Raw genomic sequence first — 57,671 nt, 5'->3', positions numbered from 1 at the left:
TCCTGGACGTGTCCGACGGCCAATCCCGCCCCACTAAGAGTGTCATAAGGATCGGGGTCGTTTTTCGCGTTCAAATGGTTACTGGCGAGTTCTACGCCCGGGTAACCAGATGTTGGGTAACGACGGTCACAAGCGCGTGCAAACGCCTCCGGGACAAACGTCCTGCATGCGGGTGGTTACGGTCGAGTAGCTATAACTTCCCAGATCAGCGCTATGCCGTTATCAAATCGTTATCTAAGAATTCCGCGGTCTCCGCCGCCGCTCGGCGCGGTGGCGACCGCCGCCGAGAAATGACACTCGGACCCAAAGTGTCCGGTGTCGCAATCTGGGTAGTTTGCGGAGTTTGCTGGAAATTATTACTGATCGGTAAGTTTTGGCCCGCGTCCCGATGCGACCGGCGCCGCTTCGGATACCAGGCCACACATCACCCGCTCCACCCGTCCGGCCACCAAACCGACCAGATCCTCGGGACCGACGACGCCAGGGGCGGCCGCCCGCCACGCCGCGACCGCCTCGGCGGCAAGCGAATCCACACCGTCGCGGATGGCTTCGGAGATCGCAGAGGCCCCCTCTGCGTACTCCCGCGGATCGCGGTGCGCACCGCCCATAGGTTGCCGAGGCCCCAGGATTGCCGCGTCCAGCCCCAGTACGTCGCCCACATCGCCGCCGGCGCGGACGGTCTCGAAGAATTCGGCGATGTGCGCCGAGGTGAACCCGCGCGCGAGCAACCGATCGATGGTCTGCAATTGCCCCAGATGCGCGGCATCGTAGAAAGCCGCACGCCCCACCCGGCGCGGTGGATCCAGCAACCCGCGCTCGCGGTAGGCGCGAATATTGCGCGCACTGACCCCGGATGCACGAGCGAGGTCGTGCAGGCGATATTCGGTCGAAGTCACGCGGCCACCGCCGCACGCTGGCCGCCGACATGCACGGTCATGATCACACTGTAGCGCGCGGTGGTGCTCTTCGAGCAAACTGATAGAACGCTTAGAAACAGCACCGATGCGCGACATGGCAACCCGGTGAGAGATGTCACCGGAAAATGATTCGCAATTCGTCCCATCAATTTGGGACCATTCTTGCCAACCGATACGACCACCCGAGACGACGGAAGGGGCCGGTGCCGTGCGTCCCTGGATCGTCTGGGCCACCGGATTGCTGGCCTATATCGTGGCCGTGCTCAACCGCACCACCCTCGGCGTCTCCGGTCTCGAGGCGGGCGAACGCTTCCACGCCGGGCCGAGCGTGTTGTCCACCTTCGTGGTGCTGCAGATCATCGTCTACGCCGCGGCGCAGGTTCCTGCGGGAGTGTTGCTGGACCGGCACGGGTCCAAGGTGTTGATCATCTCCGGCGCAGCCCTCATGGCGGGCGGACAGCTCGCGATCGCGCTGACCCAATCCCTGCCGATGGCGCTGACCGCCCGCGCCATCGTCGGACTCGGGGATGCCATCACCTTCATCTCGGTGCTGCGCTTGGTGCCGCACTGGTTCCCCGCCCGGCGGGTCCCGCTGTTGACCCAGCTCACCGGCATCAGCGGCCAGTTCGGCCAGGTGCTCTCGGCCGTGCCGTTCCTGACATTGCTGGGTGTCGCCGGGTGGACCCCGGCGTACCTGTCGGTCGCTGCCTTCGCCGTGCTCGCCATGGTGCTGGCAGCGGCGTTGATCCGCAACACCCCCGACGGCAGGCCGGCCACCACGTCCGCGCTGAGTGTGCGGGCGACCCTGGCCAACGTCCGTACCGTCTGGCTGCGTCCGGGTACCCGACTCGGGTTCTTCACCCATATGGGCACCCAGTTCTCGGTGACCGCTTTCGCGTTGATGTGGGGCGTCCCCTACGTGACCACCGCGCAGGGTCAGACCCGCGGTGTCGCCGGGATGCTGTTGACCATCTCGGTCCTGACGGCGGTCGCCGCCGGGGTGGTGCTCGGCATCCTGTGTGGCCGATTCCCGCATCGCCGGTCCCGCTTCGTCCTGGCGATCATCGGCAGCAACGCCGCCATCTGGACGGTCGTGCTGGCCATGCCCGGCCAGGCACCGTTGTGGCTGTTGGTCGTGCTGGTGGTGATCATCTCCGTCGGCGGCCCGGGTTCGATGGTCGGTTTCGACTTTGCCCGGACCTTCAATCCCAGCGCGACGCTGGGCACGGCACAGGGCATGGTCAACATGGGGGGATTTCTGGCCTCACTGATGCTGATGCAGGCAATGGGCTGGATCCTGGACGTCGCGGGCGGATACTCCCCCGAGTCGTTCCGGCTCGCCTGGACGGTTCAGTACGTGGTGTGGGCCGTCGCCGTGATCGGCATCCTGGTGACCCGGCGTAAGACCCGGCGGCAGTTGGGACTGCAGGGCGACGCCTCCGACCGGTGGTTGCTGGAAACCTTCGATCCGGAGCCGACCGACCTCAGGCGCTGATACGCGCCGCCACCGCCGCCGCTGTGTGCCGGTGCCCGACCGTTTCGTGGCCGATGACCACCACCACCGGCGCCAGCGTGGTCACCAGCAGGCACACCGCGATGGGCACCCCGGAGGCCGCGAGCAGCACCGAACCGGCCAGCACTGCGCTGGCCAGCAGACTGAGCACCAGATGAACCCGGCTGGTGGTCCGCAGCATCAGGGCGTGCAACAGGTAGATCAGCCAGATGTAGACCGCCACCGGCACCGCCACGGTCGCCACGCAGGCCGCCGACCCGAGCTCGGAGTGCTCCTCCAGGTAGTAGGCCGCCAGGTGCAGACCCGCGCCGGTGCCGACGATCGCTCCATACAACACGATGGGCAGGTAACCGAACCAGAACGAGGTCTCGCGGTGGACGTGCAACAACTCCCCCGCGGGCACCATGAAGTACATCCACCACATGCCGAAGGTCAGGCCGATACCGGCGACCGCGACCAGGATCGCCTCGGTACTCCAGCCGTGGTCCGACACCACCGCTGTCAACGTCGCCACCGTGCCCACGACCCCCTCACCGAGGGCGATGATGGCCATCAACCCGTACCGCTCGGCGATGTGGTGGGCATGCCACGGTGTGCCGCCCGCGCGGCGTTCGGCCACCACCGGACCTGCCATCTCGAACAGGGTCAGCGCGATCACCAGCAGGCCCGTCACGAGCAGCCCGGTGTGCAGCAGAATCACTGCGATCCAACCGATCTGGGCTACCGAGATGATCGTGGCGTAGGTCAGGCAGGCCCGCCGCCGCGGCGGATCCTGACGCGCGGCCCGCAGCCATTGCGCCACCATCGCGACGCGCATGACCACATAACCGGCCACCATCACCACGTTGTCGACGTGCCCGCCGTGCTCCAACGAGGCAAACATGGCGGGTAGCCCGAGCGCCAGGATCAACACGCCCACCATCTGCAGCATGGTCGTCAGCCGGTACACCCAGTCATCGGTGTCGTATGCCGACGCGAACCAGGTGAAGTTGATCCACGCCCAGCACACGGCGAAGATCGCGAAGGCGAATCCGGCCAGACCCGCGCCGATGTGCCCGGCGGCGAAGGCGTGGGCGAACTGCGACGCCGCGACTCCGAAGGCGATGACGAATGTCAGGTCGAACAGCAGCTCCAGCGGGGAGGCCACCCGGTGCGACTCGTGCGGATCGCGCCCGGACATGACCGATATGCCGCGCGGCCGCCTGTCGACAGTGCTCACCGCAGATTCCCCCTCCCACCGGCGCGCGCCGGTCACCGACAAGATTCAACACGCTAGCGTGGGCGCGTGCCCCCGACCGGTGACCCTGCCACTGCCGTTGGCGTCGTGCTCGCCGCAGGCATCGGTTCACGTGTCGGAGCCGACGGAAACAAGGCCTACCTGGCGCTGGCCGGCAGGCCGATGCTGGCCTGGTCGCTGCGCGCGGTGGCCGACACACCGGAGATCGGTCGGGTGATCCTGGTCTACCGGCGCGGTGAGTTCGATATCGCCGAAGCGATGGTGCGCGCCGAGCTCCCGGACCGCACCATCGAACTCGTCGAGGGCGGCGACACCCGGCACGAATCCGAGTTCAACATGCTCTGCCACATCGCTGCCGATATCGAATCCGGGGCCGTGGACGTCGTTCTCATCCATGACGCCGCCCGCCCGCTGGCCGGGCCGGAGATGATGCGCGCGGCCCTGGACACCGCACGGCGCTTCGGCGGCGCGGTCCCGGGAATCGACGCGGTCGGATTGGCCAGGGCCGGGCAGGACGGTCTGCATCCGCTCACCGAATCAATGGTGCGGGTGCAGACGCCGCAGGCTTTCCGCGCCGAGCCCCTGCTGGCGGCCTACCGCCGCGCCGACGCCGAGGCCTTCGACGGCACCGACACCTCGGCCTGCGTACAACACTTCACCGATGCCGATGTGCGTGTATTCCCCGGTGCGGCAAGCAATCTCAAGGTCACCTACCCGCCGGACATCCGGCTGGCAGAGCACCTGCTCACCGGCAGGCGATGACGGCCTCCAGCAGCGCCGCATCCGCGGGTAGCTCCACCGACACCGCATCGGCATCACCGTCCACGGTGACCGCGCCGGCCAGGCTTTCAACGGGTAGGCGGTCTGCACGCATTCCCCGCGGATACTGCAGCAGCCGCAAGGTGGAGCGGGCCACCGTCGCGGTGATGGTGCCCCCGGCATCGACGGTCTTCACCGTGTCGGTGACCGGCAGCACCGGCACCACCAGCTCGGCGCCGTCGGCCAGGGCACTGACGACCCTGTCGATCATGTCCGGCGCCATGAGCGGGTGACGGTGATCGGCCAGCAGCACGTGGGTGGCGCCGCGGCGACCGGCGCGCACCCCGGCCAGCGCGAGGCAGTCCGCTCGGGTCGCGGAAGCGTCGACGGGCAGGATCTCGGTGGGCAGGCCGGCCAGTGCCGCATCGAATCGGTCCGCGAAGGCCTCGTCGACGACCACCAACACATGGCGGGCCACCCGGGACAGCGATCGCACCATTCGACGCACGGCAGGGTCACCGCACAGCGGCGTGAGCGCGCCGCCCGGGTTCTCCTGGGGCGCGAACACGATGACAGCGGTGAGTTCCACGGCGGTCAGGGTAGCCCGTTTGCCCAGCGTGATGGCCGGGTAAAGAGCTTGCACGGATCAATGGCGATCCTGTTAGCCTTTTGATCACAAAGGTGTGTAACAAATCAGCCATCCCGCACGACAGAGGGATGTCGCCCGAATCAGTCGGGTGGGGAAAGGTATAAACCACATGCTCAAGGTGTCGCGCACGAAGCTTGCCGTCGTGATCGGCGGGATCGCAGTAGCACTGCCGATGTCGGCCGGGATCGCCTCTGCCCAGCCCGACCTCAGCAGTGTCGTCAACACGACCTGCACATACGACCAGGTGATGGCCGCGATGAATGCCCAGCAGCCCGATCTGGCCGCGCAGTTCAACGCTCAGCCGATGGCCCTGGGCATGCTGCGGTCCTTCCTGTCCTCGGGACCGGTGGAGCGTCAGAACACGGTCAACCAGATCGCTGCCTACCCGGGTGCCGCCAGCTACCTGGGCGCGGTGCAGAACCTCGCGGGTACCTGCAACAACTACTGATCACCGCGGTACCGATCACGCTTGTCGAATGTCCCGTCCTCCGGTTCGGAGGGCGGGACATTTCGCTTTCGCGAGGACGCCGCGAGCACGCTCACTCCCACCGCACAGGCGAACACCCCGAGGATCAGGTGCCGTGGCCAGTCGGACTCGGCATAGGCCCACAGCTGCAAGCCGCCGGCCACCAGGGCCATCAGACTGAATGTGAATCCGGCGATGCGCAGCGCCATGGGACGAGTGTGCCAGGGCACGCAGCGGACACCGCCTACAGACCGAGCGATTTCGCGATGATCACCTTCATGACCTCGCTGGTTCCGGCATAGATCCGCGCCACCCGGGCATCGGTGTACAACCGGGCGATCGGATACTCCATCATGTAGCCGTAGCCACCGAACAACTGCAGGCAGCGATCGACCACCCTGGCCTGCATCTCGGTGCAGAATAATTTGACCCGGGCCGCGTCGGCGCCCGACAGCTCACCGGCGACCAGCAGGGCCACGGCACGGTCGAGCATCGCCTGGCCCGCCTCGACCTCCGCAGAGCAGGCAGCCAGCTCGAACTTGGTGTTCTGGAATGACGAGACCGACGCCCCGAAGATCGTCCGGTCCCTGGTGTAGCGGATGGCCTCGGCTATCGCCGAGCGTGCCTGGGCCACCGACCCCACCGCGATGGTGAGCCGCTCCTGGGGCAGGTTCTGCCCCAGGTATCCGAATGCCTCACCTTCCTGCCCGAGCACATTGGCGGCGGGCACCCGCACATCGACGAACGACAGCTCCGCGGTGTCCTGGACCTTGCAGCCCATCTTCTCCAACTCACGGCCCCTGGTGAATCCGGGCATCCCGTCCTCCACGACGAAAAGCGTCAGACCCTTGCGCCGGTTGTCCGGGTCGGTGGCGGTGCGCGCAACGACGATCACCAGGTCGGCTTGCATACCGCCGGTGATGAAAGTCTTGGCGCCGTTGAGGATCCAGTCCTCACCATCACGGACCGCCGAGGTCCGCATACCGGCCAGATCCGATCCGGTGCCGGGTTCGGTCATCGCGACCGCGGTCAGCAGCGTGCCGTCGGCCAGCCCGGGGAACCAGCGGCTGCGCTGTTGCTCGTCGGCGTAGTGCAGGAAGTACGGCAGGATCACCTCGAGCTGGGTGCGCACCGTGGACAACGTCACCAGCGCGCGGGCCGCCTCTTCCTGCAGCACCACGTTGTAGCGGTAGTCCGGTTCGCCCCCTCCCCCGTACTCCTCGGGAATGGCCATGCCCAACATGCCCAGCGCACCCATCTTCTCGAACACCGCGCGCGGCATGCGGCCGGCCTTTTCCCAGTCGGGATATGCGGGCACGACCTCCTTCTCGACGAAGTCGCGGGCGAGCTCACGGAACGCCTCGTGGTCCTCGGTGAACAGATCTCGTTGCACTGCAGGCTCCCTTCGCTCAGGCCACGAGCTCGACGAGGGTGGCGTTGGCGGTCCCACCGCCCTCACACATGGTCTGCAATCCGTACCGAATACCGTTGTCGCGCATATGGTGGATCATCCGGGTCATCAGCACCGCACCCGATGCGCCGAGCGGGTGGCCCAACGAGATGGCGCCGCCGAGCGGATTGAGCCTGGCCTCGTCCACCCCGGTCTCGGCCAGCCAGGCCAGCGGAACCGGCGCAAACGCCTCGTTGACCTCGAACACACCCACCTCGTCGATCGCGACGCCGGCCTTGCGCAACACCTTCTCGGTCGCCGGAATGGGAGCGGTCAACATCAGCACCGGGTCTGCTCCGGTGACCGCCCCCGCCCGATAGCGGACCAGCGGCGTCAGACCAAGGTTCAGCGCCTGGTCGGAGCTCATGACCAGCAGCGCTGCCGCCCCGTCGGAGATCTGTGAGGAGTTCCCGGCGTGGATGATGCCGTCCTCGGTGAAAGCCGGTTTGAGACCGGCGAGGGTATCGACCGTGGTGCCCCGTCGGACACCCTCGTCGAGGGTGATCACGTCGGTTTCGGTGAACACCGGCATGATCTGATCGATGAAGGCACCGGAATCCTGCGCCGCAGCGGCACGTTCGTGCGACCGCGCGGAATACTCGTCACAGCGCCCCCGAGAGAGCTCCCACTTCTGGCAGATCATTTCGGCGGAGAGACCCTGATTGAAGGTGAAATCGTCATATCGGGCAAGCACTTTCGGTCCGTATGGCTGTCCTGTGGCGCGCGCAGCCCCCAGCGGGACGCGGCTCATCACCTCGACTCCACCGGCGACCACCACATCTTGCTGACCCGACATGACGGCCTGCACAGCGAAGTCCAGCGCCTGTTGGCTCGATCCGCACGCCCGGTTCACCGTGGTACCCGGGATCGATTCCGGCCAGCCGGCCGCCAACACCGCGTAGCGACCGATGTTGCTCGATTGATCACCCACCTGCGATACGCAGCCCCAGACCACATCGTCGACGAGTGTCGGGTCCACGCCGGTGCGTTCGGACAGTTCGTTGAGCACCATGGCGGACAGGTCCGCGGCGTGCTGCTCGGACAGACCGCCGTTGCGCTTTCCGACCGGGGTGCGCACGGCTCCTACGATGACGGTCTCGCGCATCACGCCTGCTCCTTCGTCGTGGGCGGGTGCGCCCTGGTGTCGATGAATTCCGGCCCAATTGCACCCGCATCGCGCAAGGCGGCCACTTCTGTTTCGCTGTAACCGATTTCGGCCAGCACGGTATCGGTGTGCTCACCGAGTCCCGGAACCGCTCCCATGCCCAGCTCGAAGCCGGTGATGATGGGAGGCGGAAGCAACGCGGTGATCTCACCGTGCGGCGTATCGACCGCCCGCCACCGGTCGCGGGCCGTCAGATGCCGGTGATTGACGACCTCGCTGGGGGTGTTGAAGCGTGAGTTCCCTATCCCGGCGGCATCGGCGGTTCGCTGGATGTCCTCGAGATCGTGCCGAGCGCACCATGATTCGATCGCAGCGTTGAGTTCGTCGCGGTGCGCGCACCGCTGGACGTTGGTCGCCAGGCGCGGGTCGTCGGCCAGGTCGGGACGATCGATGATCTCCCGGGCGAGTCGCTGCCACTCTCGATCGTTGGTTGTTCCGAGTACCACCGTCTGTCCGTCGCGGGTTCCGAACGCTCCGTACGGCGCGACGGCCGGTGAACCCATTCCCAAGGGCTGCTGGTCCATTCCGGAATGCTGGGCGTAGGTCAGCGGATATCCCATGATGTCGGTCATGGTGTCGAACAAGCTCACCGAGACCGCCGGCGCAGTATCGCCACCGCCTCCGGCCCGGCCCACCAGGAGCGCAAGAATCGACAGGGCCGAATAGAGGCCGGTGGTGATATCGGCGACCGGCGGGCCCGGTTTGGCGGGCATGCCCGGATGGCCGGTGGTCGCACATGCTCCGGATTCGGCCTGCACCAGCAGGTCGTAGGCGCGCCTACCCGAGAGCGGGCCCCCGGTGCCGTACCCGTCGATCTGGACGGGGATCACGTGCGGATGTCGCCGCTGCAGATCCTGCGGACCCACCCCCAGCCGGTCCGTGGCGCCGGGTGCGAGGTTGGAGACGAACGCATCGGCGCCGGCCAGCAGGCGGTGCAGGACGTCCAGGCCTGCGGGTGACTTGAGGTTCAGCGTCACCGAATGCTTGCCCCGGTTCGCCCAGACGAAATGCGCGGCCATGCCGTTGACGACATCGTCGTAGGACCTGGCGAAATCGCCGCCGTCAGGATTCTCGATCTTGATGATCCGGGCCCCGAAGTCGGCGAGCACCCTGGTACACATCGGCGCTGATATCGCCTGCTCCATGGCAACGATCGTGATGCCGGCAAGTGGACCTGTCACACAAATCACATAACCATGCCGAGGCCGACCGGCAGGACACGACCCGTGGCAACGCGGATGCAGAATGCGATTCTCACAAAACGAGATCGGAAGTATCCTGGCCCGGTGACCGACAGCGACACCGAACCCGCCTGGAAGCAACGCGCCCTGGAGCGCTCGCTTCGGCCGGCCAAGCTGCGTGCCGCGCAGCGAGTCGAGCGCTTTCTGCAAGCCGCTCAGTCGATCATGGCCGAGAAGGGCAGCACCGACTTCACCGTCCAGGAGGTGGTCGACCGGTCTCGGCAGTCGCTGCGCAGCTTTTACCTGCAGTTCGACGGCAAGCACGAACTGTTGCTCGCACTGTTCGAGGATGCGCTGGGCCAACTGGCCGATCAGATTCGTATTGCCATCGCCGGGCACACCGACCCGGTCCAGCGACTGCGGATGGCCGTCGGATTACTGTTCACGTCCGCACGTTCCGAGACGGCCGGGCAGCGACCGCTGTTCAGCGATGTCGCACCCCGGCTGTCGGTCTCCCATCCCGCCGAGGTCATGGTGGCCCAGGCGCCCGTGCTGAACCTGCTGTCGGACTTGATGGCCGATGCGACAGCGGCCGACAGGCTGCGGCCCTTCGTCGACCCTCGCCGGATCGCCCGGATCACGATGCAGACCGTCATGACCTTCGCGCAGTCCGGTGACGGTGACACCGCCGACGATTCGATCAGCGCGGACGAGATGTGGGATTTCATCGCGCACGGGATCACCAACGGCGGCTGACGGTTCGCGCGCCGTCGTAGGCTCCGACGATGACGACGATCGGCAAAGCGCGCTCACTCGGGCTGGTCACCGGCGCCTATCTCGTGGCGGTGGCGATGGCCGCAGCGTGGCTGTGGTGGGGTCCGTCCACGGCCATCCTGTGGCTGGACACCCTGATCGCCGATGTTCTCGCGACCCTGGTGATCTTCGTGTTCAGCAGGATCTATCGCAATTCGAGCTTCTATGACGCCTACTGGAGCGTCATCCCGCCGTTGCTGCTGTTCTATTGGTGGTATCGGTCGGCCCCGGACGTCGATCCGTTGCGCGCGTGGCTGATCACCGTCGTCATCGTGCTGTGGGCCCTCCGGCTGACCGCGAACTGGGTCTACGCATTCCCCGGACTGCATCACGAGGACTGGCGTTACCCGATGTTCAAACAGCGGGCCGGACGATTCGAGTTCGTGGCTGACCTGGTCGCCATCCATCTCATCCCGACACTGCAGGTCTTCCTCGCGATGGTGCCGGTGTACATCGCCATCACCCGGCCGGGTTCCGGCCTGGCCTGGTTGACCTGGGTGGCGCTGGTCATCGGGGTCGGCGCGGTGGCGCTGGAACTCGTCGCCGACGTACAGATGCACAGGTTCGTCGCCGAACGCCGGGAGGGACAGGCGATGGACACGGGGTTGTGGAGTTGGTCGCGGCATCCCAACTATTTCGGCGAGTTCAGTTTCTGGGCGGCACTGGCGTTGTTCGGTATCGCGGCCGCACCCGAATATTGGTGGCTGTCGAGCCTTGGCGCGCTGGCCATCCTCGCCATGTTCCTCGGCGCCAGCATCCCGATGATGGAGGAACGCAGCCTGACCCGTCGTCCCGCCTACCAGGACGTCATCGACCGGGTGTCGCGCTTCGTCCCGCGGCCGCCGAAAAACTGACCGATACGCCGAACGGCTGCCCCTCTACAGGAGGCAGCCGTTCGACGTGCGGACCCGATCAGTAGGTCGGCACGAAGACGTTGTTGATCCACACGCCCCAGTGGTTCCATCCGCTGTCCCACACCTGAGGCTGGCCCTGCGCCCACGCCGGGTCCACGGGCTTGGGCGGAGCCCAGGCCGGCGCGGTACCGACGGACGGTCCGGCGGGCGGGGCCGGAGGCATCGGGTGAGGCTCGGCGGCAGCGACACCGGCGACCGCGAGCGGTCCGGCAACCAGGCCACCGGCAACGGCTGCGCCCGCGATCAGCTTCTTCACATTCACATTCATCAGATCTCATCCTGTTCTGTGAGAACACCTACCTGAACGGCTGGATGGGTACCGCCGGCTTCCGAGGCGTAAACATCGTCGCCGCCATCTGTGACCGGGCTCTCTTGGACGGGTGGAGACTCGGCTCATCGGCGGCGCTGACAACGGTGCCACTAGCCGAGCGGCTACTCTGGACCGGTGAGCTCAACCGGCGGATCGCCATCGGGCAATTACAGCGTCGCCCAGCAACGCGTCATCGCAGCATCGCTGGAGCTGTTCGGGGCACATGGTGTCAGTGCCACCTCGCTACAGATGATCGCCGATGCCGTCGGGGTCACCAAAGCCGCTGTGTACCACCAGTTCAAGAGCAAGGACGAGGTGGTCATCGCCGTCATGGCGAGTGAGCTCGCCGCGCTGGCACCCGCAGTCGAAGCCGCCGAGGCCGAACCCGATCTGCAAGCGGCCCGGGATATCCTGCTGGCCCACGTCGTCGACCGAATGGTCACCCGACGCAGGCTGACTCGTGTGCTGCAGTACGACCCGGTCGTGGTGCGCCTGCTCGATGAACACCCGCCGTTCGCGCAATTCATGGGCCGGTTGCACAGGGTGTTGCTGGGCGCAGGAACCGATCCCGCGGCACGGGTGAATGCTGCGGTCATGTCCGCAGCGCTGAGCGCGGCCCTGATCCATCCACTGGTCACCGACGTCGACGACGCCACTTTGAGCCGGCACATCCTGACAGTGGCCAGGCGCATCCTGGTCCCCGCGCAGAGCTGACGGTCGGTCGGCCCCGTGGTCACCGGATCATCTCGGGCGGCGGTTGCGCACCTCGGCTTGTTAGCCTTCGACCATGGATCGACGGTTCGCAGGCCATAGCGCCTGGCTGGGCGGGGTGCTCGCCCTCGTTCTGATCCTGTCCGGCTGCGCCTCGACGGTGCTCGACGGCCGCCCGGTATCCATGCTCTACGACCCGCAGCGCGCCGGCGGACTGCCCGCCCGCGACGGTCCGAGCGGGCCACGCCCCGACGCTCCCCCGCCGGTGAGCGTCGCCGAGAACAGCGATGGCGGCCCGGTGGACCAGTTGGTGTTGCGGGCCGTCGACGACCTCGAGGACTTCTGGTCACAGAACTGGGAGGGTTCACTCACCGGCACCTATGGCCCGGTGTCGCGACTCGTGTCCTACGACGCATCCGATCCCGCGTCACCCACCGTCTGCGGCAACGATCTCTATGACCTGTCGAACGCCTTCTACTGCTTCGGCGACGATGTGATGGCCTGGGACAGAGGCCAGTTCATTCCCGGCGCAGCGCAGTACTTCGGCGATATGGGCGTGGTCGGGGTGATCGCCCATGAGTTCGGCCACGCCGTGCAGGCCAAGGCCCATCTGGTCGAGAAGGCGACGCCCGTGCTCGTCAAGGAGCAACAGGCCGATTGTTTCGCCGGCGTCTATCTGCACTGGGTGGCATCGGGCAAGTCACCGCGATTCGACCTGAGCACCGGCGACGGGCTCAATCACGTTCTGGCCGGTGCCATCTACATCCGAGACCCGCTGATGACCCAGGAAGAAGCCATCCTGACCGGCGATGCACACGGATCTGCCCTGGATCGGATCAGCGCCTTCCAGATCGGCTTCGCCGGTAACGCCGACCAATGCGCGGCCATCGACATGGCCGAGATAACGCAACGTCAAGGAGATCTCCCGAAGTTCCTGTCCTATGACTCCTACGGTGATCCGTCGGCCAGTGACAGCCCGATCGACGAACAACTGCTGACCAGCTTGATGGACACCCTGACCCAGATCTACCAGCCGGCCAGCCCGCCGTCACTGAACCTCGACATGGCGACCTGCCCTGACGCACAAACGGTTTCCCCGGCGTCCTACTGCCCATCGACCAACACCGTGAACGTCAACCTCCCCACCCTGCAGGCGTTGGGGACCCCGAAGGCCGAGGACCAGGGCGTGCTGCTGCAGGGTGACAACACCGCGCTGTCGATCGTGACATCCCGATACGCCCTTGCTCTGCAGAAGGAACGGGGTGACCCGCTGGATACGGCCGTAACGGCGCTGCGCACCGCGTGCCTGACCGGCGTCGCGCAGGGCCGGATGGCCGAACCCGGCGGCACACTGACACTGTCGGCCGGTGACACCGACGAGGCGATCTCCGGGCTGCTGACCAACGGGCTGGCGGCCAGCGATGTCAACGGCGTGACCGCGCCGGCCGGTTTCACCAGAATCCTGGCGTATCGGTCCGGCCTGGGCGGCAATGCCGAGACGTGCTATCAGCGGTTCGGTGCCACATGACGCGGCCACCGAACCCGAATCAGCCACCGGGACAGGCCCAGCCGTGGTGGGCGCGGCCCGGTGGGGCGGCACCGCCGGGGCCCCCTCCGCAGGCACCCCCGCGGATGCCATACCCGCCCAACCAGGGGCCGCCGGCGCAGCGACCTCAGCCCGGGTATCGTATGCCCCCCGCACCCCCTCGACAGCCATCGCGGCCGAGTCAGCCACCGCAGACAGCACCGCCGCCGTCACGACAGCCGACACCGTCACCGGCACAGCGCCCGCCGGTCGACCCGAATCGCTACCTGCTCCGGCCGGACCAGCAGGCCGGTGGACGCCGACGGCAACAGCGGACACCGGACCACCGGCGCACGGTCATCATCGCCGGACTGACGGTCGTCGCCGTCGTCGGCGTGGGTATCGGTATCTGGCAGTTCGGATTCGACCGCGCTCCGGTGATCAAGGTCGAAACGGCCGAGGCGGGGGTACGCGCCATCCTGTCGGACCCGATCAACGGATACGGCGCCAACTCCATCAGCGCACTGCGGTGCAACGGCGGCAAGAATCCGTCGGCCGCCAAGGGCGACAGCTTCACCTGTGACGTCGAGATCGACGGGGCCATCCGGCAGGTGTATGCCGAGTTCACCGACGACCGCGGCACGTTCGCCGTGGACGGGCCGCGGTGATCAGGTACCGGGACGTTTGTGCTGCTGGCCGTGCACGCCTTCGGCATACGCCGTTTCGGCGTGCTGGGTGAAGTCGATGCCGGATAGCTCGTCCTCGCGCGTGACCCGGAACCCCATGGTCGCGTCGATCACCTTGCCCAGCAGGAACGACACCGTGAACGCGAACGCGGCGACCACGACGATGCCCAAGGTCTGCCTGCCCAGCTGAGTGATCCCGCCACCGTAGAAAAGGCCTTCGGGTCCGCCCGACACAACCTCGGCCGCCAGCAGACCGATCAGGAACGTACCGACCACCCCGCCGACGAAGTGCACTCCCACCACGTCGAGCGAATCGTCGTATCCGGCGGCGAATTTCCACCCGATCGCATACGAGCACACCACACCTGCCACCAGACCGACCAACACGGCGCCCAGCGGGGAGACGAACCCGCACGAGGGCGTGATGGCGACCAGGCCGGCAACGACGCCGGAAGCTGCGCCGAAGGTGGTCGGGTGTCCGTCGCGGAAACGCTCGACTGCGAGCCAGCCCAGCATGCCGAGGCACCCGGCGACAAGAGTGTTCAGGAAGATCACCGCGGCCTTGCCATCCACGGCGAAGGCGGAGCCCGCATTGAATCCGAACCAGCCGAACCACAACAGCCCGACGCCGAGCAGGACGAACGGAAGATTGTGCGGGCGCATGGCCTCGGATTTGAACCCGATGCGCGGGCCGAGCACCAGCGCGAGCGCCAAAGCCGATGCTCCCGAGACGATCTCGACAACCAGTCCACCCGCGAAGTCGAGCGCGCCGAAGACCGAAAGCCACCCGCCCGGTCCCCAGACCCAGTGGGCGACCGGCGAATACACCGCCAATGTCCACAGCGCGACGAACAGCGTCCACGCCGAGAATTTCGCCCGGTCGGCGATCGCACCGCTGACCAGAGCCGCGGTGAGAATGGCGAACGCCAACTGGAAGGTCACGAACAGCAACTCGGGCACATTGGAGCGCACCGCGGACACATCGATACCGGACAGCCCGAGGTGGCCGAGACCGCCGATGAGTCCACCGCCGGCGTCGGTGCCGAAGGCCAGACTGTAGCCGGCCACGATCCAGGTGACCGTCACAACCGGGATGGCGATGAAGCTCATCATGATCATGTTCAGCACGCCGGTGGAGCGGACCATACCGCCGTAGAAGATCGCCAGACCCGGGGTCATCAACAGCACCATCGCGGTGCTGACGAGCAACCAAGCGGTGGCGGCGGGGTCGATCTGCACGCGGGCTCCTTCGTCGGGGCAAAACGCCCGGACGACTATGACACAGCGTGCGCGCCTGCGATCTCCCGATCGGCCTATTTCAGCTACTTGACAGCGGCGACGGCAACCGAACGCTGCGGGGGATCCCCGGACACCGTCCCGGACAGCCGGAACACCCCCTCGCCTGAGCATGGGCTTAGCCAGCGATGCATCTTCGGGTGGCAAACCTAGGTCATTCGCCGACCGCATCACTTCGGAGAATTTGCCACAACTGCAACGAAGTGAAAAAACGCTGATTGACCAGCGGATTTGGCCCAGCTTTGCGTATTCTTCGATTCGCTCAGCAATTTTTACGTGGTCGTCAACCAGGAGTGGGGAGCAATTGATGCCGGTGGATGGGACACGGGAAGCGCATCCGGACCGCGTAGGTGAACGCCGAGCCCAGCAAGCACGGCTGTGGCTCGGCGCGGGGGCGATGACCCTCGGCATGGGAGCCGCGATGCTCGGCGGCGCGGCCATCGCGGCCGCCGACTCGGATGCGCCCTCGGGTCCCACCCGCACCGGTTCGACCGACAGCTCGGATTCTTCGTCCTCCGACGCGGGATCGTCTTCCGCAGGACCGGTGAAAAGCAGCGGCGGATCGTCGCGCGAGACTGTCGGCTCCTCGTCGGGCGATTCCGCGGACAGCACCGGACCGCACGCCAACGACGACTCGGACGAAGCCGGCGACTCCGACGACAGCTGGGGCGCGGCGTCCCCCACGCGCGGCTCCGGTCTCGATGACGACGATGTGACCTCCGAAGAGACCACGGAGGCCATCGGTGGCGCCGAGGAGGCGGTCTCCGAAGAGGTCGTCGACGAGGACGGCCCGGTGGGGACCGGCGGCGCGCACGGGCCCACAAGCACTCCACAAGCACCCGCCACCAATTCCCCGGTGATCTCGGACAGTTCGTCGACCGCCACGTCACCCACACCTGACACCGACACCACTCCCCTTGCCACACCGGCGGTCACCGACAGCGGATTGAGCACCATCGCCGGATCCGCGGGCGCCAGTTTCTACACGCTGGCCTCCACCTCGAGCACGGTGGGTCGCGCGGCGGCGCTGTCTCCGGCCGCTGTGCCTGCCGCTGCGGTAGCGCAGGCGAGCAACCCGTTCGGCCTGCCCACTCCCGAAGAATTGCTGCGCGGGCTGCAGGAACTCGGCACCAACCTGTACTTCGCCGTGATGAACCAGCTTTACGGGTTCCAACGCAGCCTGACGGCATTGCGCGACGATGTGATCGGCATCCTCGGGTTCACCCAGGAGGTGATCACCCGGTCGCTGCCGTTCGGTAACCCGACAGGCAATGCGCAGTACTTCGTGCAATCCGGCGACTTCCTTTCAGCCGGGCTGGCGACCGTGGCCATGGCCTACGCGCAGTTAACCGGCAGCCCCGTGGATCTAGCCGGTTTCCTCGCCAAGGCAGCGAACACCCCGAGCCTCCGAGTGCCCGGCACGATGGTTTATCTCGGTCCCGGCGCGCGGCTCGTCTATTGGACGGATACCTATGAGGTGTTGCAGGACAAGGATGTTCGCATCATCATGCGCAGCTACGGCACCAACCAGGCGGACAAGGCGTACAACGACCTCACCAACGGCCTGACAGATCCAACCAAGGCCATGATCGTCCCGATCAACGGTCCGGTGTCGGACAGCAGTGACGTCAAGGAGAAGACCGTCGTCGTCATCGGCGTCGACAACGTCAACGGAACGGTCACCATCAACGATCCCACCCGCGCTGACGGGCAGGGTCTGGTCATGAGTTATGACGACTTCATGGATGCCTGGGGGTCGAAGAAGTACCAGTTGATCACCACCCAGCTCGCCAGCTCGCCGAACGTGGCACCGGACGCATCCGAGACCAGATGGGTCTGGTCCTTGCCCTCGATTCAGCAGATCGGCTCGCGGGTCGCCGCCGCGTTCGTGCACCAGGTCCAGGTTTTCCAGGAGAACATCACATATCTCACCGACGATCTGTCCCGCACGTTCGGTGTTTCCCAGCCGGAACCGATCGGCCCGCCATCGGCGGGCGATGTCGAGTACGGAAACTACCTTGCCAACTACCAATACTGGAGGTATCAGGGTCAAACCGGCACGTGCGCGCTGATGTCCACCGCGGCCGTCATTGCCCAGTTGACCGCAAACGGCATGCCCGTCGACATGGACGCGCTGGCCGCCGAGGTGCAGCAGTTGGCAGAGACGTTGCCCAGTGGAATCAAGGTAGGTGAGCCGATCTACACCGAGGGCAAGGGCGGGACGTTCTCCTCAGACGTCATCACCCTGCTCAACAGGTTCGGCATCAACGCCGACTACACCACGTATCTCAAGAACGAGGGATCGCTGGCACTGGACAATATGACCGCCGCACTCGAACAAGGCCAGTCGGTGATCGTCAGCGTCAACAACAAATTGATCTACGACGCGTGGAACACTCAGTACTTCGGTGCAGGCAGGGAGTGGTACCGCGGGACCACGGACCAGCCCAACCACGCCGTCACCGTGCTCAGCGTCAACATGACCAAGGGCGTTGTCTACATAAATGACAGCGCACCAAGACAGGGGCAAGGCCTGGCCGTGCCACTCGATCAGTTCATGAAGGCCTGGGAGACAGGAAACTTCTCGCTGACCACCGCCGAACGGGACAGCAGCGCCGCGGGCTGAGGTCGAGTATTTCGCAGGCGGGTGATGGGGCGGTTCACGCCGCATCACCCGCCTGATCTCGCAGCCACCCGCGCACTGCACCCCGGTCGCCCCCACTCCAGTCAAGGAACCTCATGTCTTCTCGCACAGTCCGGCTCACCGCAGCCGCCGCCATTACCGCAACCGCAACCCTTTTCGCCGTTCCGGCCGTCGCGGTGGCCGACCCGTACGACGATGACGACGGCACCGTGCAGGTCGACTCGCCGCCCGCGGAGGAGCCTGCGGAAGAACCACAGCCAGAGCCGGAACAGCAACCCGAGCCAGAGCCCGCTCCGGAACCGGAGCCACAACCCGCACCGGAGCCCGAACCCGAACCTGCGCTGGGCTCAGCGCCGGATAGCGAGCCAGACCAGGCCGGTGAGACAGGCGCCCAGCAGGACGATCCGGGCGCTCCCTCCTACTCCCCCGGCGCGGACCCCGACACCCAGCCAGGCGCCGATGATCCGGCGCCCTCCGAGCAGGCGCCCGACGCTGACACCAACCCCGATGACTCCAACCCCGATGACACCACCCCCGACATCGCCTCCCCCGATATCGCCGACATCGATGCCGGCGACCTGGAGACGGCAACACGTGCGGAGCCCGAATTCAGCGAGGCCACAGAAGCATCGGTGACGCAGATCGAGCAGCTGGAAAGCCTCGTCGAGTCGCAATACCTTTCGGAATCCAGTTCGGTCGTCACTCAATGGGACTCGTCCTGGGTTCAGTACACCCAGTGGTATCAGCCGATGCTGATCAGTCCGTATCGCACCCCGGTGACGATCGCCTACGTCGCGGACGGGCGACCGTACATCACCGAGCTCGCGCCGCTGCGGCCGACGGTTCTCACCGTGCCGCAGGCGGGCGTGCACAGCTTCACCGCGGTGGTCAACGATCCGGCCGGCCGGGTGACAAACGTGTCGGTGGGTAGCTTCTCCGGTGGCGGCTACGTGCCCGCGCCCGGCCAACCCCCTCCCCCCAAGCCCACGGTGCCGACAACGTATGAAAACGTGCTGGTGTCCTTCAAACTCGGCGACGCGTCATACAAGCCTGTGGTCGTCAAGAAGGTCGTCGACCTCGGTGACGATCCGGCTCGGTCACTGACCAAGGTGCTGCTCGACGAGGAGACACCGGCGTGGGGCACCTGGGGGCCCACCGACTCCGGGCGACGCAGCTTCACGGTGTCGCTGACCGATCGGCTTCCCGGACTGAGCACACCGGGAACCGACCTGCCGCCCGGCTACCGCCTGCAGGCCGAGGAGCGCAGCACCGCGGAGAAGGCCGACTCGTCGACGCCGGTGCTCGCCTGGGTCGCCGCCGGTCTCGGTGGCATCGCAGTGCTGGCCGTGATCGGCGCCGTGGTGAGCGCGCGGCGACGACGCCAGGGCTGATCGAGCTCGACAGGCAGGCCCCGCACTATTCGGGGAAGTCCGCGCTACGAGAGAGGGCCTCGTTAGCGCGGAGTTCGGCCAGGGTCTGCTCCAGCTCACCGATCACTGCGTCGTATCCACCGTTGCCCAGCACCAGACGGCGTGGCGGCGGGTCCTGGGCCATCGCAGCGATCACCGCGCGGGCACCGCGGTGCGGATCACCTGGCTGAACACCGTCCATCTCGACGAAGGTCGCACGAACCCGTTCAAGCATGTCGTGATACTCCGAAATCGGTTCGGCGACGGGCTCGTTGGCAAAACCGGCGTAGGCGTTCGTGCGAAAAGCGCCCGGTTCCGCGGCCAACACCGAGATGCCCTGCCCGGCGACCTCGACACGCAGTGCATCGGTGACGGCTTCGATGGCGAACTTCGTCGCGCTGTAGTAGCCGAAACCGGGTGCCGACACCAGCCCTGCCACCGAGGAGACATTGACGATCCAGCCGTTTCCGCGGGCACGCATCCCGGGCAACACCGCACGCGTCACGGACAGCACGGCGAAGAAGTTCAGTTCGAACATGGCCCGCAACGCCGAATCGTCCATGCCTTCGATCGATCCGTACCAGCCGCGGCCGGCATTGTTGACCAAGACGTCGATACCACCGAACCGCTCCTCGGCGGTCTGTACCGCGCGCCGCACCTGGGCGGCATCGGTGAGTTCCAGCGGCACCACGAGAACCCGATCGCCATACTGATCGGCCCAATCTGCCAGCTCTTGCGGGCGCCGGGAGGTGATCGTCACGCGGTCCCCCGCCTCCAGCGCCGCCTCGGCGAACGCCATCCCGAAATTGCCGGGCGTCCCGCCGGTGATGAACCATCGCCTGCTCACGCCTCGCACACCAATCGGCTGATCGACGCGCCGTCCAAGGTGAAGCGGTAGTGCAGGTCGACGACGCCGCCGGGGAAGTCGCCCTCCAGATGCTGAGTCACGTCAACGCCGTTGTCGGTCGTGGTCGCCCCGACGAACTCCGAGGTGTAGGTGAACTCGCCGGCCGACGCGGCCAGCCAGGCACCGATCGCGTCGCGGCCCGTGTGGTCGCGGCCCTCGTCGGTCACCACGGCGTCGGCGGTGAAGGTGGCGACTGCTCGGCCGTCCTCCGGACTGGCGTGTGTGGTCATGAATGTCTTTACGGGGTCTGGGAGTGCATCCCATTCGCTTGTGGTCATGGCACCACCGTCGGGCTTCCCCTTAGGGGAAAGTCAATACCCCTGGTCGATATCGCGCCGCGCTCTTGACCTTCCCCCAGGGGCAACCTTCAAGATGGCCTTGTCTGCCACGTGGACGGCCAACGATTGAGGAGGACACCGTGGGCGCACAGGTCTCGATCGGTGACTTCGCGGTGATGACCAGTCTGAGCAGAAAGGCGCTACGTCACTATCACGACATCGGCATCCTCGAACCGGCTCACATCGACCCTTACACCGGCTACCGCTTCTACGACACCAGCCAGGTCGATCACGCGCACATCATCCGCCGATTCCGTTCCCTGGGAATGTCCATTCCCGATATCAAGGCGCTGCTGAGCACCCAGGACGCCATCGCCCGCACCGAGATCATCACCACTCACCTCGAGCAGATGGAGGCGCAACTGCAGCAGACCCGGGACACCGTCGGCGCGCTGCGTGAGTTGCTCTCCCCTGTCAAGCCTCCGGCCGAGGTCGCTGTGCGCCAGGAGTCATCGCTCGCCGTATGGTCCGTCGGCGGCATCATCGATGTGTCCGATATCGACGATTGGTTCTCTACAACACTGCAGAAACTGAGAACCGCCGTCGCCGCTGCCGTGGGCGCACCGGTCGCGGTGACCCCGGGCGGGCTCTATGAACGCGGGTTGTTCCTCGAACAGCGTGGCAGCGCAACGATGTTCGTGCCCGCACCGCCATCGGCGGAACCTCCCGACGGAATCGATGCCACCACCCTGCCCAGGTCGGAGTTCGCGGTGCTCACCCATCCGGGCGGTCACGACGGAATCGACCGCAGTTACGCCGCGCTGGGAATCTATGTCAACGAGCACCTGATCAGCGGCCAGGGACCGATCCGCGAGCACTACATCGGCAGCACCCTGGCAGAACCGACAGCGTTCACGGCCACCGAGATATGTTGGCCGATCTTCAGCACCACTGCGGCGGTGGACTGACGGCAGTCATGACCACAGGCTTTGGTGATGGGGAGCCAGAACGTTTCAGCCAGATTCTGACCGATATAAACGCAGGCACGGCTCCACGTAATCGACACTGCGTCCAAGCGCGGCAAGTTCGGTACCGGTGCGCACCGCGGCCAGCTGGTCGAACTCGGGCTCGTCGCAGTTTCTGACGAAGTCGCGCACATCGTCCAGATCGCGAACGTCCATATCGGCGGCCCGGAAGCACACGCCCACATTGTGATGGTCGCCGCGGCACACGGCCCACAACTTCAGGGTTCGGGGCTCCCGCCACAACCCGGTTTCTTCTAGCAGTTCGCGCGAAGCCTCGGTCGCGAGATTGTCGATATCCAGTGGCGTGCCTGACGGCGGCGGTATCACAGAGCCTCCGGGAAACTGCCAGAGCCCCGCTTTCGCCGTGAGTGGACCGGCTCGCCCGACGAGCACCATTCGCCCTGGCGCGGGCACGAGGACGGTTACGAACAGTGTGGATATGCGATGCCCAAACCTTCTCAGCGCCAGCGATCGGTAGGTGCTGGGCGACCACCACACGACCATCCGACTCGATACGGCTTCGAACGAGCAGCGATCGACCAGCACCAGCGGACCGTCGAACAGTCCTGGATTCCGGCGCCTGGCCGCGTCGAACAATCGATCGGCTGCCTGCGCCTCCTCGTGCGCTACGCGTGGCCCGTCACGTCTTTCGAACTGCAGTTCAGAGGGCTGTCCGATCCAGACGCGATCATCGCCGATCAATAGAAGCTCCCACGCACCACCTACACGGCAATCTCGAATGTCCCCCGTCACCCACGGGCACGCCAGGAGAAGGGGTTCCACACCGCAGAAGCCTCACTCGCAAATACTGCACCAGGCCGGTCGAGCTCGCGATGTTTGCAGTAAACACTCTGTGGTGCGCGAGGGGGGACTCGAACCCCCACGTCCGAAGACAATGGCACCTAAAGCCATCACGTATGCCAATTTCGTCACTCGCGCTCTGCCGTTCAGACTACCGCCTCCCGTCCGAAGGATGTTGTCAGAGGTCTGCCCTAGCTTCCGTATCAACGAGGGGGTCTCGATGCACACGCAGGATGACTTCACACGAGTCAGACGGCTCATCGATGCGGGCTTGAACGACTGTGCGATCTCCAGACAAACGGGCATCCCCCGTCGCACCGTATGCGACTGGCGGCGCGGCAAGAGCGCGGTGATGCCGCGGTCGACGTGCCGCTACCACGACTACAGCGTGCTGCCGTCCGATGCGTACAGCTATCTGTTGGGGTTGTACCTGGGCGACGGCTACATCAACCGTTCCCGCTCCCTGTTCCGACTACGGGTGACCCTCGACAAAAAGTATCCGGGGATCATCGACGGTTGCCGCGACGCGATCGACAAGATCATGCTCGGCCAGCATGCGACAGTGTTTCCGCGGGTCACCGGCTGCGTCGACGTATCGCTGTACTCGAAACACTGGCCGTGCATCTTCCCGCAGCATGGACCCGGGCCGAAGCACCTTCGTCCGATCGTCCTGGAGCCGTGGCAGCAGGCCCATGTCGACGCCGCCACCGAGGAGTTCGTCCGTGGCCTCATCCACAGTGACGGGTGTCGGGTGGTCGCCAACGATCGCGGGGTCGCCAGCATCCGCTATCACTTCACCAACCACTCGACGGATATCCGCAATCTCTTCTGCGCGGCCCTCGATCGGCTCGGCATCCCGTGGACCCAGAACAGTCGCTACATGATCGCCGTCTATCGCAAGGCGGCGACGGCACGACTCGACCAGTTCATCGGGCCAAAGACCTGAAATCGACGGGCGGTAAAGTTGACCCATGTCCACTACACGACGTAGGAGACCGGCGCTCATCGCGCTGGCCACCGTCGGCGCCACCGGCTGCATGCTGCTGGCCTGGTGGCAGTGGACCCGCTACGAATCGAACTCGGGCACGTTCCTGAACCTGGGATACGCCCTGCAGTGGCCGATGTTCGCCGCGTTCTGCGTCTACGCCTACTACAAGTTCGTCAGGCTGGAGGACGCGCCACCGACCTACGAGGAGCCCGCGGACACCAACCGCGCCACCGAGCTCCCCGCCGGACTGCTCCCCGAGCGTCCGGCCGCCGCGTCGACCGTCGATGACGACCCCACCCTGCGCGAATACAACGCCTACCTGGCCGAGTTGGCCAAAGCGGACACCCCCGAGGACAGGAACACCAGATGAGTACCCCCGAAAGCCAGGAAACCCAGACCCCCGCCGTTCCGCTGCCCTCCATCCAGAAGGCGCTGGCGAGCTACCGGGTACTGGCGTGGACGACCGGCCTGTGGCTGATCGCGTTGTGCTACGAGATGGTCATGAAGTACGGCTTCAACGACGACTCGCTGAGCTGGATCGCGGTCGTGCACGGCTGGGTGTACTTCGCCTACCTGATCGCCACGGCGAACCTGGCCGTCAAGGTACGCTGGCCGTTGGGCCGCACGCTGGGCACCCTGATCTCCGGCACCGTGCCCGTGTTGGGCCTCATCGTCGAGCACTTCCAGACCCAAGACGTGAAGAAGCGGTTCGCTCTGTAGCCGCCGTCGGGCGCACCGCGGGTATCAGCAACGCGCCCACCGCCGACACGGCCGAGACCGCGGCGGCGACCGTCAGCGCAGCCCGGAAGCCGTCGAGGGTAGGCACCTCCTGACCGGCGGCCGTCATCGTCATCCCCGCCAGGATCGCCCCGATCACCGCGCTGGAGATCGAGGTACCCAACGACCGCGCCAGCGCGTTGAGACCGTTGGCTGCCGCGGTCTCCGAAAGCGGCACCGCGGCGTTGATCAACGCAGGCATCGACGCGTAGGCGAAGCCCACCCCGATGCTCACCAGGACGTTGAGCACCAGCACTTGCGGACCGCCGCCCAGTAGCCACAACCCGGCCAGATACGAACCGGCGATCACCACGCACCCGACGCACAGCGTGAACCTCGGCCCCCTGGCCCCGGCCACCCGCGCCGCGAACGGCGCCACGAGCATCATGGCGATTCCGCCCGGGGCCATCCACAGCCCGGCCTCGAGCATCGACATGCCCAGCCCGTAACCGGTCTCGGCGGGAAGTTCGAGCACCTGCGGTGCGATCAGTGAGAGCGCGAACATCGCGAAACCGACCCCCACCGAGGCGATATTGGTGATCAGCACCGGCGGGCGCACCGAGGTGCGCAGGTCCACGACCGGCGAATCGAACCGCAACTGCCAGGCGACGAAGATCGCGCAGACCACGAGCGAGGTGCCGAACATCCCGATCGTCAACCCGGACGTCCAGCCCCAGTCGCGCCCCTTGGTGATGCCCAGCAGCAGGGTCACCAGTGCCCCCGCAAGCAAAAGCGCGCCCAGCGGGTCGAGGCGGTCGGTCGAACTGGCAGGCACCGCAGGCACCAGCGTGGCGAAGAGCACCAGCAACACGACACCGATGCCCGCGGCGAACCAGAACAGCGCATGCCAGGAGAGGTGTTGGGCAACGGCCGCCGACAGTGGCAGCCCGAGTGCGCCGCCCACCCCGAGCGACGAACTCATCAGCCCCATGGCGCTGCCGACCCGCTCGGCGGGCACCGAGGCCCGCAGCACGCTGATGCCCAGCGGGATGATGGGGATACCCAGGCCCTGCATACCGCGACCGATCACGAACGGGATGAGGGTGCTACTCGACGCGGCGATCACCGAGCCCGCGATCAACACCATCGCGCAGGCGATCAGAATGCGTTTCGGACCGTACAGATCCCCGAGCCTGCCGAACACCGGGGTGGCCACCGCCGCGGTGAGCAGCGTCGACGTGATCGCCCATGACGCATCAGAAGCACTGGTGCCGAGCAGCTTTGGCAGTTCGGGTATCAACGGGATGAGCAGTGTCTGCATCAACGAGACGCTGATGCCGGCGGCACACAGCACCGCGATCAGCACACCGGGATGGGCCGCCGAGACTCTCCGGAAAGGCCGCGGCCGATCGACTGACACCACGCCCGGGAGCATTACACGTTAGCTGCGCTATACAAAATCCCGATGGTGGACCGGGTCGGAACCGCCGGTGCTCAGGCCAGCGCGCGCAATTGCGGGAGCAACAACGTCAGCGCCCGGCCACGATGTGAAGCGGCATCCTTCTCCGCAGCAGACAGCTGCGCCGCCGACCGCGAGGATTCTGCGGGTACGAAGATCGGGTCATATCCGAAGCCGCCGTCACCACGCGGCTCCCGGGCGATCGTGCCCACCCATTCACCGCGCACCACGGTCTCCCCTGCCGCGGACACGAGCGCGCACGCCGAGACGAAGGCGGCTCCGCGCCGGTCGTCGGGCACATCGCGCAGCTGTCCCAGCAGCAGCTCGAGGTTGGCGCGGTCGTCACCGTGTGCGCCGGACCACCGCGCCGACAACACCCCGGGCATACCGTTGAGTGCGTCGACGGCCAGCCCGGAATCGTCGGCGACCGAGGGCAACCCGGTCGCGGCAAACGCATCGCGGGCCTTGGCCAGCGCGTTCTCCTCGAAGGTGGCACCGGTCTCGGGTGCCTCATCGAACTCGGGGACCTCGGACAGCGACACCAACTCCACGCCGTTGATCCCGGCCGTGTCGAGGACCCGGCGCAGCTCGGCAAGTTTCTTGGCGTTGCGCGAGGCAACCAGTAACCGGATCAGCTTCCGAACACCTTCTTGGACGGACCGCTGGGCTCGGGCAGCACGCCGGGATAGGGCAGCTCCAGTGCCGCCCGCTGGATGGCGAACAGCTCCTCGCAACCGGCGAGCGCCACGTCCAGCATCTTGTCCAGCGTCGAGCGCGGGAAGGTGGCCCCCTCACCGGTGCCCTGGATCTCCACCAGGGTTCCGGTGTCGGTGGCGACGACGTTCATGTCGACCTCGGCGCGGGAATCCTCGGTGTAGGGCAGGTCCAACCGGACCCGGCCGTCGACCACACCGACCGACACCGCGGCGATGGCACAGGACAGTGGGCGCGGATCCGACAGCTTGTCGGCTGCGGCCAGGTAGGTCACGGCATCGGAGAGCGCGACATAGGCGCCGGTGATCGCGGCGGTGCGGGTACCACCGTCGGCCTGCAGCACATCGCAGTCGATGGCGATGGTGTTCTCACCGAGCGCGCCGAGGTCGATACACGCCCGCAGCGACCGGCCGACGAGCCTGCTGATCTCCTGGGTGCGACCGCCGACCTTGCCCTTGACCGACTCGCGGCCCGAGCGCTCATGGGTGGCCGCCGGCAGCATCGCGTACTCCGCGGTCAGCCAGCCCTGCCCGGAGCCCTTGCGCCAGCGCGGCACTCCCTCGGTCACCGAGGCCGTGCACATGACGCGGGTCTGGCCGAATTCGACCAATACCGAGCCCGCCGGATGGGAGGTGAAACCGCGGGTGATGACCACTGGCCTCAGCTCGTCGTCAAGCCGGCCGTCTTCTCGTCTGGACACCGTGCAACCCTAACGCGGCAGCCCGACGGGGAGCTCAGTGGCGGGTCACGTCGATGACTTCGCCGCACACCACCGCATGCACCGGGCCGTCGAACTCGGCCTTGGCCTCGCTGATGACATCCTCGCGCGACGTCCAGGGCGGGATGTGGGTCAGCAGCAATTTCCCGACGCCCGCACGCGCCGCGATCTGACCGGCCTCGGTGCCCGACAGGTGCAGATTGGGCGGCCGCTCGGGGGAATGGGTCCAGGAAGCCTCGCACAGGAACACGTCGACACCGCGCGCCAGCTCGACCACCGCATCGCAGATGCCGGTATCGCCGCTGTAGGCGAAGGTGATGCCATCGCGATCGGTGAAGCGCATTCCGTAGGACTCGGTGGGGTGACACACCAGCCGCGGTTCGACCGTCAGGGCTCCGAGCCGCACCGCTTGACCGTCGACCCAGGGCTGGACGTCGAAAATATCGGAGACATCATCGATCTCGCCACCCTCGGGCGAGGACGCCGCGCCGAGCCGCTCCCAGGTATGCGAAGGACCGAACAACATGGCCCGCCCCTTGGGCGGGGACGGGTGGTACCGGCGCCACACGAACAGGCCGGGCAGATCCAGGCAGTGATCGGCGTGCAGATGCGACAGCAGGACGTTCACCGAGCCGGGGTCGGCGTACCGCTGCAGCGCGCCGAGCACCCCGCCGCCGAAGTCCAGGACCATGGGCGCGGTGTCGGGCTCGGTCAGCAGATATCCGGACGCGGGCGAATCGGGGCCGACAACACTGCCGGAACAACCCAGTACGGTGATTCGCACAGCACTAGCTTGCCATGTCGGTCAGCGGCACGACGAAAGCATGACCGCATTCAGCGACAAGATTCATTTTGTGTCCGCACCGTGATGCAGGACATGGCCCGCGGACCGGCTCAGGAGCGCAGCGAGGCCGGGCCGGTGCGCGTGGTACGAGCCCTGCGCTCCGGGCCAGACAGCACGTAAGCGGCGATCAGACCGGCGATCGCGCCGGACAGATGTCCCTGCCAGGACACCCCCGGCGCACCGGGCAGCACCCCGAACAGAATGCCGCCGTACACCAGCGCGACGATCACCCCGACGACGATCTCCCAGGCCTTGCGGCTGAAGAATCCGAACACGATCAGAAACGTCAGCCAGCCGAAGATCAGCCCGGACGCGCCGATGTGATTCGTCGTGCACTGCACGCCCACATAGGGGCAGTGCGCGCCGATATTGCCGATCAGCCAGGTGCCGAACCCGCCGAGCACCCAGATGATGGCGGTGGCGCCGAGGAATCGACCCATGCCGGCCAGCGTCATCAGAAATCCGAGCACCAGCGCGGGCACGGTGTTGGCGATCAGATGGGGCCACCCGCCGTGCAACAGCGGCGCCCACAGGATGCCCCACAGCCCGTCGGTCTGCAGCGGGCGAATCCCGTCCTGGTCCAGGCGATGGCCCAGAACGGTGTCGATGATCTCCATGACGTAGAGCAGCGCCACGAAACCGACGACGGTGACGCCGCCCACCACCCAGGCCGGCCGATTCTTCGGTGACCGGGTGTCGGAGAGATTCATGCCCACTCGCTCATGCCCAGAGTTGCCCTTCCAATGCGTCTTCCGCATCGTCCAGGCTACCGGCGTAGGCACCGGTGGACAGATACTTCCACCCGGCATCACAGATGGTGAAGGCGATGTCGGCGCGCTCGCCGGCCTTGATGGCCTTGGCGCCCATACCGAGTGCGGCGTGCAGGATGGCGCCCGAGGAGATGCCCGCGAAGATGCCCTCCACCTGGACCAGCTCACGGGTGCGCTTGACCGCATCGAAGGCGCCGACCGAGTAGCGGGTGGTCAGGATCTCCGGGTCGTACAACTCGGGGACGAAACCCTCGTCGATGTTGCGCAGCGCGTAGACACCCTCGCCGTAGCGCGGTTCGGCGGCCACGATCTGCACCCCGGGCACCTGTTCACGCAGGAAACGGCCGGTGCCCATCAGGGTTCCGGTGGTGCCCAGTCCGCCGACGAAATGGGTGATCTCGGGCAGATCGGCCAGCAACTCCGGACCGGTGGTCTCGTAGTGTGCGGCGGCATTGGCCGGGTTGCCGTACTGGTAGAGCATCACCCACGAGGGATTCTGCGCGGCAAGCTCTTTGGCGTGTGCGACGGCGGTGTTGGAACCACCCTCGGCAGGCGAGTAGATGATCTTCGCACCGTAGAGCTCGAGCAGTTGTCGACGCTCGATCGAGGTGTTCTCCGGCATCACGCAGATCATCCGGTAACCCTTGAGCAGCGCCGCCATGGCCAGGGAAATCCCGGTGTTGCCGCTGGTGGGTTCCAGCAGCGTGTCCCCCGGCGTGATCAGGCCGTCGCGTTCAGCCTGCTCGATCATCCGCAGCGCGGGCCGGTCCTTGATCGACCCGGTGGGATTGCGGTCCTCCAGCTTGGCCCACAGCCGCACATGCGGACCGTCGACGCCGTCCTCCCACCGTGGCGACAGCCGCTGCAAGCCGACCAGCGGGGTGTTCCCGAGGGCGTGCAGCAGCGAGTCGTAACGCACGCCTAGCCGCCCGCGACGGCGGGCAGGATCGTCACCGAATCGCCGTCGCCGATCGCGGTGTCCAATCCACCGGAGAACCGGACGTCCTCGTCGTTGACATAGATGTTGACAAAGCGGTGCAGCTTGCCCGCGTTGTCCGAGTCGATCAGACGGTCGGATATGCCCGGATACTTGGACTCCAGGTCGGCGATGACGGCCTGCAGGGTTTCGCCGTCGGCTTCGACGCGCTTCTCCCCACCGGTGTGGGTGCGCAGGATGGTCGGGATGGACACGGTTACGGACACGGTGGCCTCTCTCAGGATTCGTAGTTCTCGACGATGCTGACTGGTTCTTCGGTGACGACGCCGTCGAGGATGCGATAGCTGCGCAGTTCGTGCGCCTCCGGGTCGCGGGTCGACACCAGCACGTAGTGGGCGTCTGGTTCGGAGGCGAAGGAGATGTCGGTCCGGCTCGGGTAGGCCTCGGTCGCGGTGTGCGAGTGGTAGATGACGACCGGGACCTCGTCGTTGTCATCCATCTGGCGCCACACCTTGAGCTGCTCACCGGAATCGAACCGGTAGAAGGTCGGGGACCGCTCTGCGTTGACCATCGGGATGAACCGCTGCGGGCGGTCCGAACCCTCCGGTCCGGCGATCACGCCACAGGCTTCGTCGGGATGGTCGGCGCGCGCGTGGGCCACCATGGCGTCCACCAGGTCGGCGCGGATCACCAGCACGTCAGGACTCCGTCTCTTTTGCAGATGCGAACGCTCCGGGCAACAGACCGCGGTAGGTCGGTATTCCGGCGACCGATTCGGCGGCCAGCACGCCGACGAGGACGGCACGGGCCAGGCAGTCGGCGGCGGCGGCCCCCAACGCGGTCACCAGCGCGGTCTCCGGGGACATCGCGGCGGGCACCTTCTCCGAGGGCGGCACCTGCACCGAGCCGGTGGCCAGCGCGAAGACGGTGTCGCCGTCGACCGGGGTGTGGGCTGGCCTGATGGCATGCGCCAGTCCGTCCTGGGCGGCGATCGCCAGCCGACGGCAGCCCGCGGGGCTCAGCTCGGCATCGGTGGCCACGACGGCGATGGTCGTGTTGAGGGGGCTGCTCTTGGTGTTCAGGGCCGCGAACTCGGCGATCTGTTCTTCCGGCGGGGCACTCAGGCCGAACTGCGCGGTCAGATCGGACATCCACGGCAGCCCGGTGGCCGGATCGATGACGTTGCCGCCGGAGTTGACGGCGACGACGGCTCCCACGGTCACGCCCAGTTCCGGCAGCCTGATCGAGGCGGTGCCCAGTCCGCCCTTGAGCACGCCGGCGCGCGCACCGGCACCGGCGCCGACATTGCCGACCGCAACCCGGTCGCCGGAGTCGGCCGCGGATTTCACGGCGGCGTAACCGAATTCGGCGGTGGGCCGGCATCCCCAGCCGCCGACCGGCAGGTCGAAGATGACCGCGCCGGGGACGATCGGCACCACACCGCCGTCCATCGCGACACCGCGGCCCTGCTCCTCCAGCCAGATCATCACGCCGTCCGCGGCCGCCAGCCCGTAGGCGCTCCCACCGGTGAGTACCACCGCGTCGACGTGACGCACGCTGTTGGCCGGGTCGAGCAGATCGGTCTCGCGGCTCCCCGGTGCGCCGCCGCGGCAGTCGACCGCGCCGACGGTGCCCTGCGGTGCCAGCACGACGGTGCTGCCCGCGGCCCAGCCCGACCCGAGGGTGACATCGTCGTCGATGCGGTGGTGATGCCCGACGCGGATTCCTGCGATATCGGTGATGGCGCCGAACCCGCTCATCGGGTCTGTCCCATCAGGCCGAGCACCAGGTACTCCTGCAGCACTGTCAGCCACTGGTAGATGTCCAGGTGTCCGGCCATCGGATGCCCTACCGGCAACTGATCCAGTCCGCCGGGGCCGATCTCGAGCATCGAGCCCAACGCCAACCGCACATCGTTGACCGCCGAAGCCCACGCCTGCGCATCGTCCTCGGACAGCTCGAACTTGCCGCCACCGTCCGGCAGTGTCTCCAGGAGGCGTTGCGCGGCTTGCCGTTTGGCGTCGATGATGGTCGGCTCGTGCAGGCTGCGCAGCGCACTGTTGAGGCTGTCGGCCGCCGACGAACCCGCCGGGTGCTCGGTGCGGGCCCGGTAGAAGTCGGGCAACAGCCGTTTCATCGTCTCGTCCTCGGGCGGCGCCGAGTGGCCGGTCTTGATGCCGGTCAGTTCGCTGAGTTCGTCGGTCGGAGCGGCGGATTCACGGTCGTCGAGCATCCCGGTGAGCGAGGAGACCAGATTACGCAACAGATCTGCTTCGTGCGCGGCCAGCGATGACCGGAATCGCGGGCCGTCGGCGCCCTCGAGGCGTTTCCATTTGCGCACCGGTCAGCGGTCCTGCTGCATGGTCGCCCACAAGCCCGCCGAGTGCAGCTTGGTCACGTCGACCTCCATCGATTCCCGGCTGCCGGAAGACACCACGGCCTTGCCCTCGGTGTGCACCTGCATCATCAACTTGGTGGCGTGCGGCTCGGAGTAGCCGAACAGCTTCTGGAACACGTAGGTCACATACGACATCAGGTTCACCGGGTCGTCCCACACGATCGTCACCCAGGGGCTGTCGGTCGCATCGCGACTCTCGGTGGCCTCGTCCTCACGGGTACCCGGCCGAGTCCGCGCTGGGGTAACCATGCCCGACAGACTACCGGGGTGGCACTTCCCGCCCGAATCCGAACCGGACCGATACGGTTGGGGACGTGAACGACCCCGTGAGCACCGCGCTGCTGACCGACAAGTACGAGCTGACCATGCTCGCCGCGGCACTGCGCGACGGGTCGGCGCACCGGCGCTGCACCTTCGAGGCGTTTGCCCGGCGACTGCCCGACGGCCGCCGTTACGGGGTGGTGGCCGGCACCGGACGCTTCGTGGATGCACTGGCGCACTTCACCTTCGATGCGGACGCACTGGCCGGCGTCGCCGACTTCCTCGACGAGCAGACCCGCGAGTTCCTGGCCGGCTTCCGGTTCGGCGGCGATATCGACGGATATCCCGAGGGCGAGTTGTACTTCCCGAACTCGCCGGTGCTCTCGGTGCGGGGCAGCTTCGCCGAGTGCGTCATCCTGGAAACGCTCGCGCTGTCGGTGCTCAACCACGATTGCGCGATCGCCTCTGCCGCTGCCCGGATGGTCTCGGCGGCGGCCGGCCGCCAGCTGATCGAGATGGGATCGCGGCGCACCCACGAGCAGGCCGCCGTCGCCGCCGCCCGGGCGGCGTGGATCGCCGGCTTCGACGGCAGCTCCAACCTGGCAGCCCAGCAGCGCTACGGCGTACCCGCGCTGGGCACCAGCGCCCACGCTTTCACGCTGCTGCACACCGGGCCGGACGGCACCGCCGACCGCGCCGCACAGGACGCATCGGAGCGCATCGCATTCGCCGCGCAGGTCGACGCCCTCGGCGTGGGCACCACCTTGTTGGTGGACACCTATGACATCACCGCAGGCGTGGCGAATGCCATCGCCGTCGCCGGGCCCGAACTGGGGGCGGTGCGCATCGACTCCGGCGACCTCGGCGTGGTCGCCGGCCAGGTCCGTCGTCAGCTCGACGAGCTGGGTGCCCGCAACACCCGCATCGTGGTGTCCGGTGACCTCGACGAGTTCGCCATCGCGGCACTGCGCGCCGAGCCGGTCGACAGCTACGGCGTCGGGACCTCGCTGGTCACCGGCTCCGGCGCACCCACCGCGGGCATGGTCTACAAGCTGGTCGAGGTCGACGGCATCCCGGTGCAGAAGCGCAGCGCGCAGAAGGGGTCCCAGGGCGGGGCCAAGGAGTCGCTGCGGGTGGCCAAACCGTCGGGGACCATCACCGAAGAGCTCGTCTTCCCGGCCGGTCACCGACCCGCCATCGAAACCGGGCTGACCGCGCGGCCGCTGAGCATCCCGCTGGTACGCGCCGGTGAGCCGGTCGGCACGCCCGATCTCGGCGCGGCGCGCGCCCTGATGTCCGCCGGGCTCACCAGTCTGCCCTGGGACGGGCTGAAGCTCTCGCGGGGTGAACCCGCGGTCGCCACCCGCGTGGTTTCCGCCAGGTGACCGCAAGCACCACCGTCACCGATCTGCTGGCCGCCGCGGTCGACGCCCTCGGCGGCACCCAGCGCGCCGGTCAGGTCGAGATGGCCCAGGCCGTCAGCGAAGCCTTCGAAACCGGTAAGCACCTCGCCGTCCAGGCGGGCACCGGCACCGGCAAATCGCTGGCCTATCTGGTGCCCGCGATCGCCCGGGCGGTATCGGCGGGGTCGCCCGTGGTGGTCTCGACCGCGACCATCGCGCTGCAGCGTCAGCTCGTCGACCGTGACCTGCCACGGCTGGCCGACGCCCTGGCGCCGCGACTGCCCCGCAAACCGACCTTCGCCCTGCTCAAAGGCCGGGGAAATTACCTGTGCCTGAACAAGATCCACAACGGCTCCGCTTCCGAGGGTGAGGAACTGCCCCAGGAGGAACTGTTCGACGCGGTCGCCGCGACCGCGCTGGGCCGCGATGTGCAGCGGCTGACGGCCTGGGCGTCGGATACCGAGACCGGGGACCGCGACGAACTGTCCCCCGGTGTGCCGGACCGGTCCTGGAGTCAGGTCAGCGTGTCGGCCCGCGAATGTATCGGGGTATCGCGCTGCCCCTACAGCGCCGACTGTTACTCGGAGAAGGCGCGGGCCAAGGCCGGTACCGCCGACATCGTGGTCACCAACCACGCCCTGCTGGCCATCGACGCCATCGCCGACGCCTCGGTGCTGCCCGAGCACGAGATGCTGGTCGTCGACGAGGCCCACGAACTGGCCGACCGGGTGACCGGTGTGGCGACCGGTGAGCTGTCGGCCACGGCGCTGGGCGCCGCCCAGCGCCGGATCGGGCGGCTGGTCGCCGATGAGCTCGTCGAGCGCTTCGAGGCGGCCGGGGCGAATCTGGCTTCGATGATCCACGACGCCGAACCCGGGCGCATCGATCATCTCGACGACGAACTGGCCACCTATCTGACCGCGCTGCGCGATGCGGCGTTCGTGATCCGCTCGGCGATCGACACCACCCCGTCGGACCCGCAGGCCGCCGCGGCGCGCACCGAGGCCGTCACCGCGGTCACCGAGATCGGCGATATCGCCGCCCGGATGCTGGATTCGTTCGGTCCCGCCATCCCCGACCGGTTCGATGTGGTGTGGCTGGATCACGAGGAGAACAGCCGGGTCGCCGCGGGTAAGCGTGCGGTGCTGCGGGTGGCCCCACTGTCGGTCTCGGGTCTGTTGCGCACCAGGCTGTTTGCCCGCGCCACCGCGGTACTGACGTCGGCGACCCTGACCCTCGGCGGCAGCTTCGACGGGATGGCAGCCGCCTGGGGCCTCTCCGGCGGCGACCCGCCCGGTCGATGGCGCGGGCTCGACGTCGGCTCGCCGTTCGATCACGCGAAGTCCGGAATCCTTTATGTGGCAAAACATCTGCCACCACCCGGTCGCGACGGCACCGGATCGGCGGCGCAACTCGACGAGATCGAAGCGCTCATCACCGCGGCCGGCGGCCGCACGCTCGGGCTGTTCTCGTCGATGCGCGCGGCCAAGGCCACCGCCGAGGTGATGGCCGAGCGGCTGTCCACCCCGGTGCTGTGCCAGGGCCAGGACACCACCGCGGCGTTGGTCAAACAGTTCGCCGATGACGAGCAGACCTCGCTGTTCGGCACGCTGTCGCTGTGGCAGGGCGTCGATGTCCCCGGCCCGACCCTCTCGCTGGTGCTGATCGACCGGATCCCCTTCCCCCGGCCCGATGATCCGCTGCTGACCGCCCGGCAGCGTGCGATCGGCGCCCGCGGCGGCAACGGATTCATGGCGGTGGCCGCCAGCCACGCGGCGTTGCTGTTGTCCCAGGGGGCGGGCCGCTTGCTGCGCCGGATCGACGATCGCGGTGTGGTCGCGATTCTGGACTCCCGGATGGCCACCGCGCGCTACGGCGGATTCCTGCGGGCCTCGCTGCCGCCGTTCTGGGCCACCACCGACCCGGAGCGGGTGCGGGCCGCGCTGATTCGCCTGCGCAACGGCTGATTGTCACTATTCTGCTAGCCAGAAACGTGCCCCGCCCGGGCGCACCGGAAAGGCGGGCAGATGCATTTCGCGATGACGGCGACAGGACGCAGGCGTCTGCGGTGGGTCCCGGCTGCGGCACTGACGCTGGGCGTGGCGCTGATCGTCAGCGCATGCTCAGAACCGGTGCAGGGCAGTGCGGTGTCGGTGTTCGCCGACCCGTTCCGGGTGGCGGGGATGCCTGCCACCGACGGGCCCACCGGGTTGCGCGATGACGCCACCGAACCCACCCGCCAGGTCAACAACACCGACGGCGGTGACATCGATATGCTCGCCGCCAGTTCGATCAGCGATATCGAACAGTTCTGGGAGCAGACCTACGGCGAGACGTTCGACGGCGAGTTCACCCCGGTGTCCGAGATCCTTTCCTGGGATTCAGACGGTTTCGACGGCGCGTTCTGCGGTGAGGACACCTACAACCTCGTCAATGCCGCGTACTGCGACGACGATCGCACCATCGGCTGGGACCGCGGGGTCCTGTTGCCCGCACTGCGCAGCGCCAACGGCGATATGGCCGTCACGATGGTGTTGGCCCATGAGTACGGGCACGCGATCCAGGCCCAGGCGGGCATCGTCGCCGACGACACCCCGACGCTGGTCTCCGAACAGCAGGCCGATTGCCTTGCCGGCGTGTACATGCGGTGGGTCGCCGAGGACAACTCACCTCGTTTCACACTGTCCACCGGCGACGGTCTGAACAGCCTGATGAGCACGATGATCGGCTTCCGCGATCCGCTGATGACCGTCGACGACTCCGATGCCGGTGAGGACGAACACGGTTCGGCGTTCGAACGGGTCTCAGCATTCCAGTTCGGGTTCACCGACGGCGCCGGTTCCTGCGCGGCGATGGATCCGGCCGAGATCAAGCAACGCCGGGGTGACCTTCCGGTTCTGCTCCCCGAAGATCAATCCGGCGAGCTGCAGATCACCGCCGATTCGGTGCGTTCGGTCTTCGACGCGATGAACATCCTGTTCGATCCCGCCGAGCATCCGATCCTCACCTTCGACCGGCCCGATTGCCCGGATGCCGATTCCGATGCGCCGGCGACCTTCTGCCCGGCGACCAACACCATCTCCGTGGATCTGCCCGCCATGGAGGTGTTGGGCGCCCCGTCCGAAGATGAGGACGCCGGGCTGGCCACCGGCGACAACACCGCGTACTCCGTGCTGATCTCGCGGTACATGCAGTCGGTTCAGCAGCAACACGGTGGGGTGGCGCTGAACACCGCGCAGGCGGCGTTGCGCACCGCCTGCCTGACCGGGGTCGCCACGGCCAAACTCGTCAAGGAGGTCAACACCCCCGACGGCGACACGATTGCGCTCACCGCCGGCGATGTCGACGAGGCGGTATCGGGAATCCTGCTCAACGGACTGGTTGCCAGCGACGTCAACGGTGAGTCGGTGCCGTCCGGGTTCTCCCGTATCGACGCGTTCCGGGTCGGGGTGCTCGGTGATACCGAACGCTGTTTCAAACGATTCGCCTAGACCGGCTGGCGCGTAACGGGTCTGGGGGTCGAGGGTGCGCCGATCAGCTCAGCGGGATCCGCAGCACGCTGCCCTGCTCGAGTGCCACCCACAGGGCGGTTCCGGCCGGTCCACGGTCCTCGATCGCCAGTCCGTGCGGTTCACTGCCCGCAGGCAGGTCGATGGTGTCGTACTCACCGTCGGCATCGACCCTCGCGATCTGGTCGGCACCCCACAGGCTGACCCACACTCCGCCGGTGGGGTCGGCGACCACCGCATGGGGTTTCCCGGGCAGGTCGAGTTCCTGGATCGCCTCGTCGGTCGGGATCCGGCCGATCTTGTCGGCCAGGATCTCGGTGAACCACACCGCGTCGTCGTGGGTTGCGGTGATGCCGACCGGACCGGCGGCGCGGGTGGGCAGTTCGCGGACGGTGAGTTCGCCCGCAAGGTCGAGCCTGCCGACGGCGCTGCGCTGATTCATGGTGAACCACAGCGCGCCGTCGGGCCCGGCGGTGATCATCGCCGGCATCCCACCGACCGGATGCTCGTCGATCCGCCCGTCGGCCGGATCGAGCCTGCCGATCGTGCCGGACGTCATCGTGGTGAACCACAGCGCCCGGTCGGGTCCGACGCACAGCCCGAAAGGCGCACTGCCCGAGCCGAGTTCGACGGCGCTCTGGGTCCCGTCCGTCGCGATCCGGCCGATGCGGTCATCACCGCCGCGGGTGAACCACATCGCTCCGTCGGGTCCGGCCACGATGATCTGAGGCCTGCTGTCGGGCGCGATGTCGAACACGGTGAGCTCACCCTCGGAGGTGACTCTGGCGATCTGGCCGGTGTGGGCACATGTCACCCACATCGCCCCGTCGGGTCCCGCCGCCAACGCATAGGGCCCACCGGGGACCGCGACCTCAAGGATCTTGCTCATGCCAGCGTGACGAGTCCCAGTTCGTTGGTCCCGGCCAGTAACCGGTGCTGCGGCAGCACCCGCACCGTGTAGCCGACCGGCCCGGCCACCGGCAGCGGCGTGGTGGTCGAGAAGACCTGCCGTCCGCCGTCGGCACCGCCGGTGTGCGCCATCGCCACGGTGACCGGGTCGCGCAGGTTGTCACTGCCGTCGACGCGTCCCAGAACCGCCTGCACCGCAACCTCGTTCGGCTGCAGACCAGCCAGGTCCACGGTCGCGGTCAGGGTCAGTTCGCTGCCGAGCAGCGGGGTGTCGGGCAACCCGTAGCTGTCGACATCGGTGATCTGGATATGCGGCCACTGCTGCTGCACCCGGGTTCGGTAGGCGGCCAGCTGCCGGGCTGCCCCGAAGGGCACGTCCTCGCTATCGGGTTCCAGGGTGGCGCGCAGTGATTTCGCCGCGGGCGCGTAGTACTTCTCGGTGTAATCACGCACCATCCGGGACGCCAGCACCTTGGGCCCGAGCGCCTGCAGGGTGTGGCGCACCATCTCGACCCAGCGCACCGGCACACCGTGCTGGTCGCGTTCGTAGAACCGCGGCGTCACCGAACTCTCCAGCAGGTCGTAGAGGGCCCCTGCCTCGATATCGTCGCGGCGGGTCTCATCGGCCAGTCCGTCCGCGGTGGGGATCTCCCAACCGTTCTCGCCGTCGTACCACTCATCCCACCACCCGTCGCGGACCGACAGGTTCAGCCCGCCGTTGAGCGCACTCTTCATGCCGGACGTGCCGCAGGCCTCCAGCGGGCGCAGCGGATTGTTCAGCCACACATCGCAACCCCAGTACAGCAGCCGGGCCATCGACATGTCGTAGTCGGGCAGGAAGGCGATCCGGTGGCGCACCTCGTGGCGGTCGGCGAAGCGCACGATCTGTTGGATCAACGACTTGCCGCCGTCATCGGCGGGGTGGGATTTGCCCGCGACGATCAGCTGGACGGGTCGGTCGGCGTCGAGCAGCAACCGTTCCAGGCGCTGCGGATCGCGCAGCATCAGGGTCAGCCGCTTGTAGGTGGGCACCCGTCGGGCAAATCCGACGGTCAGCACCTCCGGATCGAATGCCGAAGCGATCCAACCCAGTTCGGCCTCCGACGCGCCGCGCTCCAGCCACGATCGGCGCAGCCGGGCCCGAACGTCGTCGATCAACTGTGAGCGCAATTGCGAACGGATCCACCACAGGTGTCCGGGATCCACCTGCTGTAGCCGCTGCCAGGTTTCGGCCTCGCTGAGCGACCCCAGGTCCTCCCCGATGAGTTCGCGCGCCAGGTCCACCCACTGCGGCGCCGCCCACGTCGGCGCATGGACACCGTTGGTGATGGAGCCGATCGGCACCTCGGCCGGGTCGAAACCGGGCCACAACCCGCTGAACATCTCCCGGCTGACCTCGCCGTGCAACAGGGAGACGCCATTGGCGCGCTGAGCCAACCGCAGGCCCATGTGGGCCATGTTGAACTTCTCCGGATCCTCCTCGGCACCGAAGGCGATCACCCGCTCCAGCGGAACACCGGGAAGCAACCGCGAGTTCAGGTCCACCCCGCCGAAGTAGCGGCGCACCATCTCCACCGGGAACCGGTCGATACCGGCCGGGACGGGCGTGTGGGTGGTGAACACCGTGGAGGACCGCACCACCGTCAGCGCGGTTTCGAAGTCCAGCCCCGCCTCGATCAATTCCCTGATGCGCTCGACCCCGAGGAACCCGGCATGCCCCTCGTTCATGTGGAACACCTCGGGCGCCGGCAGCCCCTCCACCTCGGTGTAGGCCCGGATCGCGCGGACGCCGCCGATACCGGCGAGCAATTCCTGTTTGATCCGATGTTCCTGATCACCGCCGTACAGGCGGTCGGTGACCCCCCGCAGATCATGCTCGTTCTCGCCGATATCGGAATCGAGCAGCAGCAGCGGTACCCGGCCCACCTGGGCGATGAGCACCTGGGCGTACAACCGGGCGCCATCGGGCATCGCCAGGTCGATCAGCACCGGCTGCCCGGCGTGGTCGGTCAGCAGCCGCAGCGGCAGGCCTTGGGGATCCAACGACGGATAGTTCTCGTGCTGCCAGCCATCGGCGGTCAGCGACTGCCGGAAGTACCCGGACCGGTAGTACAGGCCGACCGCGATCAACGGAAGGCCCAGGTCCGATGCGGACTTGAGATGGTCACCGGCCAGGATGCCCAGGCCGCCGGAATAGTTGGGCAGCACCTCGGCGACGCCGAACTCCATCGAGAAATAGGCGATCCCGTTGGGGAACTCCCGACCGTCGGCAACCTGATTCTGGTACCACATCGGCTGGCTCAGATAGTTGTCCAGATCGTCGGCGCAGGCGTCCACCTGTCGGGTGAAACCCTCCTCTGCGGCCAGTTCGTCCAGCCGCTGCGGGTTGACCTCGCCGAGCAGTGCCACCGGGTCGGCACCGACCCGCTCCCACAATGCCGGGTCGATCTCGGCGAACAACTTCTGCGTCGGCGTGTGCCAGGACCATCTCAGATTGACCGACAACCGCTCCAGTGCCGAAAGCCGCTGCGGAAGGTGGGCTCGGACGGTGAATCGTCTCAGGGCTTTCACGTCGATTCACCTTACTGACAATCGGCCCGGTGGCAGGCAGCTTGGCCGTGCGGCGCCGCTTCACCGGACGCCCCGGAGTTTCGCCATCACGCGCAGCGATGTGTTCCTGACACTAGGTTGGGTACCCAGGGGTCGGTAACGAGCACGTCGAGTCAGATAGCGGATCGAGACGGATCGCGGTCACCGAGACGGTCGGCGGCGATCAGTGAGGAGTTGGTGGGTGACCGGTCGGATCGAGATCGACGATGTCGCGCCCGTACTGTCCGGTGGCCGGTTTCCCGCGAAGGCGGTGGTCGGAGAGGTCGTGCCGATCAAGGCGACCGTCTGGCGCGAGGGACACGATGCGGTGGCCGCGACACTGGTGGTGCGTTATCACGGCACCGCATATCCGCGTTTGGTCGACGACCCGCCCGGCACCGCTGCGGAGCCGCCCGCACCGGTGACACCGCCGCGGATCAAGCCGTTGATGCTGCCGATGAGCCCCGGCCGAACGCCCGATGTGCTGCACGGCCAGTTCACCCCCGACCAGGTCGGGATGTGGACCTTCCGCGTCGACGGCTGGGGAGATCCCATCGCGACGTGGCGCAAGGGCATCATCGCCAAGCTCGACGCGGGTCAGGGTGAAGCGGAGCTCTCCAACGATCTGATCGTCGGCGCCCAACTGCTCGAACGTGCCGCCGCCGGAATGCCGCGTGAGCACCGCCAGCCGCTGTTCGACGCCGCCGGTGCGCTGCGCCGGCCGGGTGATCCGTTCGTTCGGGCCGGAGCGGCACTGTCCCCCGGCATCGCGGATCTGCTACATCGTTTTCCGCTGCGCGAGTTGCTGACCCGCGGTCAGCAATACGGTATCTGGGTGGACCGGCCGCTGGCCCGGTTCGGCTCCTGGTACGAGTTGTTCCCGCGGTCCACCGGCGGCTGGGACGACGCGGGCAGGCCGGTGCACGGCACGTTCGCCACCGCCGCCGGCGAGTTGCCGCGGGTGGCCGGGATGGGATTCGACGTCGTCTACCTCCCGCCGATCCACCCGATCGGCACAGTGCACCGCAAGGGACGCAACAACACCGTCACCGCAACCGAGGGGGATGTCGGTTCGCCGTGGGCGATCGGCAGCAGCGCCGGCGGTCACGACGCCGTGCATCCCGGCCTGGGCACCATCTCCGATTTCGACGAGTTCGTCGGTGCGGCAAGGGATCAGGGCCTGGAGGTGGCGCTGGACCTGGCGCTGCAGTGCGCACCTGATCACCCGTGGGCCCAGGCTCATCCGGAATGGTTCACGGTCTTGCCCGACGGCACCATCGCCTATGCCGAGAACCCGCCCAAGAAGTACCAGGACATCTACCCGCTGAACTTCGACAACGATCCGGCCGGGTTGTACGCCGAGGTGCTGCGCGTGGTCCGCTACTGGGTGTCCCACGGGGTGAAGATCTTCCGTGTCGACAACCCGCACACCAAGCCACCGAACTTCTGGGCCTGGTTGATCGGCAAGGTCAAGAACGACGATCCCGACGTGTTGTTCCTCGCCGAGGCCTTCACCCGGCCCGCGCGATTGTTCGGTCTGGCCAAATTGGGCTTCACCCAGTCCTATTCGTACTTCACCTGGCGGACCGCCAAGTGGGAGTTGGTCGAGTACGGCCAGGAGATCGCCGAGTACGCCGATATCGCGCGGCCCAACCTGTTCGTCAACACCCCCGACATCCTGCATGAGAGCCTGCAGCACGGCGGCCCCGGCATGTTCGCCATCCGGGCGGTGCTGGCCTCGACGTTCAGTTCGGTGTGGGGGGTCTACTCGGGCTACGAGCTCTACGAACACCAAGCGGTCCGCGAGGGCAGCGAGGAGTACCTGGACTCGGAGAAGTACGAGTTGCGGCCCCGCGATTACGGGGCGGCGCTGGCGTCCGGTAACTCGCTTGAGCCGTTCCTGGCCCGGCTCAACGAGATCCGTCGGCTGCATCCGGCGCTACAGCAGTTGCGGACCATCGCGTTCCACCATGTCGACAACGACGCGCTGCTGGCCTACAGCAAGTTCGATCCGGTCACCGGAGATTGTGTACTGGTAGTCGTGACCCTCAACCCGTTCGGGCCGGAGGCCGGCACCGTGTGGTTAGACATGGCCGCGCTGGGTATGGAGGCCTACGACCGGTTCTGGGTGCGCGACGAGATCACCGGCGAGGAGTACCACTGGGGACAGAGCAACTATGTCCGCCTGGAACCCGGCCGCGCCGTCGCGCATGTGCTGAACATGCCGTTGATACCGCAGGACGCCCGACTGAACCTGCTGCGTAGGGAGTGAGAACACCGTGACCCGAACCAATCCCGTCTCCGACAGCCATCTGCGGCCGTCCGATACGGACCTCGGCCGGCTCGTCGCCGGAGAGCATCACGATCCGCATTCCGTCCTCGGTGCCCACGAGTACGACGATCACACGGTCATCCGGGTGCTGCGTCCGCATGCCGAATCGGTGACCGCACTCATCGGCGGACAGCGTTATCCGCTGACCCACCTCGACGCCGGCCTGTTCGCGGTGGCGCTGCCCATCACCAAGCTGATCGACTACCGCCTTGAGGTGCAATACCCCGATGCGCCTGCGCTGACCGTCGCCGACGCATACCGCTTCCTGCCGACGCTGGGCGAGATGGACCTGCACCTGTTCGCCGAGGGGCGTCATGAGCGGCTGTGGGAGGCGCTCGGTGCACACCCGCGGACCTACGAGACCCCCGACGGACCTGTCGAGGGTGTGTCGTTTGCCGTCTGGGCGCCAAATGCCAAGGGCGTGAGCCTGATCGGCGAGTTCAACCTCTGGGGCGGCAACGAGGCGCCACTGCGCAGCCTGGGCTCCTCCGGGGTGTGGGAGGTCTTCTGGCCCGGCTTTCCCGCCGACGGTCTCTACAAGTTCCGGGTGCACGGGGCCGACGGATCGGTCGTCGACCGGGCCGACCCGATGGCATTCGCCGCCGAGGTGCCGCCGCAGACCGCGTCCCAGGTGACGGTCAGTGAGTACGACTGGGCCGATCAGGACTGGATGTCCCAGCGGGCAATGCAGAACCCCGTGTTCGAGCCGATGAGCACCCTGGAGGTGCACCTGCCGTCCTGGCGGCCGGGCCTGAGCTATCGGGAGCTCGCGGTCGAACTCGTCGACTACGTCGTCGAACGGGGTTTCACCCATGTCGAGATGCTGCCGGTGGCCGCGCACCCCTTCGGTGGGTCCTGGGGCTACCAGGTCACCTCGTACTACGCCCCGATGCCCAAGCTCGGCACCCCGGATGACCTCCGGTATCTGATCGACACGCTGCACCAGAACGGCATCGGCGTCATCGTCGACTGGGTTCCCGCGCACTTCCCCAAGGACGCCTGGGCGCTGGGCCGATTCGACGGCACCCCGCTCTACGAGCACTCCGATCCCCGCCGCGGCGAGCAACTCGACTGGGGCACCTACGTTTTCGACTTCGGGCGCGCCGAGGTGCGCAATTTCCTGGTGGCCAACGCGCTGTACTGGCTGCAGGAGTTCCATGTCGACGGTCTGCGGGTCGACGCGGTGGCCTCGATGCTCTACCTGGACTACTCGCGTCCGGCGGACGGCTGGACCCCCAACATCTATGGCGGACGCGAGAACCTCGAGGCCGTGCAGTTCCTGCAGGAGATGAACGCCACCGTGCACAAGGTCTCCCCCGGCATCGTCACCATCGCCGAGGAGTCCACCTCGTGGCCCGGTGTCACCCGACCGACCAACCTTGGCGGCCTGGGCTTTTCGATGAAGTGGAACATGGGCTGGATGAACGACACGCTGGAGTTCATCAAGCGTGACCCGATCCACCGCAGTTACCACCACCACGAGATCACGTTCTCGATGCTCTACGCCTTCAGCGAGAACTATGTGCTGCCCATCAGCCACGACGAGGTGGTGCACGGCAAGGGCACGCTGTGGGGACGGATGCCCGGCAACGACCACAACAAGGCGGCCGGGCTGCGCAGCCTGCTGGCCTATCAATGGGCACACCCCGGTAAGCAGCTGCTGTTCATGGGCCAGGAATTCGGCCAGCGCGCCGAGTGGTCCGAGGAACGCGGGGTCGACTGGTATCAGTTGTCGGAGAACAGCTTCTCCACCGGCATTTCCCAGCTCGTGACCGATATCAATGCGCTCTACCGCGAGCGCCGGGCGCTGTGGTCGCGCGACACGGTGCCCGAGGGCTACTCCTGGATCGACGCCAACGACTCGGCCAACAACGTGCTGAGCTTCCTGCGCTTCGGCGACGACGGCTCGATGCTGGCATGCGTGTTCAACTTCTCCGGTAACGAGCATGGGCAGTACCGGCTGGGCCTGCCGAAGGCGGGCACCTGGCGCGAGGTGCTCAACACCGATGCCACGGTCTACCACGGTTCCGGGATCGGCAACCTGGGTGCGGTCGAGGCGACCGATGAGCCCTGGCATGGCCGGCCCGCCTCGGCGGTGATGGCGCTGCCTCCGCTGTCGGCGCTGTGGTTCGAACCCGTGTCCTGACCTCCCGGCCTGCCTTCCCCCGCGAGCAGACGGGTGTACCCCCTACTTCCGAAGAAATAGGGGGTACACCCGTCTGCTCGGCGCGCTAGTAGAGCGCGTTGGCCAGCTTGCGGCGAGCGTCGATCACCTCGGGATCCGCTGCGTCGAAAAGGTCGAACAGCTCGATGAGCCGGGTGCGGGCGGCCGTGCGCTCATCACCGGCGGTGCGTTTGATCAGTGCGATCAGGCGGTCGAACGCCGCGGTGACGTTCTGCTGCAGGATCTCGACATCGGCAGCGGCGAACGCGGCCTCGACGTCACCGGGCGCGGCATCGGCCAGGGCAGGCGAGTCGGGTGCGCGGGTGGTGGCGCGCTGCAGGAAGGTGATCTGGCGGACGGCCCCGGCGGCCTCCGGGTCCTGTGGCTTGGCGGCGAGGATGTCCTGGTAGGCAGCCAAGGCGGCGTCGAACTCGCCGGCGTCGAGGTACGCGCGCGCCTGCTCCAGGGCCGGATCCACCTCCTCGGCCTGTTCGGGCACCCCGCTGAGCTTTCCGGCGACGGCACTGAGCAGGGAATCGATCCACTGGCGCAGTTGGTCGGCAGGCTGCGGCCCCTGGAAGCTCGAGATCGGTTGGCCGCCGGCCAATGCCACGACCGTCGGCACGGCCTGCACGCCGAACATCTGCGCCACCCGCGGGGTGGTGTCGACGTTGACCGTCGCCAGCGACCACGTGCCCGCATCGGCCTGGGCCAACGCTGCCAGGGTGTCGGCGAGCTGCACGCTGGTATCGCTGCGCGGTGTCCACAGCAGCACCACCACCGGGATCTCACCGGAGCGGACCAGCACCTCGGCTTCCAGGTTGGCCTCGGTCACCTCGACCGCGCCGGCCGGGGCGCCTGCGGCATCCTCGCGGCCCGGCGGGGGCGCCTTGAGTGCGGACAGATCGAATGCGCCGGCGAGCGCCGGTCCGATATTGGGGCGAGGTCGTGTCACGTCCCCAATTTTGTCACGCCGCCGAACGAGGCGTGACTGCGCTATCGGTGAGCTCGGTGGGACCGCTGACGCTGCCATCGAGGCGACCCAGCTTGTCGGCCCAGATGACGAAGATCACACTACCCAGCGGCACGATCGAGCCCAGCAACGCCAGCGCCCAGGTGATGACGTTCCACTTCCGGTTGATCCCGACCAGCACAGCCGCCGCGACGAACGCCACGAAGATGCCGCCATGGATGGGCCCGAAGACCTTCACGCCGACCTCGGTGGTCGTCCCGGCCAGGTACTTGAAGTACATCCCGACCAGCAGGCCCGCCCAGCTGAGCGCTTCGGCGACGGCGACGATCCGGAACAGGCCCGCAGCGCTGCGGACGTCATACTTGTTTGCCATGCCGGCCATTCTGCCCGACCGGCACGCCAGCTACTACGTAGCGTCGTTGATCATGCTGAGGGCATTCTCAGCGGTCAGGGCCTCCGCAGCACCAAGGCGTCACCCTGGCCACCGGCGCCACAGAGCGCCGCCACGGCGTAGCCGGAGCCCTTGCGGGCGAGTTCGAGCGCGGCGTGCAGCGTGATCCGCGCCCCCGACGCACCGATCGGGTGACCGATCGCGATGGCCCCGCCGTTAACGTTCACCTTGGCCGGATCGATGCCCAGTTCCTTGGTGGACGCCAGCGAGACCGCGGCGAAGGCCTCGTTGATCTCCACGACATCGAGCTGATCGACGGTGATGCCTTCCCGCGCGATGGCCTTCTTGATGGCGTTGGCGGGCTGGCTCTGCAGCGTCGAGTCCGGGCCGGCGACCACACCGTGCGCACCGATCTCCACCAGCCACTCCAGCCCGAGCTCCTCGGCCTTGGCCTTGCTCATCACGACCACCGCGGCCGCACCGTCGGAGATCTGGGAGGCGGATCCGGCGGTGATGGTGCCGTCCTTGCGGAAGGCCGGGCGCAGCCCGCCGAGGGACTCGGCGGTGGTGTTGGCCCGGATGCCCTCGTCCTCGGCGAACTCGATCGGGTCACCCTTGCGCTGCGGAATCTGCACCGGCACAACCTCGTCGGCGAAGACGCCGTCCTTCCACGCCGCGGCGGCCTTCTGGTGCGACTGGGCGGCGAGCTCATCCTGCTCGGCGCGGGTGAACTGGTCGACGTCGTTGCGCTGCTCGGTCAGCGCACCCATCGGCTGGTCGGTGAACACATCGTGCAGACCGTCGTAGGCCATGTGGTCGACCAGGGTGGTGTCGCCGTACTTGAAGCCCTCGCGGCTCTTGGGCAGCAGATGCGGAGCCTGGCTCATCGACTCCTGGCCGCCCGCGACGACGACCTCGAACTCACCGGCGCGGATCAGCTGATCGGCCAGCGCGATGGCATCGATACCCGACAGGCACATCTTGTTGATGGTCAGGGCGGGCACATCCCAGCCGATGCCGGCCGCAACGGCGGACTGACGGGCCGGCATCTGGCCGGCACCCGCGGTCAGCACCTGGCCCATGATCACGTAGTCGACGATCCCTGCATCGATACCGGCCTTCTCCAGCGCTCCCTTGATGGCGAAGGCGCCGAGGTCACTACCCGAGAAATCCTTGAGCGACCCCATGAGCTTGCCTACCGGGGTGCGTGCTCCGGCAACGATCACCGAGGTCGTCATGTCATCCTCCAAAGGGTTCTGCAATAGATGTATGTGGCCTATCCCACAGGCTTAAAAACCGCGGAATCAGGTTACCTTTACCCTATGACCACTGATCACGCCGATGCCCGTCCGGCGCTTGCGAGCGCACTGGTGACCGCCGTGGATCACGTCGGGATCGCCGTCCCGGATCTGGACGCGGCGGCCAAGTGGTACCACGACCACCTCGGCATGATCGTGCTGCACGAGGAGGTCAACGAGGAGCAGGGCGTGCGCGAGGCCATGCTGTCGGTCCGCGGCGCCCCCAAGGGCAGCGCACAGATCCAGTTGCTCGCCCCGCTGGACGAGAAGTCCACGATCGCCAAGTTCATCGATCGCAACGGCCCCGGACTGCAGCAGTTGGCCTACCGCACCAGCGATATCGAGGCGCTCTCCGAGCGGCTGCGCGCAGAAGGCATCCGCCTGCTCTACGACGCACCGCGGCGCGGCACCGCCGACTCCCGGATCAACTTCATCCACCCCAAGGACGCCGGTGGCGTCCTCATCGAATTGGTGGAGCCCAGCGCCACCGCCGATCACTAAGACCAGCGTCTGGTGGGGCCGCGGTTGGCCCGATTGGCCCAGCACGCCGTATGCCAGTGCCTGCGGTCGTCCACATCGTCGACCGGGATCGCCACCACATGCGCGGTACCCGGCCTGATCTCGTGATCGCAGCCCGGGCAACGGTAGGTCTTGTCGGCGCGCGAGGCCGGCACGGGGCGCACCTCATGGTCCGTGCCATCGGGGCCCACCTCGACCCGACGGGTCGCCACGGCGGGCGGCTGCCGGTCCGGATCGCGGCGGGACCGATTGCGGCGTCCCATTACGAGCAGCGCGCCATCAGAACAGCCGGAACTCGTCGCTGTCGAGCCCGCGCATCTTGTCGTAATCCAATATCACGCAGCGGATTCCACGATCCTCGGCCAGCGTGCGCGCCTGCGGCTTGATCTGCTGGGCGGCGAACACACCGCTCACCGGGGCGATCAGGGTGTCGCGGTTGAGCAGTTCCAGATATCGGGTCAGCTGTTCCACACCGTCGATCTCACCCCGACGTTTGATCTCGACGGCCACCGACCGGCCTGTCTCGTCCCGGCACATCAGATCCACCGGCCCGATCGCCGTCATGTACTCGCGGCGTACCAGGGTGAACCCGGCCCCCAACAGCTCGACGTGCTCGGCCAACAGCGCCTGCAGGTGTGCCTCGACACCGTCCTTGACCAGACCCGGATCCACGCCGAGTTCATGGCTGGAATCGTGCTCGATCTCCTCAAGGGTGATGCGCAGCTGCTCACCGGCCTTGTTTTCCACCACCCACAGCGCGGCGCCGGTGTCATCGGACCGTTCCTCGGTCCAGCACGGCGGGCTCATCCAGTTCAGCGGCTTGTAGGCACGGTCGTCGGCATGCACGCTGACCGAACCGTCGGCCTTGAACAACAGCAGCCGACGGGCCGACGGCAGATGGGCGGTGAGACGGCCGACGTAATCGACGGTGCACTGGGCGATGACGAGGCGCACCGAACCACCATAGATGCCTGCCGCAGTCACTAGGCTTGCGCCACGATGACGGCGAAGAAGAACCGTGCCCGGAAACTCGGCCAGGTGCTGGAAAAGGTCACCGAACAGAGCGGCCGGGTACCGGACACCCCGGAGTACGGCTCCTGGATCCTCGGCCGTGTCTCGGAGACCCAGCGCCGCCGGCGGGTGCGGATCCAGGCGATCCTCACCACCTTCGCTCTCGGCGCCAACCTCGTCGGCGTCGGCGTGGCCATCCTGGTCGTCACGGTGACCTTCCCGGTGCCCAGCGTGTTCGACGACGAGGTGCTGTGGATCACCTTCGCGGTCGCACCGGCCTACATCGTGCTGGCCTTCGTCGTCGGTGTCGTCTGGGCGACCAATCGGGTCATCAGGACCGTCCGGTGGGCCATCGAAGAGCGGGTGCCCACCGCCGAGGACCAGAGCAACACGTTCTTCGCCCCGTGGCGGCTGACCCGCGTGCTGCTCGCGCTGTGGGGTGGCGGCACAGTGCTGCTGACGCTGCTCTACGGGCTCCAGGACTCCAACTACGTGCCCAAGGTGCTGCTCGGCATCAGCTTCCCCGGCATCGTCGTCGCGGCCAGCTGCTATCTGTTCACCGAGTTCGCCCTGCGCCCGGTGGCCGCCCAGGCCCTCGAGGTCGGCCCACCGCCGCGCCGCTTCGCCCCGGGCATCATGGGCCGCACCCTGACCGTCTGGGCGCTCGGCTCCGGGGTACCGGTGCTCGGCATCCTGCTGGCCGCGATCATCACGCTCTCCATCCAGATCGTCTCGCCGACCCAGTTCGCCGTCGCGGTGATGATCCTGGCGTTGTTCGCGCTGGTGTTCGGCTTCATCCTGATGTGGATCCTGGCGTGGCTGACGGCGACGCCGGTCCGTGTGGTGCGCTCGGCGCTCAACCGCGTCGAGCGCGGTGATCTGGAGACCAATCTCGTGGTGTTCGATGCCACCGAGCTGGGACAGTTGCAGCGCGGATTCAACTCGATGGTCGGCGGGCTGCGCGAACGCGAACGGGTGCGCGATCTTTTCGGCAGACATGTGGGGCGCGAGGTCGCGCTGCTCGCCGAGAAGGAACGGCCCGAGCTCGGCGGCGAGGAACGCCATGCCGCAGTCATTTTCATCGACATCATCGGTTCGACACGGCTGGTTGCCAGCCGTCCCGCCGTCGAGGTCGTCGAGGTGCTCAACAGGTTCTTCGCGGTCGTCGTCGACGAGGTCGACAACCATCACGGGCTGGTGAACAAGTTCGAGGGTGATGCCGTGCTCGCGGTGTTCGGGGCGCCGGTGTCACTGGACAACGCCGAAGACGAAGCGCTCGCGGCTGCCCGCGCGATGGCCGACCGGCTGCGCTCGGAGGTACCCGAGGTGGATGCCGGTATCGGCGTGGCCGCCGGCCAGGTGGTGGCAGGCAACGTCGGCGCCAAGCAGAGATTCGAGTACACCGTGATCGGCGGGCCCGTCAACGAGGCCGCCCGACTGTGCGAGTACTCCAAGTCGGTGCCCGGGCATCTGGTTGCCTCCTCGGCCACCGTCGAGGGCGCCTCCGAACCAGAGCGTGCGCACTGGTCACTGGGCGAGCAGATCACCCTGCGCGGCATGGAGGAGCCGACCCGGCTGGCCACGCCGCACCAGCATTGCGACTAGCGGGACCGCAGTCCCGCGGTGGCGGCCTCGACGGCGTCCTCGACGGTGCGGAAACGGATCGCCTCGTACTCCGCGCGGATCGCCGCGTCGTCGGGAGCCACGATGCCATCGGGGTCGACGAGGTAGCTCAGCTTTCCCTGCGCCCGAAGCTCGGCACCCATCCCCGCGAAGATCCGACGGGCCGCGGAGTCGATATCGTCGATGCGCGAGACATCCAGGATGGCGACGTCGAGATCGCTGCACGCCCGCTCGATGGTGCGCACCACCTGTTCGGCCCCCGGGAACAACAGGTCACCGTGGGTCTCGAAAACCCGCACGCCAGGACACGGTTCATAGCTGGCCCGCATGGTGGCCCGCGAGTCACGCGACACCGTCAGGAAGTGCAGGCCCAGCTCCTCGGAAAGCCTGCGGCACAACATCATCGAGCGGACGCTGTTGCCCTTGGGGTCCAACAGCGGCGAATACGTCCCGATGCCGAGTTGGCCGGGCAGCACCGCGAGAACTCCACCGCCCACTCCGCTCTTGGCGGGCAGGCCCACCTCCGAGACCCAGTCCCCCGCCCCGTCATACATGCCACAGGTCACCATCACCGACAGCGTGCGCCGGACCACCGTCGCGTCGGTGACCCGCCGCCCGGTCAGCGGGTTCACCCCACTGCGGGCGAGGGTGGCCGCCATCCGGGCCAGGTCTACCGCGGTGACCTTCAGTGAGCACTGCCGGTAGTAGACATCCAGCACCTGGTCGGGATCGTCGTCGAGCACACCGAAACTGGCCAGCATGTAGGCGATCGCCCGGTTTCGGTTGCCGGTCGCCTTCTCCGAGGCGTAGACGTCATGGTCGAGTTCGAGGCGACGTCCGGCGAAGGCAGAATAGTAATCCTGGATCAGGGCGAAACGCTCGTCGGCCGAGTCGGCCGGCACCAGCGACACCGCGGCGATGGCGCCGGCGTTGATCATCGGGTTCTTCGGCCGCTTGGTGTCCGGGTCCACGCTGATCTGGTTGAACGCCTCACCCGAGGGTTCCACGCCGATCCTCGCGTCGACGGCCGCCGCCCCCGACCGATCCAGCGCCAATGCGTAGGTGAAGGGTTTCGATATCGACTGGATGGTGAATTCCCTTGCTGCATCACCGGATTGGTAGACATAGCCGTCGGCAGATGACAGTGCGAGACCGAAACCGGCCGGGTCCACCTGGGCGAGCTCGGGAATGTAGTCGGCCAGTTCGCCATCATCGACGGCCTGGTACTCGAGGCGGACGCGGTCGAGATAGTTCTGCACCAGGTGGGACACACCTGGATTCTAGGCGGGCGCGTCAGGCCTGCGGGTAGGGCGCGAAACGCAGGTCATATGCCGCTTTGCGGCCGGCCAACTGAGCCGCGCGTTCGCCGCCGGTGACCCACCTTGTGCCGGGCGGCATTTCGGCGGGCAGATCCTCCAACCGCACCAATCGCGCGTCCACCGAAGGCAGGATCGCCGCGTCGGGGTCCAGGTCCTGGAAGCGGATGGAGATCGTTCCCTGGTTCAGCCCACCGGTGGACACCCAGTTCGCCACGCCGGGATCGGTCGGCGACAGCACGAGGGTGTAGGTCGTCCCGTCCGCGTCGTCGGCGACGGCCTGCGCGTTGTTCAGGCTGGTCTGCACATTCCAGTAATCGTCGGTGACGGTCCAGTCATCGGTGACCGGGACGACGAAATACCCTGCACCATCGGGCCGGACGGTGATAACCAGGGCTTGGTCATCGGCGAGTTGGAAGTACCCCGCGCTCTGCAATTGGGTCGCGAGGAACTCGGCGTTGCGGGCCGGATCCTTCAGGACATTGGGATCGATGCGCTCACCGGTACCCGGGTCGGTGGTGGCGACCCTCATGTAGGTTTCTTCCCGCTGCACCCCCAGCAACATGATCACCGCAGCGATGGTCCCGCGCAGCAGGGTGGGCACGTACGGGAGGGGCGGTATCAGCGACACCAGCGTCGTCAGCACGGGGTTTCGCACCACCGCGGGGCCGATGCCCGGGATGGCGAATCCTCCCAGTTGGCCGAACAGACTGTTCGGCGGCCCGCCGACCCGGGTGATCTCCAGACTCATCGGAGTCTGACGCGCCCAGTCCGACAGGGTGTTTCGGGTGGCGATGAGGGTGGTCTCGGCGGTCAACTGCAGATGGTTGGTGCGTCCGCCTGCCGGCGACGCATCGGCAGTGATGGTGAAGCTACCGTCGGGTTCGATCACCAGCTGGTCCTTGGTCAGTACCGCAGCGGTGTTGCCGGTCAGGCCGGTGAGCACGCTGAAGCTCGTGTCGGCAGGCAGGTTGTCCAGGTCGGCGAACGTTCCACGGATGACATAGGACGAGGCCCCGTTGACGCCCATGAAGCGGTAGATCGTGTCGGGATTGTCGTACAGGATGCGCGATGCGCCGACGCTCTGGCCGTACCAGGTGTGCGGCGGCGCGACCTGCATGACCACCGTCGGTTCGGCGGAGTTCAGGAGTTGCTGCTGGAAGGCCGCACCCATGGCGTACGCGTCGACCGCGGCGTCCAGGCGGCGAAGGTTCTCCGGGTCGGGTCCATCGACACGGTCGAACTGGCGCTGCGCCGCGGAGTAGAAACCTGCCTTCAGGAACAGTCTTGCCAGCTGCACCGGAACCGATCCGGCGATGCGCTGGGCCAGCTGTTCGGCAGCCAGTTGTTGTGGTGTGCCCAGGGGGCTGGCCGCCGCGACCACCACCGTCTGTGGGGTCGAGCGATCGGTCATCTCCAGCACTCCCGCCGACGATTCCGACGACGCCGATCCGACCTCGCGCCGGGCCGCGCCGAGGGCCGTCAGGGCGGCCACATCGGCCGGCGACGGTCCTGGATCGGGCTCATCGTCGTCATAGTCGTCGTCGTCATAGTCGTCGGCGGGCTCGCGAAGATCGGCCGTGCGCACCGTGAGTGTGCGCGGCAGGCGCCCCGCAGACGTCCTTGCGGGCGCGGCATCGTCATCACCTGTGCCGGCAGCCGGTGCCGAATCCGAATCGGTATCGGTATCGCTCGCGGCATTTTCCAGCTCGGTGTCACGTGGACTCGCGTCCCCGGGATCCGCCTTACCGGACTCGGGCGCACCGTCAGCGTTGCCGGACGCGGTCGATTCACGTTCCGGTCGAGACTCGGTTTGGGTGCCACCGCCCCCGGATTCGGTGGTATCGGCCGCGGCAGTCCCCGCCGTACCGGCGATGGCCACCCCGACACCGAGGGCCACCGCGAGGGCGCCCACCCGCCCGATCAGTACCGCGTTACCGGGCATCGCCGCACCTCCGTGGCCTCAGACCTCGGTTATAGCAGCGGGCGGGCAGTCGGCGGGTCCAAAACCCTCAGCACGATCCGGATGGGCCAGAATGTGTCCATGCGGGTGGTCGTGGCGGCTCTGTTGGCGACGGCACTCGTCGCGTCGGCCTCGGGTTGCGCCCGCGGGCTTCCAGAGGTGGGAAAGATCGAACCCGCGCCCATGCACGCGCCGCCGACGGTGCTCTTGCCGCCCTCCTCGGCGACGTTCTCCCCGCCGCTGCCCCAGGAACCCGACGATCTGCGATCAGACCGCTGATTCGACCGCGAGTTCGCGACGGCTGCGCAACCGCTTCCAGATGAACCAGCCGACCGCCGCGCAGGCGGCACCGAGCACGATGTACTGCAGGGTGGCGGCGCAGGGGTCGATCAGATGCCAGTTGGCACCCAGCAGATAGCCCGCCAGCACGAACACCGAGTTCCAGATGAGGCTGCCCAATGCCGTCAGCATCGTGAAGACGGCGAAATTCATCCGCTCGATCCCCGCGGGGATCGAGATGAAGCTGCGGAACAACGGCAGCATGCGACCGAAGAACACCGCCTTGTGCCCGTGCTGTGCGAACCAGTCCCGGGTCTTGTCCACGTCCTGTGCGTCCATCAGCGGCATCCGTGCGACGATGCGACGGATCCGGTCATGCCCCAGCCAGGCGCCGAGGCCGTAGAGCATCCACGCTCCCAACACCGAGCCGAGGGTGGTCCAGAAGATCGCACCCACCAGGGACAGTTCACCGAGTCGGGCGGCGAATCCCGCCATCGGCAGGATGACCTCACTGGGAATCGGAGGGAACAGGTTCTCGACGAAGATTGCCAGGCCGGCGCCGGGACCGCCGAGTGCCTCCATCATGTCGACGGACCACCCGGCCACGCCGTCGAGTTCAATGGCCTCTTCGGGGGAGGTCATGGGTGTGCTGCTCCTTGGTCTGAGGCGATGGTGGCCGGTGGACTTCCGAACCGGTCCCGGCCGGCGGGCGGCGGTGACCGCGGCAACTGGGACCAGTCCAGTGTGCCGACGCGGCGCTGAGGAGGCGCTCAGGAACGGGTCCGATACCAGGACTGCCATGTCGCTTTTCCGCCAGTGCTGTCGGTGCCCAGGTGTAAGGCTGAAGGAGTGCACGAGGATTTCGACAGCTGCTATCGGGCAGTGCAGTCCAAGGACGCCCGGTTCGACGGCTGGTTCGTGACCGCGGTGCGTTCGACCGGCATCTACTGCCGCCCGAGTTGCCCCGCGCGCGCCCCGTTGGCCCGCAATCTGCAGTTCCATCCGACGGCGGCGGCCGCCCAGCGAGCCGGCTTCCGGGCCTGCAAGCGATGCCGCCCGGACGCCTCCCCGGGTTCGCCGGAATGGAATGTCCGCGGCGATGTGGTGGCCCGCGCTATGCGCCTGATCGCCGACGGCACCGTCGACCGCGCCGGGGTGACCGGGCTGGCCGAGCGGCTGGGTTACACGACCCGGCAGCTGGAGAGAATGCTGCTCGCCGAGGTGGGCGCCAGCCCGCTGGCACTGGCGCGAGCACAGCGAACCCAGACTGCCCGCGTCCTGATCGAGACCACCGACCTGCCGTTCAGCGATGTCGCCTTCGCCGCTGGGTTCAGCAGCATCCGGCAGTTCAACGACACGATCCGCGAGATCTGTGCACTGCCGCCCACCGCGCTACGCCGGCGAGCCCATGTGCGCGACACGGGCGACCGTGCCGGGAGCCAGACATTGTCGCTGCGGCTGCCGGTACGCGGACCATTCGCCTACGAGGGCCTGTTCGGCCACCTGGCCGCCAGCGGGGTGGCCGGTGTCGAGGAGGTACGCAACGGTGCCTATCGCCGCACCCTGCGGCTGCCCTCCGGCGCAGGCATCGTGGCGTTGACCCCGCACCCCGACCATGTGCAGTGCCGGCTGGTCGTCGATGATTTCCGCGACCTGTCCGCGGCGATCGCACGGTGTCGCCGCATGCTCGACCTGGACGCCGACCCGGCCGCCGTCGTGGACGCGCTGAGCGCAGACCCGTCGCTGGCCGCGGTGGTGGCCAAGGCACCGGGACAACGGATCCCTCGCACACCCGACGAAGAGGAGTTGGCCGTCCGCGTGGTGCTCGGCCAGCAGGTATCGGTGAAGGCTGCCCGTACGCACGCCGCACGTCTGGTGCACGCACACGGGACGCCGGTGACCGATCCGGCGGGTGGTCTCACCCACGTCTTCCCCACCACCGCCCAGCTGACGGAGATCGACTCCGAGTCTCTGGCGATGCCCATGTCCCGGCGCCGCACCCTGACGACGCTGATCGCGGCGATGGCCGACGGCTCGGTCGTCCTCGACAGCGGTGCCGACTGGAACCGCGCCCGAGCGCAGTTGACCGCGCTGCCAGGTATCGGCCCATGGACGACCGAGCTGATCGCCATGCGCGGACTCGGTGATCCCGACGCCTTCCCGGTGGCGGATCTGGGCATCAAACTCGCGGCCAGAGCACTGGGGCTGCCCGAGAAGCCGGATGCTCTGACAGCTTTCAGTTCCCGATGGCGCCCGTGGCGGGCCTACGCGACTCAACATCTGTGGACGACCCTGGATCATGCGGTGAATATGTGGCCCCCTCAGCAGGAGGAGAAGCGATGACAGTGATCCGCGCGCGCCAGATCGAGAGCCCGGTCGGACCGCTCACCCTGGCCGGCGTCGACGGGCGGCTTCGACACCTGCGGATGCAAGACCAGACCTATGAACCATCCAGGGAAGGATGGGAGGTCGACGACGACGCATTCGGAGATGCCGCCGAGCAGCTGGGTGCCTATTTCGCCGGCACATTGACCGAGTTCGATCTCGATCTCGACCTAGTGGGCACCGCTTTTCAGCGCCGCGTGTGGAACGCCTTGCTGACCATCCCCTATGGCCAGACCAGAACGTACGGTGAAATAGCGCGCCAGGTCGGTTCACCGACCGCATTCCGCGCCGTCGGATTGGCGAATGGGCACAATCCCATCGGCATCATCGTGCCGTGTCATCGCGTCATCGGCACGAATGGAAGTCTCACCGGCTATGGCGGCGGATTAGACCGGAAAAGGTCTCTACTCGATATGGAAAAGCGCCGAACAGAATTGTTCTTGTTCGACTGAATGGCATTCGAATTCGGAACGTATCCGAATGCACAAATGCCTCGGCCCTCCAATGTGTGTTGGAGGGCCGAGGTCAATGTGTGTTCGGCGGTG

General features: G+C 67.0%; 56 protein-coding genes, 1 tRNA gene and 1 pseudogene. 24 read left to right on the top strand and 34 right to left on the bottom strand.

The window, feature by feature from the left end; genetic code table 11:
- Window positions 1-620: 620 nt before the first annotated feature.
- Window positions 621-896: pseudogene (locus G154_RS27220) on the bottom strand (MerR family transcriptional regulator); the annotation flags it as partial.
- A 229-nt stretch (window positions 897-1,125) separates the two neighbouring features.
- Between G154_RS27220 and G154_RS23970 the strand changes: the two are divergent.
- The gene (locus G154_RS23970) at window positions 1,126-2,412 is read left to right on the top strand and encodes a nitrate/nitrite transporter (RefSeq protein ID WP_019511611.1); all 1,287 of its coding nucleotides are present in this window, start codon (window positions 1,126-1,128) and stop codon (window positions 2,410-2,412) included.
- Here G154_RS23970 and G154_RS23965 read toward each other — a convergent pair.
- Entirely contained in the window at window positions 2,402-3,610 is a 1,209-nt protein-coding gene (locus G154_RS23965; RefSeq protein WP_019511610.1) for a low temperature requirement protein A, read from the bottom strand. The genes G154_RS23970 and G154_RS23965 overlap by 11 nt on opposite strands.
- A gap of 105 nt (window positions 3,611-3,715) precedes the next feature.
- Here G154_RS23965 and G154_RS23960 point away from each other — a divergent pair, with 105 nt between their 5' ends.
- Entirely contained in the window at window positions 3,716-4,429 is a 714-nt protein-coding gene (locus G154_RS23960) for a 2-C-methyl-D-erythritol 4-phosphate cytidylyltransferase (protein ID WP_031601620.1), read from the top strand.
- Here the strand turns inward: G154_RS23960 and G154_RS25675 are convergent.
- A complete protein-coding gene (locus G154_RS25675; protein WP_045546662.1) occupies window positions 4,413-5,015 on the bottom strand; it encodes a 2-C-methyl-D-erythritol 4-phosphate cytidylyltransferase in 603 nt (200 codons plus the stop codon). The genes G154_RS23960 and G154_RS25675 overlap by 17 nt on opposite strands.
- A gap of 169 nt (window positions 5,016-5,184) precedes the next feature.
- Here G154_RS25675 and G154_RS23950 point away from each other — a divergent pair, with 169 nt between their 5' ends.
- The gene (locus G154_RS23950) at window positions 5,185-5,523 is read left to right on the top strand and encodes a hemophore-related protein (protein WP_019511607.1); all 339 of its coding nucleotides are present in this window, start codon (window positions 5,185-5,187) and stop codon (window positions 5,521-5,523) included.
- Here the strand turns inward: G154_RS23950 and G154_RS23945 are convergent.
- From G154_RS23945 to G154_RS23930, 4 genes are read right to left on the bottom strand one after another with little or no spacing between them, the layout of a single operon-like run.
- Window positions 5,517-5,750: a hypothetical protein gene (locus G154_RS23945; RefSeq protein ID WP_019511606.1), complete on the bottom strand. Its 234-nt coding sequence runs from the start codon at window positions 5,748-5,750 to the stop codon at window positions 5,517-5,519. The genes G154_RS23950 and G154_RS23945 overlap by 7 nt on opposite strands.
- Window positions 5,751-5,785: 35 nt before the next feature.
- Complete coding sequence (locus G154_RS23940) at window positions 5,786-6,934, bottom strand: acyl-CoA dehydrogenase family protein (RefSeq protein WP_019511605.1); 1,149 nt, start codon at window positions 6,932-6,934, stop codon at window positions 5,786-5,788.
- Between the two features lie 16 nt (window positions 6,935-6,950).
- A complete protein-coding gene (locus tag G154_RS23935) occupies window positions 6,951-8,096 on the bottom strand; it encodes a thiolase family protein (protein WP_019511604.1) in 1,146 nt (381 codons plus the stop codon).
- Window positions 8,096-9,337: a CaiB/BaiF CoA-transferase family protein gene (locus G154_RS23930; protein WP_023986079.1), complete on the bottom strand. Its 1,242-nt coding sequence runs from the start codon at window positions 9,335-9,337 to the stop codon at window positions 8,096-8,098. Before G154_RS23930 ends, G154_RS23935 begins: the two co-directional genes overlap by 1 nt.
- 105 nt (window positions 9,338-9,442) lie before the next feature.
- On the opposite strand from G154_RS23930, the gene G154_RS23925 reads away from it, so the two are divergent.
- Window positions 9,443-10,093 (top strand): TetR/AcrR family transcriptional regulator, encoded by a 651-nt coding sequence (locus G154_RS23925; RefSeq protein WP_019511602.1) that lies wholly within the window; start codon window positions 9,443-9,445, stop codon window positions 10,091-10,093.
- Window positions 10,094-10,122: 29 nt separating this feature from the next.
- Window positions 10,123-11,004: a DUF1295 domain-containing protein gene (locus G154_RS23920; RefSeq protein ID WP_019511601.1), complete on the top strand. Its 882-nt coding sequence runs from the start codon at window positions 10,123-10,125 to the stop codon at window positions 11,002-11,004.
- Window positions 11,005-11,062: 58 nt separating this feature from the next.
- Here the strand turns inward: G154_RS23920 and G154_RS23915 are convergent, their stop codons facing one another.
- On the bottom strand, window positions 11,063-11,332 hold the full coding sequence (locus G154_RS23915; RefSeq protein ID WP_216847522.1) for a hypothetical protein: 270 nt from the start codon (window positions 11,330-11,332) through the stop codon (window positions 11,063-11,065).
- A 177-nt stretch (window positions 11,333-11,509) separates the two neighbouring features.
- Here G154_RS23915 and G154_RS23910 point away from each other — a divergent pair, with 177 nt between their 5' ends.
- The 3 genes from G154_RS23910 (at window position 11,510) to G154_RS26170 (ending at window position 14,278) form a co-directional block, all read left to right on the top strand.
- A complete protein-coding gene (locus tag G154_RS23910) occupies window positions 11,510-12,088 on the top strand; it encodes a TetR/AcrR family transcriptional regulator (protein WP_019511599.1) in 579 nt (192 codons plus the stop codon).
- A 73-nt stretch (window positions 12,089-12,161) separates the two neighbouring features.
- Entirely contained in the window at window positions 12,162-13,613 is a 1,452-nt protein-coding gene (locus G154_RS23905; protein WP_019511598.1) for a neutral zinc metallopeptidase, read from the top strand.
- Window positions 13,614-13,774: 161 nt separating this feature from the next.
- Window positions 13,775-14,278: a DUF4333 domain-containing protein gene (locus G154_RS26170; protein WP_019511597.1), complete on the top strand. Its 504-nt coding sequence runs from the start codon at window positions 13,775-13,777 to the stop codon at window positions 14,276-14,278.
- On the opposite strand, the gene G154_RS23895 is transcribed toward G154_RS26170, so the two are convergent.
- On the bottom strand, window positions 14,279-15,535 hold the full coding sequence (locus tag G154_RS23895) for an ammonium transporter (RefSeq protein WP_019511596.1): 1,257 nt from the start codon (window positions 15,533-15,535) through the stop codon (window positions 14,279-14,281).
- A gap of 364 nt (window positions 15,536-15,899) precedes the next feature.
- Between G154_RS23895 and G154_RS23890 the strand changes: the two genes are divergently transcribed.
- Window positions 15,900-18,218 (top strand): hypothetical protein, encoded by a 2,319-nt coding sequence (locus G154_RS23890; RefSeq protein WP_131701352.1) that lies wholly within the window; start codon window positions 15,900-15,902, stop codon window positions 18,216-18,218.
- A gap of 113 nt (window positions 18,219-18,331) precedes the next feature.
- Window positions 18,332-19,627, top strand: coding sequence for a hypothetical protein (locus G154_RS23885; RefSeq protein ID WP_023986082.1), 1,296 nt, complete (start codon window positions 18,332-18,334; stop codon window positions 19,625-19,627).
- Between the two features lie 25 nt (window positions 19,628-19,652).
- Here G154_RS23885 and G154_RS23880 read toward each other — a convergent pair whose 3' ends face one another.
- Window positions 19,653-20,492, bottom strand: coding sequence for an SDR family NAD(P)-dependent oxidoreductase (locus G154_RS23880; RefSeq protein WP_019511593.1), 840 nt, complete (start codon window positions 20,490-20,492; stop codon window positions 19,653-19,655).
- Window positions 20,489-20,782: a hypothetical protein gene (locus tag G154_RS23875; protein ID WP_019511592.1), complete on the bottom strand. Its 294-nt coding sequence runs from the start codon at window positions 20,780-20,782 to the stop codon at window positions 20,489-20,491. The genes G154_RS23880 and G154_RS23875 overlap by 4 nt, the downstream gene beginning before the upstream one ends.
- 188 nt (window positions 20,783-20,970) lie before the next feature.
- Here G154_RS23875 and G154_RS23870 point away from each other — a divergent pair, with 188 nt between their 5' ends.
- Window positions 20,971-21,798 (top strand): MerR family transcriptional regulator, encoded by an 828-nt coding sequence (locus G154_RS23870; protein ID WP_019511591.1) that lies wholly within the window; start codon window positions 20,971-20,973, stop codon window positions 21,796-21,798.
- Between the two features lie 45 nt (window positions 21,799-21,843).
- Here the strand turns inward: G154_RS23870 and G154_RS23865 are convergent, their stop codons facing one another.
- Both G154_RS23865 and G154_RS23860 read right to left on the bottom strand, forming a co-directional pair.
- Window positions 21,844-22,557, bottom strand: coding sequence for an NUDIX domain-containing protein (locus G154_RS23865; protein ID WP_019511590.1), 714 nt, complete (start codon window positions 22,555-22,557; stop codon window positions 21,844-21,846).
- 152 nt (window positions 22,558-22,709) lie between these two features.
- Window positions 22,710-22,794: transfer RNA gene (locus G154_RS23860), tRNA-Leu, on the bottom strand.
- Between the two features lie 214 nt (window positions 22,795-23,008).
- On the opposite strand from G154_RS23860, the gene G154_RS23855 reads away from it, so the two are divergent.
- Genes G154_RS23855 through G154_RS23845 form a run of 3 tightly spaced genes read left to right on the top strand, consistent with a single transcriptional unit; the run spans window position 23,009 to window position 24,364 of the window.
- On the top strand, window positions 23,009-23,602 hold the full coding sequence (locus G154_RS23855; protein WP_234713163.1) for a hypothetical protein: 594 nt from the start codon (window positions 23,009-23,011) through the stop codon (window positions 23,600-23,602).
- 25 nt (window positions 23,603-23,627) lie between these two features.
- Entirely contained in the window at window positions 23,628-24,014 is a 387-nt protein-coding gene (locus G154_RS23850) for a hypothetical protein (RefSeq protein WP_023986084.1), read from the top strand.
- Entirely contained in the window at window positions 24,011-24,364 is a 354-nt protein-coding gene (locus G154_RS23845) for a DUF3817 domain-containing protein (protein ID WP_019511587.1), read from the top strand. Before G154_RS23850 ends, G154_RS23845 begins: the two co-directional genes overlap by 4 nt.
- On the opposite strand, the gene G154_RS23840 is transcribed toward G154_RS23845, so the two are convergent.
- From G154_RS23840 to clpS, 11 genes are all read right to left on the bottom strand, one after another.
- The gene (locus G154_RS23840; protein ID WP_267885092.1) at window positions 24,312-25,784 is read right to left on the bottom strand and encodes an MFS transporter; all 1,473 of its coding nucleotides are present in this window, start codon (window positions 25,782-25,784) and stop codon (window positions 24,312-24,314) included. The genes G154_RS23845 and G154_RS23840 overlap by 53 nt on opposite strands.
- 71 nt (window positions 25,785-25,855) lie before the next feature.
- Window positions 25,856-26,455, bottom strand: a complete 600-nt coding sequence (gene rdgB, locus G154_RS23835) for an RdgB/HAM1 family non-canonical purine NTP pyrophosphatase (RefSeq protein ID WP_023986086.1) — start codon at window positions 26,453-26,455, stop codon at window positions 25,856-25,858.
- On the bottom strand, window positions 26,452-27,234 hold the full coding sequence (rph, locus tag G154_RS23830) for a ribonuclease PH (protein ID WP_023986087.1): 783 nt from the start codon (window positions 27,232-27,234) through the stop codon (window positions 26,452-26,454). Before rph ends, rdgB begins: the two co-directional genes overlap by 4 nt.
- Window positions 27,235-27,268: 34 nt before the next feature.
- Entirely contained in the window at window positions 27,269-28,036 is a 768-nt protein-coding gene (locus G154_RS23825) for a cyclic nucleotide-degrading phosphodiesterase (protein WP_019511583.1), read from the bottom strand.
- 110 nt (window positions 28,037-28,146) lie between these two features.
- Window positions 28,147-28,806 carry a rhomboid family intramembrane serine protease gene (locus G154_RS23820; RefSeq protein WP_019511582.1) on the bottom strand — a complete coding sequence of 220 codons (660 nt, stop codon included), beginning with the start codon at window positions 28,804-28,806 and terminating at the stop codon, window positions 28,147-28,149.
- 10 nt (window positions 28,807-28,816) lie between these two features.
- Entirely contained in the window at window positions 28,817-29,785 is a 969-nt protein-coding gene (locus tag G154_RS23815) for a cysteine synthase (protein WP_019511581.1), read from the bottom strand.
- A gap of 2 nt (window positions 29,786-29,787) precedes the next feature.
- Window positions 29,788-30,069 (bottom strand): MoaD/ThiS family protein, encoded by a 282-nt coding sequence (locus G154_RS23810; protein WP_023986088.1) that lies wholly within the window; start codon window positions 30,067-30,069, stop codon window positions 29,788-29,790.
- An 11-nt stretch (window positions 30,070-30,080) separates the two neighbouring features.
- Window positions 30,081-30,500 (bottom strand): Mov34/MPN/PAD-1 family protein, encoded by a 420-nt coding sequence (locus tag G154_RS23805; protein WP_019511579.1) that lies wholly within the window; start codon window positions 30,498-30,500, stop codon window positions 30,081-30,083.
- A gap of 1 nt (window position 30,501) precedes the next feature.
- On the bottom strand, window positions 30,502-31,563 hold the full coding sequence (locus tag G154_RS23800; RefSeq protein WP_019511578.1) for a P1 family peptidase: 1,062 nt from the start codon (window positions 31,561-31,563) through the stop codon (window positions 30,502-30,504).
- Window positions 31,560-32,144 (bottom strand): DUF2017 domain-containing protein, encoded by a 585-nt coding sequence (locus G154_RS23795; protein ID WP_019511577.1) that lies wholly within the window; start codon window positions 32,142-32,144, stop codon window positions 31,560-31,562. The genes G154_RS23800 and G154_RS23795 overlap by 4 nt, the downstream gene beginning before the upstream one ends.
- Before the next feature lie 3 nt (window positions 32,145-32,147).
- The gene (clpS, locus tag G154_RS23790; protein WP_023986089.1) at window positions 32,148-32,450 is read right to left on the bottom strand and encodes an ATP-dependent Clp protease adapter ClpS; all 303 of its coding nucleotides are present in this window, start codon (window positions 32,448-32,450) and stop codon (window positions 32,148-32,150) included.
- Window positions 32,451-32,527: 77 nt separating this feature from the next.
- Here clpS and G154_RS23785 point away from each other — a divergent pair, with 77 nt between their 5' ends.
- The 3 genes from G154_RS23785 to G154_RS23775 all read left to right on the top strand — a co-directional run bounded on the left by G154_RS23785 (window position 32,528) and on the right by G154_RS23775 (window position 37,356).
- Window positions 32,528-33,847, top strand: a complete 1,320-nt coding sequence (locus G154_RS23785; RefSeq protein WP_023986090.1) for a nicotinate phosphoribosyltransferase — start codon at window positions 32,528-32,530, stop codon at window positions 33,845-33,847.
- Window positions 33,844-35,832, top strand: a complete 1,989-nt coding sequence (locus G154_RS23780; RefSeq protein ID WP_019511574.1) for an ATP-dependent DNA helicase — start codon at window positions 33,844-33,846, stop codon at window positions 35,830-35,832. Before G154_RS23785 ends, G154_RS23780 begins: the two co-directional genes overlap by 4 nt.
- Before the next feature lie 72 nt (window positions 35,833-35,904).
- Window positions 35,905-37,356: a neutral zinc metallopeptidase gene (locus G154_RS23775; RefSeq protein ID WP_023986091.1), complete on the top strand. Its 1,452-nt coding sequence runs from the start codon at window positions 35,905-35,907 to the stop codon at window positions 37,354-37,356.
- Window positions 37,357-37,399: 43 nt separating this feature from the next.
- Here G154_RS23775 and G154_RS23770 read toward each other — a convergent pair whose 3' ends face one another.
- Together G154_RS23770 and G154_RS23765 are read right to left on the bottom strand one after the other, a co-directional pair.
- Window positions 37,400-38,263, bottom strand: coding sequence for a hypothetical protein (locus G154_RS23770; RefSeq protein WP_019511572.1), 864 nt, complete (start codon window positions 38,261-38,263; stop codon window positions 37,400-37,402).
- Window positions 38,260-40,854: a glycosyltransferase family 1 protein gene (locus G154_RS23765; RefSeq protein WP_019511571.1), complete on the bottom strand. Its 2,595-nt coding sequence runs from the start codon at window positions 40,852-40,854 to the stop codon at window positions 38,260-38,262. Before G154_RS23765 ends, G154_RS23770 begins: the two co-directional genes overlap by 4 nt.
- Window positions 40,855-41,074: 220 nt before the next feature.
- Here G154_RS23765 and G154_RS23760 point away from each other — a divergent pair, with 220 nt between their 5' ends.
- On the top strand, window positions 41,075-43,144 hold the full coding sequence (locus tag G154_RS23760; RefSeq protein ID WP_019511570.1) for an alpha-1,4-glucan--maltose-1-phosphate maltosyltransferase: 2,070 nt from the start codon (window positions 41,075-41,077) through the stop codon (window positions 43,142-43,144).
- A gap of 7 nt (window positions 43,145-43,151) precedes the next feature.
- Window positions 43,152-45,350: a 1,4-alpha-glucan branching protein GlgB gene (gene glgB / locus G154_RS23755; RefSeq protein WP_019511569.1), complete on the top strand. Its 2,199-nt coding sequence runs from the start codon at window positions 43,152-43,154 to the stop codon at window positions 45,348-45,350.
- Window positions 45,351-45,435: 85 nt separating this feature from the next.
- Here glgB and G154_RS23750 read toward each other — a convergent pair whose 3' ends face one another.
- From G154_RS23750 to G154_RS23740, 3 genes are all read right to left on the bottom strand, one after another.
- A complete protein-coding gene (locus G154_RS23750; RefSeq protein ID WP_019511568.1) occupies window positions 45,436-46,323 on the bottom strand; it encodes a tetratricopeptide repeat protein in 888 nt (295 codons plus the stop codon).
- 13 nt (window positions 46,324-46,336) lie between these two features.
- The gene (locus tag G154_RS23745) at window positions 46,337-46,723 is read right to left on the bottom strand and encodes a DUF3817 domain-containing protein (protein ID WP_019511567.1); all 387 of its coding nucleotides are present in this window, start codon (window positions 46,721-46,723) and stop codon (window positions 46,337-46,339) included.
- Between the two features lie 65 nt (window positions 46,724-46,788).
- Entirely contained in the window at window positions 46,789-47,970 is a 1,182-nt protein-coding gene (locus tag G154_RS23740) for an acetyl-CoA C-acetyltransferase (protein ID WP_019511566.1), read from the bottom strand.
- 84 nt (window positions 47,971-48,054) lie between these two features.
- Between G154_RS23740 and mce the strand changes: the two genes are divergently transcribed.
- A complete protein-coding gene (mce, locus tag G154_RS23735; RefSeq protein WP_019511565.1) occupies window positions 48,055-48,531 on the top strand; it encodes a methylmalonyl-CoA epimerase in 477 nt (158 codons plus the stop codon).
- Here mce and G154_RS23730 read toward each other — a convergent pair.
- Both G154_RS23730 and nucS read right to left on the bottom strand, forming a co-directional pair.
- A complete protein-coding gene (locus G154_RS23730; protein WP_019511564.1) occupies window positions 48,528-48,812 on the bottom strand; it encodes a hypothetical protein in 285 nt (94 codons plus the stop codon). The genes mce and G154_RS23730 overlap by 4 nt on opposite strands.
- Before the next feature lie 16 nt (window positions 48,813-48,828).
- On the bottom strand, window positions 48,829-49,503 hold the full coding sequence (gene nucS / locus G154_RS23725) for an endonuclease NucS (protein WP_023986092.1): 675 nt from the start codon (window positions 49,501-49,503) through the stop codon (window positions 48,829-48,831).
- Between the two features lie 45 nt (window positions 49,504-49,548).
- Here nucS and G154_RS23720 point away from each other — a divergent pair, with 45 nt between their 5' ends.
- Window positions 49,549-51,165, top strand: coding sequence for an adenylate/guanylate cyclase domain-containing protein (locus G154_RS23720; RefSeq protein WP_019511562.1), 1,617 nt, complete (start codon window positions 49,549-49,551; stop codon window positions 51,163-51,165).
- Here the strand turns inward: G154_RS23720 and glsA are convergent.
- Both glsA and G154_RS23710 read right to left on the bottom strand, forming a co-directional pair.
- The gene (gene glsA, locus G154_RS23715; RefSeq protein WP_019511561.1) at window positions 51,162-52,454 is read right to left on the bottom strand and encodes a glutaminase A; all 1,293 of its coding nucleotides are present in this window, start codon (window positions 52,452-52,454) and stop codon (window positions 51,162-51,164) included. The two genes, G154_RS23720 and glsA, sit on opposite strands and share 4 nt — an antisense overlap.
- Before the next feature lie 22 nt (window positions 52,455-52,476).
- Window positions 52,477-54,444, bottom strand: coding sequence for a hypothetical protein (locus G154_RS23710; protein WP_019511560.1), 1,968 nt, complete (start codon window positions 54,442-54,444; stop codon window positions 52,477-52,479).
- Between the two features lie 99 nt (window positions 54,445-54,543).
- Between G154_RS23710 and G154_RS23705 the strand changes: the two genes are divergently transcribed.
- A complete protein-coding gene (locus G154_RS23705; RefSeq protein ID WP_131701353.1) occupies window positions 54,544-54,741 on the top strand; it encodes a hypothetical protein in 198 nt (65 codons plus the stop codon).
- On the opposite strand, the gene G154_RS23700 is transcribed toward G154_RS23705, so the two are convergent.
- The gene (locus G154_RS23700) at window positions 54,730-55,383 is read right to left on the bottom strand and encodes a DedA family protein (RefSeq protein WP_019511558.1); all 654 of its coding nucleotides are present in this window, start codon (window positions 55,381-55,383) and stop codon (window positions 54,730-54,732) included. The genes G154_RS23705 and G154_RS23700 overlap by 12 nt on opposite strands.
- Before the next feature lie 207 nt (window positions 55,384-55,590).
- On the opposite strand from G154_RS23700, the gene G154_RS23695 reads away from it, so the two are divergent.
- Window positions 55,591-57,084: a DNA-3-methyladenine glycosylase 2 family protein gene (locus tag G154_RS23695; protein ID WP_019511557.1), complete on the top strand. Its 1,494-nt coding sequence runs from the start codon at window positions 55,591-55,593 to the stop codon at window positions 57,082-57,084.
- Entirely contained in the window at window positions 57,081-57,578 is a 498-nt protein-coding gene (locus G154_RS23690; RefSeq protein WP_023986094.1) for a methylated-DNA--[protein]-cysteine S-methyltransferase, read from the top strand. The genes G154_RS23695 and G154_RS23690 overlap by 4 nt, the downstream gene beginning before the upstream one ends.
- Window positions 57,579-57,671: the final 93 nt, after the last annotated feature.

Source organism: Mycobacterium sp. VKM Ac-1816D, from assembly GCF_000416385.1.
In the GTDB taxonomy this organism is placed as follows: domain Bacteria; phylum Actinomycetota; class Actinomycetes; order Mycobacteriales; family Mycobacteriaceae; genus Mycobacterium; species Mycobacterium neoaurum_A.
Note: the sequence above shows the minus strand (reverse complement) of the source record. Positions and strands in the feature narration are given on the sequence as shown.

Coding starts and splice junctions, on each gene's coding strand:
- G154_RS23965 (WP_019511610.1), bottom strand. CDS start 3,610: ATGTCCGGGCGCGATCCGCACGAGTCGCACCGGGTGGCCTCCCCGCTG.
- G154_RS23950 (WP_019511607.1), top strand. CDS start 5,185: ATGCTCAAGGTGTCGCGCACGAAGCTTGCCGTCGTGATCGGCGGGATC.
- G154_RS23945 (WP_019511606.1), bottom strand. CDS start 5,750: ATGGCGCTGCGCATCGCCGGATTCACATTCAGTCTGATGGCCCTGGTG.
- G154_RS23935 (WP_019511604.1), bottom strand. CDS start 8,096: ATGCGCGAGACCGTCATCGTAGGAGCCGTGCGCACCCCGGTCGGAAAG.
- G154_RS23920 (WP_019511601.1), top strand. CDS start 10,123: ATGACGACGATCGGCAAAGCGCGCTCACTCGGGCTGGTCACCGGCGCC.
- G154_RS23915 (WP_216847522.1), bottom strand. CDS start 11,332: ATGAATGTGAATGTGAAGAAGCTGATCGCGGGCGCAGCCGTTGCCGGT.
- G154_RS23905 (WP_019511598.1), top strand. CDS start 12,162: ATGGATCGACGGTTCGCAGGCCATAGCGCCTGGCTGGGCGGGGTGCTC.
- G154_RS26170 (WP_019511597.1), top strand. CDS start 13,775: ATGCCCCCCGCACCCCCTCGACAGCCATCGCGGCCGAGTCAGCCACCG.
- G154_RS23890 (WP_131701352.1), top strand. CDS start 15,900: ATGCCGGTGGATGGGACACGGGAAGCGCATCCGGACCGCGTAGGTGAA.
- G154_RS23885 (WP_023986082.1), top strand. CDS start 18,332: ATGTCTTCTCGCACAGTCCGGCTCACCGCAGCCGCCGCCATTACCGCA.
- G154_RS23875 (WP_019511592.1), bottom strand. CDS start 20,782: ATGACCACACACGCCAGTCCGGAGGACGGCCGAGCAGTCGCCACCTTC.
- G154_RS23855 (WP_234713163.1), top strand. CDS start 23,009: ATGCCGCGGTCGACGTGCCGCTACCACGACTACAGCGTGCTGCCGTCC.
- G154_RS23850 (WP_023986084.1), top strand. CDS start 23,628: ATGTCCACTACACGACGTAGGAGACCGGCGCTCATCGCGCTGGCCACC.
- G154_RS23845 (WP_019511587.1), top strand. CDS start 24,011: ATGAGTACCCCCGAAAGCCAGGAAACCCAGACCCCCGCCGTTCCGCTG.
- G154_RS23820 (WP_019511582.1), bottom strand. CDS start 28,806: ATGAATCTCTCCGACACCCGGTCACCGAAGAATCGGCCGGCCTGGGTG.
- G154_RS23800 (WP_019511578.1), bottom strand. CDS start 31,563: ATGAGCGGGTTCGGCGCCATCACCGATATCGCAGGAATCCGCGTCGGG.
- clpS (WP_023986089.1), bottom strand. CDS start 32,450: ATGGTTACCCCAGCGCGGACTCGGCCGGGTACCCGTGAGGACGAGGCC.
- G154_RS23775 (WP_023986091.1), top strand. CDS start 35,905: ATGACGGCGACAGGACGCAGGCGTCTGCGGTGGGTCCCGGCTGCGGCA.
- G154_RS23770 (WP_019511572.1), bottom strand. CDS start 38,263: ATGAGCAAGATCCTTGAGGTCGCGGTCCCCGGTGGGCCCTATGCGTTG.
- G154_RS23745 (WP_019511567.1), bottom strand. CDS start 46,723: ATGGCCGGCATGGCAAACAAGTATGACGTCCGCAGCGCTGCGGGCCTG.
- G154_RS23740 (WP_019511566.1), bottom strand. CDS start 47,970: ATGACGACCTCGGTGATCGTTGCCGGAGCACGCACCCCGGTAGGCAAG.
- mce (WP_019511565.1), top strand. CDS start 48,055: ATGACCACTGATCACGCCGATGCCCGTCCGGCGCTTGCGAGCGCACTG.
- G154_RS23730 (WP_019511564.1), bottom strand. CDS start 48,812: ATGGGACGCCGCAATCGGTCCCGCCGCGATCCGGACCGGCAGCCGCCC.
- G154_RS23720 (WP_019511562.1), top strand. CDS start 49,549: ATGACGGCGAAGAAGAACCGTGCCCGGAAACTCGGCCAGGTGCTGGAA.
- G154_RS23710 (WP_019511560.1), bottom strand. CDS start 54,444: ATGCCCGGTAACGCGGTACTGATCGGGCGGGTGGGCGCCCTCGCGGTG.
- G154_RS23705 (WP_131701353.1), top strand. CDS start 54,544: ATGCGGGTGGTCGTGGCGGCTCTGTTGGCGACGGCACTCGTCGCGTCG.
- G154_RS23700 (WP_019511558.1), bottom strand. CDS start 55,383: ATGACCTCCCCCGAAGAGGCCATTGAACTCGACGGCGTGGCCGGGTGG.
- G154_RS23690 (WP_023986094.1), top strand. CDS start 57,081: ATGACAGTGATCCGCGCGCGCCAGATCGAGAGCCCGGTCGGACCGCTC.